The organism is Candidatus Scalindua japonica, from assembly GCF_002443295.1.
Classification (GTDB): Bacteria; Planctomycetota; Brocadiia; order Brocadiales; family Scalinduaceae; genus Scalindua; species Scalindua japonica.
This window is the reverse complement of sequence record NZ_BAOS01000016.1, coordinates 1-52,073: the sequence shown is the minus strand read 5'-3', so window position 1 is coordinate 52,073 and position 52,073 is coordinate 1. Positions and strand designations below refer to the sequence as shown.

Annotated in this window: 50 protein-coding genes and 4 pseudogenes; 26 read left to right on the top strand and 28 right to left on the bottom strand. The window is 39.8% G+C overall.

Annotation, left to right across the window (positions count from 1 at the left end; translation table 11 throughout):
- The first annotated feature begins 189 nt into the window (after positions 1–189).
- The 3 genes from SCALIN_RS10015 to SCALIN_RS10005 all read left to right on the top strand — a co-directional run bounded on the left by SCALIN_RS10015 (position 190) and on the right by SCALIN_RS10005 (position 3,345).
- Positions 190–1,719, top strand: coding sequence for an NACHT domain-containing protein (locus tag SCALIN_RS10015; protein WP_096894360.1), 1,530 nt, complete (start codon positions 190–192; stop codon positions 1,717–1,719).
- 59 nt (positions 1,720–1,778) lie between these two features.
- Positions 1,779–2,498 (top strand): hypothetical protein, encoded by a 720-nt coding sequence (locus tag SCALIN_RS10010; RefSeq protein ID WP_096894359.1) that lies wholly within the window; start codon positions 1,779–1,781, stop codon positions 2,496–2,498.
- Positions 2,499–2,994: 496 nt separating this feature from the next.
- Positions 2,995–3,345, top strand: coding sequence for an RNA-dependent RNA polymerase family protein (locus SCALIN_RS10005; RefSeq protein ID WP_230406593.1), 351 nt, complete (start codon positions 2,995–2,997; stop codon positions 3,343–3,345).
- A 68-nt stretch (positions 3,346–3,413) separates the two neighbouring features.
- Here SCALIN_RS10005 and SCALIN_RS10000 read toward each other — a convergent pair whose 3' ends face one another.
- The 3 genes from SCALIN_RS10000 to SCALIN_RS09990 all read right to left on the bottom strand — a co-directional run bounded on the left by SCALIN_RS10000 (position 3,414) and on the right by SCALIN_RS09990 (position 5,282).
- Positions 3,414–3,890 (bottom strand): Spy/CpxP family protein refolding chaperone, encoded by a 477-nt coding sequence (locus SCALIN_RS10000; protein WP_096894358.1) that lies wholly within the window; start codon positions 3,888–3,890, stop codon positions 3,414–3,416.
- Positions 3,891–4,231: 341 nt separating this feature from the next.
- Positions 4,232–4,729, bottom strand: a complete 498-nt coding sequence (locus SCALIN_RS09995) for a zf-HC2 domain-containing protein (protein ID WP_096894357.1) — start codon at positions 4,727–4,729, stop codon at positions 4,232–4,234.
- Positions 4,719–5,282, bottom strand: coding sequence for an RNA polymerase sigma factor (locus SCALIN_RS09990; RefSeq protein WP_096894356.1), 564 nt, complete (start codon positions 5,280–5,282; stop codon positions 4,719–4,721). The genes SCALIN_RS09995 and SCALIN_RS09990 overlap by 11 nt, the downstream gene beginning before the upstream one ends.
- 258 nt (positions 5,283–5,540) lie before the next feature.
- Here SCALIN_RS09990 and SCALIN_RS22665 point away from each other — a divergent pair, with 258 nt between their 5' ends.
- The 10 genes from SCALIN_RS22665 to SCALIN_RS22135 all read left to right on the top strand — a co-directional run bounded on the left by SCALIN_RS22665 (position 5,541) and on the right by SCALIN_RS22135 (position 9,170).
- The gene (locus SCALIN_RS22665) at positions 5,541–5,708 is read left to right on the top strand and encodes a hypothetical protein (protein ID WP_203415424.1); all 168 of its coding nucleotides are present in this window, start codon (positions 5,541–5,543) and stop codon (positions 5,706–5,708) included.
- Positions 5,705–6,064 (top strand): hypothetical protein, encoded by a 360-nt coding sequence (locus SCALIN_RS09985; RefSeq protein ID WP_203415423.1) that lies wholly within the window; start codon positions 5,705–5,707, stop codon positions 6,062–6,064. Before SCALIN_RS22665 ends, SCALIN_RS09985 begins: the two co-directional genes overlap by 4 nt.
- A 205-nt stretch (positions 6,065–6,269) precedes the next feature.
- On the top strand, positions 6,270–6,878 hold the full coding sequence (locus tag SCALIN_RS09980; RefSeq protein WP_096894354.1) for a hypothetical protein: 609 nt from the start codon (positions 6,270–6,272) through the stop codon (positions 6,876–6,878).
- Positions 6,879–6,974: 96 nt separating this feature from the next.
- Positions 6,975–7,445 (top strand): toll/interleukin-1 receptor domain-containing protein, encoded by a 471-nt coding sequence (locus SCALIN_RS09975; RefSeq protein WP_096894353.1) that lies wholly within the window; start codon positions 6,975–6,977, stop codon positions 7,443–7,445.
- Between the two features lie 38 nt (positions 7,446–7,483).
- Entirely contained in the window at positions 7,484–7,687 is a 204-nt protein-coding gene (locus SCALIN_RS09970) for a hypothetical protein (RefSeq protein WP_133111817.1), read from the top strand.
- 155 nt (positions 7,688–7,842) lie between these two features.
- Positions 7,843–7,995: a hypothetical protein gene (locus tag SCALIN_RS22140; protein WP_162532248.1), complete on the top strand. Its 153-nt coding sequence runs from the start codon at positions 7,843–7,845 to the stop codon at positions 7,993–7,995.
- Between the two features lie 90 nt (positions 7,996–8,085).
- The gene (locus SCALIN_RS23365; RefSeq protein WP_261341017.1) at positions 8,086–8,220 is read left to right on the top strand and encodes a hypothetical protein; all 135 of its coding nucleotides are present in this window, start codon (positions 8,086–8,088) and stop codon (positions 8,218–8,220) included.
- 119 nt (positions 8,221–8,339) lie between these two features.
- The gene (locus tag SCALIN_RS09965) at positions 8,340–8,621 is read left to right on the top strand and encodes a type II toxin-antitoxin system RelE/ParE family toxin (protein WP_096894351.1); all 282 of its coding nucleotides are present in this window, start codon (positions 8,340–8,342) and stop codon (positions 8,619–8,621) included.
- A gap of 9 nt (positions 8,622–8,630) precedes the next feature.
- Entirely contained in the window at positions 8,631–8,939 is a 309-nt protein-coding gene (locus SCALIN_RS09960) for a HigA family addiction module antitoxin (protein ID WP_096894350.1), read from the top strand.
- A 69-nt stretch (positions 8,940–9,008) separates the two neighbouring features.
- A complete protein-coding gene (locus SCALIN_RS22135; RefSeq protein ID WP_162532133.1) occupies positions 9,009–9,170 on the top strand; it encodes a hypothetical protein in 162 nt (53 codons plus the stop codon).
- A gap of 110 nt (positions 9,171–9,280) precedes the next feature.
- Here the strand turns inward: SCALIN_RS22135 and SCALIN_RS09955 are convergent, their stop codons facing one another.
- From SCALIN_RS09955 to SCALIN_RS09930, 5 genes and pseudogenes are all read right to left on the bottom strand, one after another.
- Positions 9,281–10,399 carry an IS91 family transposase gene (locus SCALIN_RS09955; RefSeq protein WP_096892569.1) on the bottom strand — a complete coding sequence of 373 codons (1,119 nt, stop codon included), beginning with the start codon at positions 10,397–10,399 and terminating at the stop codon, positions 9,281–9,283.
- Positions 10,396–11,303, bottom strand: a pseudogene (locus SCALIN_RS09945) (tyrosine-type recombinase/integrase). The gene SCALIN_RS09955 and the pseudogene SCALIN_RS09945 overlap by 4 nt, the downstream one beginning before the upstream one ends.
- Positions 11,304–11,596: 293 nt before the next feature.
- A complete protein-coding gene (locus SCALIN_RS09940) occupies positions 11,597–12,073 on the bottom strand; it encodes a Spy/CpxP family protein refolding chaperone (protein WP_096894349.1) in 477 nt (158 codons plus the stop codon).
- 349 nt (positions 12,074–12,422) lie between these two features.
- Positions 12,423–12,920: an anti-sigma factor family protein gene (locus tag SCALIN_RS09935; protein ID WP_096894348.1), complete on the bottom strand. Its 498-nt coding sequence runs from the start codon at positions 12,918–12,920 to the stop codon at positions 12,423–12,425.
- Positions 12,910–13,473 carry an RNA polymerase sigma factor gene (locus SCALIN_RS09930; RefSeq protein ID WP_162532247.1) on the bottom strand — a complete coding sequence of 188 codons (564 nt, stop codon included), beginning with the start codon at positions 13,471–13,473 and terminating at the stop codon, positions 12,910–12,912. The genes SCALIN_RS09935 and SCALIN_RS09930 overlap by 11 nt, the downstream gene beginning before the upstream one ends.
- 43 nt (positions 13,474–13,516) lie before the next feature.
- On the opposite strand from SCALIN_RS09930, the gene SCALIN_RS09925 reads away from it, so the two are divergent.
- Together SCALIN_RS09925 and SCALIN_RS23905 are read left to right on the top strand one after the other, a co-directional pair.
- Entirely contained in the window at positions 13,517–14,014 is a 498-nt protein-coding gene (locus tag SCALIN_RS09925) for a glycine zipper family protein (RefSeq protein ID WP_096894363.1), read from the top strand.
- 74 nt (positions 14,015–14,088) lie between these two features.
- The gene (locus SCALIN_RS23905) at positions 14,089–14,244 is read left to right on the top strand and encodes a DUF6515 family protein (RefSeq protein ID WP_420885425.1); all 156 of its coding nucleotides are present in this window, start codon (positions 14,089–14,091) and stop codon (positions 14,242–14,244) included.
- 170 nt (positions 14,245–14,414) lie between these two features.
- Here the strand turns inward: SCALIN_RS23905 and SCALIN_RS09920 are convergent, their stop codons facing one another.
- The 3 genes from SCALIN_RS09920 to SCALIN_RS09910 are packed head-to-tail and all read right to left on the bottom strand — an operon-like array spanning position 14,415 to position 17,596.
- On the bottom strand, positions 14,415–15,212 hold the full coding sequence (locus SCALIN_RS09920) for an acyl-CoA dehydratase activase (RefSeq protein ID WP_096894346.1): 798 nt from the start codon (positions 15,210–15,212) through the stop codon (positions 14,415–14,417).
- A gap of 8 nt (positions 15,213–15,220) precedes the next feature.
- Positions 15,221–16,477, bottom strand: coding sequence for a 2-hydroxyacyl-CoA dehydratase subunit D (locus SCALIN_RS09915; RefSeq protein WP_096894345.1), 1,257 nt, complete (start codon positions 16,475–16,477; stop codon positions 15,221–15,223).
- A gap of 15 nt (positions 16,478–16,492) precedes the next feature.
- On the bottom strand, positions 16,493–17,596 hold the full coding sequence (locus SCALIN_RS09910; RefSeq protein WP_096894344.1) for a 2-hydroxyacyl-CoA dehydratase subunit D: 1,104 nt from the start codon (positions 17,594–17,596) through the stop codon (positions 16,493–16,495).
- Between the two features lie 261 nt (positions 17,597–17,857).
- Between SCALIN_RS09910 and SCALIN_RS09905 the strand changes: the two genes are divergently transcribed.
- On the top strand, positions 17,858–21,262 hold the full coding sequence (locus SCALIN_RS09905) for a M20/M25/M40 family metallo-hydrolase (RefSeq protein ID WP_096894362.1): 3,405 nt from the start codon (positions 17,858–17,860) through the stop codon (positions 21,260–21,262).
- A 208-nt stretch (positions 21,263–21,470) separates the two neighbouring features.
- Here SCALIN_RS09905 and SCALIN_RS09900 read toward each other — a convergent pair whose 3' ends face one another.
- Positions 21,471–23,042, bottom strand: coding sequence for a rhodanese-like domain-containing protein (locus SCALIN_RS09900; RefSeq protein WP_096894343.1), 1,572 nt, complete (start codon positions 23,040–23,042; stop codon positions 21,471–21,473).
- 667 nt (positions 23,043–23,709) lie between these two features.
- On the opposite strand from SCALIN_RS09900, the gene SCALIN_RS09895 reads away from it, so the two are divergent.
- From SCALIN_RS09895 to SCALIN_RS22130, 6 genes are all read left to right on the top strand, one after another.
- Positions 23,710–26,187, top strand: a complete 2,478-nt coding sequence (locus tag SCALIN_RS09895) for a peptidase U32 family protein (protein WP_096894342.1) — start codon at positions 23,710–23,712, stop codon at positions 26,185–26,187.
- 119 nt (positions 26,188–26,306) lie between these two features.
- Positions 26,307–27,149, top strand: a complete 843-nt coding sequence (gene panC, locus SCALIN_RS09890; protein ID WP_096894341.1) for a pantoate--beta-alanine ligase — start codon at positions 26,307–26,309, stop codon at positions 27,147–27,149.
- Positions 27,150–27,154: 5 nt separating this feature from the next.
- Positions 27,155–27,526 carry an aspartate 1-decarboxylase gene (gene panD / locus SCALIN_RS09885; RefSeq protein WP_096894340.1) on the top strand — a complete coding sequence of 124 codons (372 nt, stop codon included), beginning with the start codon at positions 27,155–27,157 and terminating at the stop codon, positions 27,524–27,526.
- 186 nt (positions 27,527–27,712) lie between these two features.
- Positions 27,713–28,576, top strand: coding sequence for a prolipoprotein diacylglyceryl transferase (lgt, locus tag SCALIN_RS09880; RefSeq protein WP_096894339.1), 864 nt, complete (start codon positions 27,713–27,715; stop codon positions 28,574–28,576).
- A 322-nt stretch (positions 28,577–28,898) separates the two neighbouring features.
- The gene (locus SCALIN_RS09875; RefSeq protein ID WP_096894338.1) at positions 28,899–29,354 is read left to right on the top strand and encodes a hypothetical protein; all 456 of its coding nucleotides are present in this window, start codon (positions 28,899–28,901) and stop codon (positions 29,352–29,354) included.
- 185 nt (positions 29,355–29,539) lie between these two features.
- The gene (locus SCALIN_RS22130) at positions 29,540–29,710 is read left to right on the top strand and encodes a hypothetical protein (RefSeq protein ID WP_162532246.1); all 171 of its coding nucleotides are present in this window, start codon (positions 29,540–29,542) and stop codon (positions 29,708–29,710) included.
- A gap of 60 nt (positions 29,711–29,770) precedes the next feature.
- Here SCALIN_RS22130 and SCALIN_RS09870 read toward each other — a convergent pair whose 3' ends face one another.
- From SCALIN_RS09870 to SCALIN_RS09830, 9 genes are all read right to left on the bottom strand, one after another.
- Positions 29,771–30,313, bottom strand: coding sequence for an FKBP-type peptidyl-prolyl cis-trans isomerase (locus tag SCALIN_RS09870; RefSeq protein ID WP_096894337.1), 543 nt, complete (start codon positions 30,311–30,313; stop codon positions 29,771–29,773).
- A 278-nt stretch (positions 30,314–30,591) separates the two neighbouring features.
- Positions 30,592–32,313: a B12-binding domain-containing radical SAM protein gene (locus tag SCALIN_RS09865; RefSeq protein ID WP_096894336.1), complete on the bottom strand. Its 1,722-nt coding sequence runs from the start codon at positions 32,311–32,313 to the stop codon at positions 30,592–30,594.
- A gap of 99 nt (positions 32,314–32,412) precedes the next feature.
- Complete coding sequence (locus SCALIN_RS09860; protein ID WP_096894335.1) at positions 32,413–33,933, bottom strand: 2-isopropylmalate synthase; 1,521 nt, start codon at positions 33,931–33,933, stop codon at positions 32,413–32,415.
- A 188-nt stretch (positions 33,934–34,121) separates the two neighbouring features.
- Positions 34,122–35,117, bottom strand: a complete 996-nt coding sequence (gene ilvC, locus SCALIN_RS09855; RefSeq protein ID WP_096894334.1) for a ketol-acid reductoisomerase — start codon at positions 35,115–35,117, stop codon at positions 34,122–34,124.
- A 17-nt stretch (positions 35,118–35,134) separates the two neighbouring features.
- Entirely contained in the window at positions 35,135–36,457 is a 1,323-nt protein-coding gene (locus tag SCALIN_RS09850; protein ID WP_096894333.1) for a dihydroorotase, read from the bottom strand.
- Positions 36,457–36,936, bottom strand: coding sequence for an acetolactate synthase small subunit (ilvN, locus tag SCALIN_RS09845; RefSeq protein WP_096894332.1), 480 nt, complete (start codon positions 36,934–36,936; stop codon positions 36,457–36,459). Before ilvN ends, SCALIN_RS09850 begins: the two co-directional genes overlap by 1 nt.
- Positions 36,937–37,010: 74 nt before the next feature.
- Entirely contained in the window at positions 37,011–38,210 is a 1,200-nt protein-coding gene (gene larC, locus SCALIN_RS09840; RefSeq protein WP_096894331.1) for a nickel pincer cofactor biosynthesis protein LarC, read from the bottom strand.
- 228 nt (positions 38,211–38,438) lie between these two features.
- Positions 38,439–39,920 (bottom strand): B12-binding domain-containing radical SAM protein, encoded by a 1,482-nt coding sequence (locus SCALIN_RS09835; protein WP_096894361.1) that lies wholly within the window; start codon positions 39,918–39,920, stop codon positions 38,439–38,441.
- Between the two features lie 603 nt (positions 39,921–40,523).
- On the bottom strand, positions 40,524–40,877 hold the full coding sequence (locus tag SCALIN_RS09830; RefSeq protein WP_096894330.1) for a hypothetical protein: 354 nt from the start codon (positions 40,875–40,877) through the stop codon (positions 40,524–40,526).
- 391 nt (positions 40,878–41,268) lie between these two features.
- On the opposite strand from SCALIN_RS09830, the pseudogene SCALIN_RS09825 reads away from it, so the two are divergent.
- Together SCALIN_RS09825 and SCALIN_RS09815 are read left to right on the top strand one after the other, a co-directional pair.
- Positions 41,269–42,176, top strand: a pseudogene (locus tag SCALIN_RS09825) (tyrosine-type recombinase/integrase).
- Positions 42,173–43,291, top strand: a complete 1,119-nt coding sequence (locus SCALIN_RS09815; protein ID WP_096892569.1) for an IS91 family transposase — start codon at positions 42,173–42,175, stop codon at positions 43,289–43,291. Before SCALIN_RS09825 ends, SCALIN_RS09815 begins: the two are co-directional and overlap by 4 nt.
- Positions 43,292–43,401: 110 nt before the next feature.
- Here SCALIN_RS09815 and SCALIN_RS22125 read toward each other — a convergent pair whose 3' ends face one another.
- From SCALIN_RS22125 to SCALIN_RS09805, 3 genes are all read right to left on the bottom strand, one after another.
- A complete protein-coding gene (locus tag SCALIN_RS22125; RefSeq protein ID WP_162532245.1) occupies positions 43,402–43,563 on the bottom strand; it encodes a hypothetical protein in 162 nt (53 codons plus the stop codon).
- A gap of 18 nt (positions 43,564–43,581) precedes the next feature.
- Positions 43,582–44,145 carry a hypothetical protein gene (locus tag SCALIN_RS09810; RefSeq protein ID WP_096894329.1) on the bottom strand — a complete coding sequence of 188 codons (564 nt, stop codon included), beginning with the start codon at positions 44,143–44,145 and terminating at the stop codon, positions 43,582–43,584.
- Positions 44,146–44,458: 313 nt separating this feature from the next.
- The gene (locus SCALIN_RS09805) at positions 44,459–46,162 is read right to left on the bottom strand and encodes an ORC-CDC6 family AAA ATPase (RefSeq protein ID WP_096894328.1); all 1,704 of its coding nucleotides are present in this window, start codon (positions 46,160–46,162) and stop codon (positions 44,459–44,461) included.
- Between the two features lie 269 nt (positions 46,163–46,431).
- On the opposite strand from SCALIN_RS09805, the gene SCALIN_RS22120 reads away from it, so the two are divergent.
- Positions 46,432–46,593, top strand: coding sequence for a hypothetical protein (locus SCALIN_RS22120; protein ID WP_162532133.1), 162 nt, complete (start codon positions 46,432–46,434; stop codon positions 46,591–46,593).
- A gap of 110 nt (positions 46,594–46,703) precedes the next feature.
- On the opposite strand, the gene SCALIN_RS09800 is transcribed toward SCALIN_RS22120, so the two are convergent.
- The 4 genes and pseudogenes from SCALIN_RS09800 to SCALIN_RS09780 form a co-directional block, all read right to left on the bottom strand.
- Positions 46,704–47,822 (bottom strand): IS91 family transposase, encoded by a 1,119-nt coding sequence (locus SCALIN_RS09800; protein ID WP_096892569.1) that lies wholly within the window; start codon positions 47,820–47,822, stop codon positions 46,704–46,706.
- Positions 47,819–48,726 (bottom strand): annotated as a pseudogene (locus tag SCALIN_RS09790) (tyrosine-type recombinase/integrase). Before SCALIN_RS09790 ends, SCALIN_RS09800 begins: the two are co-directional and overlap by 4 nt.
- 168 nt (positions 48,727–48,894) lie before the next feature.
- Positions 48,895–50,074: pseudogene (locus tag SCALIN_RS23900) on the bottom strand (class I SAM-dependent DNA methyltransferase); the annotation flags it as partial.
- A 110-nt stretch (positions 50,075–50,184) separates the two neighbouring features.
- The gene (locus tag SCALIN_RS09780) at positions 50,185–51,102 is read right to left on the bottom strand and encodes a restriction endonuclease (RefSeq protein WP_096894327.1); all 918 of its coding nucleotides are present in this window, start codon (positions 51,100–51,102) and stop codon (positions 50,185–50,187) included.
- A 526-nt stretch (positions 51,103–51,628) separates the two neighbouring features.
- Here SCALIN_RS09780 and SCALIN_RS09775 point away from each other — a divergent pair.
- Positions 51,629–52,042: a hypothetical protein gene (locus tag SCALIN_RS09775; protein ID WP_096894326.1), complete on the top strand. Its 414-nt coding sequence runs from the start codon at positions 51,629–51,631 to the stop codon at positions 52,040–52,042.
- Positions 52,043–52,073 lie beyond the last annotated feature (31 nt).

The following is a 52,073-nucleotide window of genomic DNA, read 5'->3' as shown; positions in this document are numbered from 1 at the left end:
TAGATACAAACAACCGTAAATAAGAACGTAAGAAAAGAGCATCTAATACCAAAACCAAAAAAATAACTCAGCATGAATGAAGTATCTGCTTTAAATGCTATTTTAATATTTCAAACTGTTATTGTTCCTTATAAGTAAGCAATGAGAAAATAATGTCAGTTATCTTTCAAACAAAAAACAGAAGCTTTCATGGAAAAAGAATCTGAATTCAAAAAAAAGAAAAAAAAACTAATTAATTTAAAAGATGAGGTTAATGAATTCCATCCGCTATTACTATCATTGCTGCCAACGCTTCCAGAAATATTAGACGTTGAATACAATCACGGTCCACATGAAAAAGGCGCAGATTTTATCATTACCAGGATTGATTCCACACTAAACAGAACAGAGTATGTTGGTGTCATCGCAAAAACAGGTAAAATCACTGGTGCACTTATACCCATTTATGAACAAATAGATGATTGTAACCTGCCAAGGGTTATACAAAATGGCAAGAAAAAAATTCACTTGAATGAAATATGGGTAATTACAAATGACTCAATTTCAAATAGCGCACAAGAAAAAATTCATAATAAATATGGTACAAGCAAAATAAATTTTCTTCAAAATAAAGATTTAATTAAATTTATTGATAAATACTTGAATCATTTTTGGTCAGATCAAATTCTTCCAGTAGGTGATTATTTAAAAGATATCACAAGGAAAATGGAAGAACAAAACACTGCACAAAGTTTAATACCAAATAACTCTGGAAATATGAATGTTGATCTTAATTTAATTCAAATAGAAAGTGATTTTAAAAAGAAAAGAAACAATTCACGAAAATATAATCTTATTGATCTTATACAAAAACAAAAGATTATAATCATTGAAGGAGGACCTGGATCAGGTAAATCTCATTTAATTCGAAAATCAATAATAGAATTAGCATCAATAGATAATTTTTCTAAGCACAACTATATACCAATCTATACCCCCTACACTGACCTTTGCAAAAACAACGAAGCGAATATAGCAAATCTATTAGACGAGCCGGCATATTCAGGAGTCAAAAACAAGATGGAAAGTGATACTTCAATAGTATTATTCATTGATAGTTTTGATGAACATATTGTAGATAACAGAGATATTTATAAAGAAGTCAGAGCACTTATTAGTCAATCTGAAACTATTGTAAACCTACATCTTGTTATTTCAACAAGACCTCTAAGCACAATTGATTATAACGAAATTATACCACATATGCCTACCTATGAGATTGAACAATTATCAATGACACAAGTGATAGAGTTTTTTATGAAAATATGCTCAAAAGTTAAAGTTTCTTCTCGGTTGATTGAGGACATAAAAAATTCAGAGCTTTTTAAACAAATGCCTAGAAACCCAATCTCAGCAATTATGCTTGCCCAAATAATTAATGATAATGATCAAGATCTTCCATCGAATTTAACAGATGTCTACTCTAAGTATTCTGAATTAATGCTGGGAAAGTGGGATAAGGATAAAGGTCTTATCTCTAATCAGGAGTTTGCAACATCAGTGAGTATAATAACTGAAATAGCAAAATTCTTTATTGAAAATGATCTTACTCATATGGCTAAAAGTGAAGTACAGGGAATTTTTCATAAATATTTTTCTGCAAGAAATATCAGTATCGATCCCGATGAATTATTTGAAAAAGTAACAAGACAGATCAGGAATCATTCAATTAGATTGTAATTACGATAGAGTATATTTCAAACACAGATCCTTTGCTGAAGTTTTTTTATGCAAAATATATGGATACAACTAGAGACAATAAATTCATTGATAACAGGATTTATTCCCTCTCATGGAGAAATATCTACTTTTTTTATCTTGGCCTAATTAAAGACTGTGAAGATATCATAAATAAAATTCAAATAACTAAGCCAGTAGATTCTAACGAAAGATTCTGGAGATTTGTTAATATGGGAGATTATCTTCTCGCCGCATATTCTACACCTTACAGTGTTATTGAGAAAACCATTCTATTAATAATCAAAGAAGCACAGACACTTTATAAAAATATTAAAGATAATAAAATTGATTCCCCTTTAAGGAATATGCCAGAAATGTTTGTTTTAGAATTTTTTCAAGCAGTAACATGTAGTTGCTATGCTTTTAAATTCTTTAAAAAAGCGATGGATTCTGCAATTCTAGATATTGCAAGCGATACTAATATTAAAGATGAAGATAAAGCCTACTTGCTGTTTTTTATATCATGCGTGTACAGAGCTTTAGGCGAGAAGAATCCATTTGATGGTCTTATAGATAAATTAGATGATGATTTACCATTTCCCGTAAAGTTAGGCATCTATTATGAAAACAAGCACCTCACACACCAATCAACTATTTTAAAAAGAAATTTAAAAAAACTAAAACAACAGATGAAAAAAAACCCTGCACTTTCACAATATTATAATCGCTTACATGAGTTGCCTATTAGTCAGAAAAAAATAGAAATTAAGAGTAAATAAAAAGGTGAAAAATGTGCAAAGATTAATCCAAAATGGCGTCACAACTTGAATAGTGGCGTGCCCAGCTAAGGGTTGCGCCTTCTCGCGGGTGGAAGTCCCGCCATGGTAAAAGCCGGAGCCATGTAGCTATAATGGCAGCTTGATATGGAAACGTAACGAGCTGAAGCCCATTGATAAAGTCCGCTATAAGGCGGGCGAGCAAATATCCGGGTTGTAACTAATGTGAACGTATAAGTAGCCTCGTAAAAGTGTAAAATCCACTGGCCGAGCCTCTCACTAATAGGCGAAGGCATGATTCTCATACCAACACTGGCTAATAAGGTAGTGAGGACGGTGGCGGGGTATCAGCGGCGACACGGATAGAAAGAGGCGCAATCAACTGGGGAAGCCCTCCTTGTCCCATACGGAAACGTATGGAGAAATGTCAGCCCTATAAGTCAAAAGATGAAGTGGGAGGAAAGACAAGAGGGTGTCGGATGAGTTCATAGTAGTGTAGATGGTAAGGACAACAGAACCTTGCCGGAGTGAAGGGCTTGAAGGATATCTGGAAGAGATAAGACCGGCACTCCTAGACCGTACGTATCAGCCGTCAGCCAATAGGCGAGTATCAATACCGAAAGGCAATGGCGGGACTCGAACACTTGGAATCCCGACGATAAAAGATCGGGTAGTACAGGGGGCACTGAAGTTGATACTTGAACCGATATTTGAGGCAGACTTCAAGGACTGCTCATATGGGTATAGGCCGAAGCGGCATGCACATCAGGCAATAGATCGGGTGACTAAAAGCATACTTAAATCGGGGGACACCATACCTGATGTTTGCACTCACATGATAAAACAATAAAGCATGGTATCTCCTGATTTTATCATTCCAATAATAAACTAAAGGAATGCCCTAAGCGGTTCTGTGGATCAATAGAACCCCTTTCTCCTACCTTTCATTGGACGCATCTCCTTCCTCAATTCACAAAACTTCCTGAATTGTTCGGCGGTTAATATTTTTCTTACTTCCAGGATACCGTTTAATCTATGATCGGCTTTTTCCAGGATTAAGTTTTTCAGTTCATTATGGATTGCGTGAATCTTTTCCAGATTGAACTCTTCTTTCTGGAGCTCATTTCTGATTGCCTCTTTCTTTACTCTCATATTTTCTTGAAACTCACTTTTCTGTCCCCTGTGATTCTCTCTATGAGCTTGTATCAGTCTTTCCTGTTCAGGACTAAGATCGAGTTGTTTGAACGCTTCCTGCTTTTTAGCCCTCATCTTTTCCCGCATCTCTTGATGCCTGTTGAAATGTTCTCCAGGTGGTTGTGAATAAACATTTGATGATAACAGTGTCACCCCGACTATGCTTAATGTGAAAAAAACTTGTTTCAACTTGATATTCATGGTTACTGCTCCTTAAATTTTTTAAATTACTCATTTACGCATAGATGCACTATGCGTAAATATCAACTTTTAATTCATTCTCTTGGCGATCCTGACGTTTTGGTGTGATGGAAGTTCTCACGCAGAGCCCAAAAGATCACTAACAGGATATCTTCTAAACTGTTTATGGTCGGTATGTAATTGATCTTTGTTTAAGCTCTTTTCTTCTATATTTAAACTAAAAGACACGTTCATCCTATAGATTCCCGCTAAAAGAATCCGGCAATTGATGGAGCGCTGCAAAATCCTGACCGGACAACATTGATTAAAATATGTAAAATCGAAATTCATATAAAGGTGAATCATAGAAAGAAATCTTCTATTGAGGTTTCGAGGTCGTCATCTCCATTAATCAGTTCTTCGTCAAAAACACTCATCAAATAGTTGATGCATTCAACTTGATTATCAGAAACTCCTTTTCCGATTTCCTGGTTTTCTGTAGGAAATTTAATAACAGTTGCTGCTACAGCAAACAAAACGATTACTGTTGCAGCAGCAAATGCAGATTTCGGAAAATAAAAGAGTTTCTTTGCTCTGTTAAATAAGTCAGCAATGGAGTTATTCTGCAGCGGTTTTTCTACATAAATCTGTTCCCTGATTTTGTTCCATGTTGCTTCAGGCGGATTATGTTTTTCAATGTTATAGAATGGTTCAACAACAGCAGTCCTCGTTAAAAGATTATATTCCCTGCAATCCCTGCAGGTTGTCAAATGTTCCTCTAGTTGAGTTTTTTGCACTTTTTCCATCTGTCCATCAAGATAATCGGTAAGAATGAGTTCTTTTACCTGTTCACACTTCATTTATCACCATCTCTTTTCTTAAATCTATCAGTTTTTCCCTGGCCCGTTTGATTCTGGTACGTACGGTATTAATATTAATGTTTAGTGCATCCGCTATTTCTTGATAACTTAAGCCTTCGATACTTCTTAATACAATACAGGTTCTTTGATCAGGATTAAGAGATTCCAGTAAAGTTGAGATTGTTTTCTCCTGCTGTTCTCTCTCAATTTCCTCACTAATAGTACCAATAGTCTTCTGCTGTTTTTTATTCTCTGTATACAGTTCTGAATGGTCCCGTTCTTTAGACTTTTTTCTGGCATAGTCAATAGCCATATTAACGGTTATCCTGTAAATCCATGTTTTAAGGGATGATTTGAACTTGTAGCTTTTTAGTTTCCGGTAAACCGTGAGAAATACTTCCTGAGTAACTTCCTGTGCTTCGTCTACACTGTTTACCACTCTTAATGCAACATTATATACAAATTCTGAGTACTCATTGTATATGCTCTCAAAAGCGTCTGCATCACCTTTTGAAGCATTAATGATTGTGTTTTCGGTTATGTTATTTTCCATTGCATCCTTCTACTAATTAGACATGAATATTGAGAGAAAGTTCCATGAAATTTTAAACAAATTTATTTATTTAGACAAAATTTTTTGTCAAGGCATAAGTGTTTTTTTATAGAACAGTTATGGTTGGTTTGTCACTGGTAATAATATGATAAGAAGTTAAATACGGATGTATATTGAAACTTTATGATAATTTTGTCGTCTAAATTAGTAAATACTAAAGAATCTCTATTATAAATCTTAATAAGGGAGGAGAGAAAAATGAAGATAAAATTAATCAGTACAATAATATGTGTCATGGCAATTGCGATTGTTTCCAGTGGTTGTTTGACTACTACACAAAAAGGTACGGCAATTGGGACGGCAACCGGTGCAGCCCTGGGAACAGGTTTTGGAGCTTTAGCAGTAGCGCAAGTACGGGTGCTATGATTGGTGCGGGAGTAGGTGCATTGGGAGGTGCACTTACCGGAGATTATGCGGACAAAAAAGAGAAGAGGCGCAAAATGCACAGTTACAGAGACAGCTTTACAGGGAAAGACAATCCAGCTCCGGACGCGGGAAAAATTACATTGAAGGTCATTATGAATATACAAAGAAAAGAAAATGGGTTGATACTTCAAAAAAAGAGAGAGTCTGGATTGCCGAGAGATATGAAGGGAATCGAAGAATTGAAGGTCATTACCAGGAGCGACCCGTATCTTCGGGCTACTGGCAGGAGTATGAAGAGAAGACGTGGGTTCTTGCGCACTTCGAATAAAACAGGAGTGTATAGTTTACGGTATTGAAATTTTTCCTATAAGTTAAAATTATGAATAGGGAAAATGGGGTCAGGTCTTTAATCATGATTTTTAATTCCTTTCTAACCAGTCACTGGAGGTGACACCTTTATCTCTTGCGATTTTTAAGTTTTCAGATTCTTTGTTTATATTATTTTTATTCATCGTTTTCTACGCCATACGGCGCACCTCACTTTAAACGTTAGAAGAAAAAATGGTTACACACACATTTGTTGATATTGATATAGATGAAGCAAGATGTCTCGCTGATTTTACAGGTATAGAGTGCGATATTCGAAGTGCTATCAAATTTAGTAAACTACTCATAAAGTGCTTTGAATCATCTGGTTGTGATATCGACTTAATAGATGCAATTTCAACTTCTATATTAGTTCGTTATAGTCGGGCATTTATGACGGGAGTAAGAACTAGAATAAATATTGAAGAAATTTGTTTAGATCAAAATGAGTTAAAAAAACATAAGTGGCTTCTTGATACACGAAGCAAGCACATCGCCCATTCTATTAATGCATTTGAAGAAAATAGGGTAGTTGGTTACTACGTGCTAGAAAAACCGGAAGAAAAAGGGATAACGAGTATATCAGTACAGCATGGATCTGTAATTAGTCTTAGTTCTCATGATGCAAAATCTGTAATTAATATTTCTACAAAGATCCTAGAGTTTGTTACTAAAAAAATTGACAAAGAGAAATCAAGGATTCTATCTATTGTTCGACAGAGTGATATTAAAAAATTTTTGCAACATGGGAAGCAATCAGCATTTAACCCTAACATGAATAAACCAGATAAGCGAAGAAAATAAAATTCTTCTAACAATAGTATAGAGCTGACCGGAGAATACTCTTCCGATTTGCTGGCATCTCAGCCGGCCAGCTCATACTGGCGTTAGGCGACAAAAATGAAAATTAAGAATAATGATACCGTTTGGGATACTTTCATTTCACATGCAAGTGAAGATAAGGTAGGTGTTGTAGAACCATTGGCAGAGGAATTACGAAAAAGAAATATTAAGGTATGGTATGACAAATGGGTTTTGAAAATCGGTGACAGGTTGTTAGATAATATCGACAATGGTTTAGTTAAATCCCGATATGGGATAGTTGTATTGAGCCCTGATTTTTTAAGAAAAAAATGGCCTAAGAATGAGCTTGAAGGTCTTATGCAAAAAGAAATAGACGGAAAAAAGGTAATTCTTCCAGTTTGGCATAATATTGGGAGAACATCTCTCTTGTCTTATTCTCCAGTTTTGGCGGGCAGAATGGCAGGGACAACAAAAAATGGGATAAAGTCCCTATCTGGGGAGTTAATAAATACTATAATACGCTTAATTCATATGATAATGATTTCTTTTTTGTTCTCGGTAATTTAAAAGCATCTTTAAATGATAAACACAAAAGTAGTTTGTTATTGAAAATCCAGGATGAAATGGCTGGTTGGAAAAATATAACTACTAATATAAACACCGAAAATATAAGTATTATCAAGTATGAAGATACGAAATTTAATGAAGCTATTTCTATCAATTTACAAGATGCTTTGAAAAATATTAAAACTCTTGGAGATTGCTATCCCGAGTTTGATTATGCTGTTAATTGGCTAAATACACCTTAGTCGTTCGCCCCGCCTTCGGCGGAGCGAATGCCGGAGTTGAGGAGCAGCGTTTTTGCCACCTCAGTCGTGGCGAACAAGTCGTTTGAACAGACAACATCTTATGAGGTAGCTCCTCAACTCCGGCATTATGCATCATTAATCATAGGGGGTAAAAAATGAAAAAGCTATTTTTAATGTCAATTATCTCTGGTTTGTTTTTGTCTGCACCTTCGATACTATTTGCAGGCGAATGTAAAGAGCGCATTGCACTTCTTTCCGCAGCTGAACTTGCAAAGGAATATGGTCAATCAGAAATGTGGGTTCTATAAAATGTTAAAATTAAACTTTGGAGTAAACAAGCAAGTCAGGGTAAAGGCAAAGTTGTTGGCAAAATGTACCCTGGATCAAGTGCACTATTATTGAAGAAAGGCAAAGATGACTATCAAGTTAAGAGTCCTCTCGATAAATCAATCGGCTGGGTGAATAAGATGCAAGTGGAAAAAACTTTGTGGCAAGACACTGAAACCAGAGAAGCGTGCAAAAATAAAGAGTAAGGACAAGCTATTTACACATAACCCCTATAAGGCCCCCGTTGTCAAGAGATAAACCACTCCTAATAGAAAAAAGTTAATAACGCTTGACATTATTAACGAGTTACAATACTATCTAATGAATGATTAAAAACTTTGTTTGCAAAGAAACAGAGAAAATATTCAATCGTCGAATATCACTTAAACTTCCACGGGATATTCAAAAAAGCGCCCGTAGAAAACTTGAAATACTTGAAGGTGCTGAAATTCTGTCAGATTTACGTATACCACCGAACAACCATCTTGAAAAACTATCGAAAGACAGGAAGGGACAATACAGTATCCGTATTAACGATCAATGGCGTATATGTTTTGTATGGCGTGAAGGAAACGCTTACAATGTTGAAATAGTAGATTATCATTAGGAGACAACTATGCCAAAAAAGATGTTAGATCCAATTCATCCGGGTGAAATTCTGATGGAAGAATTCCTCAAACCCATGAGTATTAGTCAGTACAGGCTGGCTAAGAATATTAATGTACCAGCACGCAGAATAAATGAAATTGTTCAGGGAAAACGTTCTATTACACCGGATACAGCGTTAAGACTGTCAAGGTTTTTTGGCCTTTCAGAAAGGTTTTGGATAAATCTTCAGGCAAGATACGATCTTGAAGTAGAAAAAGATAAATTAAAGAATCGACTAGATACAGAAGTGCATGTTTACACTTCCGCAATGCTTTGAGAAACGGGGTCAATTCTTTATCTTTTACAAATAGAAAATAAAAAAGCCTAACGAATAAGGTTAGATTGTGTGAGGGACGAACCACAATCTGAACCGTTTGTTGGACAAGCCCGTTGTTTGGGTGCTAAACATTGTATAAGAAAATATCTTATGAAGATTGCTTCTCTTTTTTACCGCAGAAGCTATGAAGCCAAAGAAGTGGATTTTTCAATTGCTGTCGTCATGCTTTAGGAGCTACAGAACATGGTTTTTCGGCCATTTTACCTCAAATTTGGGCAAACGGGGGCCATCTCGACCCGATAATGCCGTTTTTGCAAATCTTAGATGCATAGCGGATTCGATTACATAACCAGAACAGCCTCCTCTTTTGTTAACTTGTAGGGGAAAGACCTGGATTTGTGTGATGGAGGTATCATCGTTTTTATGATCTTCATTATTCCTCCACAGCATTTGCACGTAAGCTTTGGACGCTCTCTGAACCAGGCTGACGACTTATTCGGGTTGATACCGGTAAGGTACTGAAGCAATGCAATCAAGCGTTTGCTATTAGGGTGGAGGAAACCAAAGTTCCGTGTTCGCCTGAAACCTTTGGGTAGAACATGCTGGAGAATCAACCTGAGAAACTGCGGGCCGGGAAGTGTTCTTGTGAGCATTTTTTTGCTCTTACTATCCTGGTAACGAAAGGTCACCTGACCATCTTTGCACGTAATAATATCTTTCTCTTGAATGACCCCTTTGTAGAGATAACGACCAAGATAGACCAGTGCCTTTTCACCGTTGCCGACAAATTTGCAATCGACGACCCATGTTTTGGGATAATTAACTGGAAGCGTAAGAGCCGCTTTGTTCACGGCATCGAGCATTTTTGCTCGAAACACTTTAGCCAGCGCTTTGTGATTGAAAAGGTACCGCGTCTTTCCTTCGCTTTTTTTGAAGCTCCAAAGCTTTTTCTTCTGATTGATGGCCCCGGCTGGCATTACCAGATGGATATGCGGGTGGTAATCGAGAGAGCGAGAGTGGGTGTGCAAAACAGTGATGGCTCCAGCGTTTCCTTGTAATACGCTGTCATTTTGGACAAAGGTTTTTACGGTTTCCCAACAACACTGTATCATTATCGAGTAAAGCAAGCGTTGATGCTGCCATGCTAATGATCGAAGCTCTTTGGGTATAGTAAAGGTGAGCATAAAATAGTCAGCAGGCACTTCTTTTTTCAGTTGACGCTCCAACCACTGCTGACACTCATGACTCTGACAATGAGGACAATTGCGGTTACCGCAGGAGTGCGGTACAAAAACCTGTTTTTCACAGTCATTACATTGGACCAGCATGACGCGGCTTTGCGTAGTGCGACAATCCTTCATGGCTGCCAGGGCTTTGAATTGACTTGGCAGGATCGAACCATGATAAAGAGTGATAAAGTCAGCAATGAAGGTCTCAATTATAGAGGAGAGAGATATCATATAACATTCCCCCATTCTATGGAAAAACCATTCATCAAATCATTAATTAATTGCAAGGCATTACGATTTGTATGAGAGGTCAGGTGGGTATATTTGGCAGTGGTTAAAATACTGTGGTGGCCGAGGATTTTTTGTACTTCAAGCAGATCAACACCCGCCTCAATCAGATGGGTTGCGTAGCTGTGTCGCAGACTGTGTGGTGTAATTTTTTTTTAATTCCACACTCCCGGGCTACCTTACGCAGAGTGGCCTGAACGCCATTTCTATTCAGAGGTGTTTTTGCCAGGTGGGCTGATTTCAAGCCACCATGACGGCCTGGAAATAGAAAGACAGGATTGCGATGAACAAGCCAAAAACGGCGTAAGAGATTCAGGGTTACCTTTGGCAGGGGTACGAAACGGTCTTTATTGCCTTTGCTATCGCGGATATGCACCCGCATTCGCTGAGAATCGACATCGCTAACCTCAAGACGTAGTCCTTCACCCAGGCGGAGACCAAGACTGTAAAGAACAAAGTAGAAGGCCCGGTAACTGAGTTTTCTCGTCACCTGGAAAAGTTGGTGGGCTTCATTAATGGTGACAATATCGGGCAAACGTTGCGTTTTGGGTGGTTTAATAAGATTTACTTGCTCCCAACGCTTATGAAGCACATGAGTGTAGAAAAACTTTAGTCCGTAGAGGTCTAATTTGACTGCGCTCCATGAATGGGTATTGAGGAGATTGGAAAAATAGTCAAGTAGTTGCTGTTCAGATAGATCGTGTATCTGATTGTCAAAATAATCACCGATCCGTCGGATGGCACGTGAATAAGCCTCGATTGTTTTTGGCCGGAGTCCTTTCAAGCGTAGGTGCTTTAGATGCGTTTGGTAATTTTTGTTGAAATCGGATTGAGATAATGTTTTCATAGACCTGTAACCTCCTATTTGTTAATAGATTCACCCTCCCGTTGAGGGTGTGAGTTTACGAAATGTAATCAATTTCCGATTTTGTTCTCCGCGAAAGCGGAATAGCCCAACAATTAAATCCAGTTGACCAAAAATGCATTTGATTTTCAGTCAATCATTAAGGTTGATAAACAGAAATTGGGGGACACCATACCTAATGTTTGCACTTTCATGATAAAACAAAAAAGCATGGTATCTCCTGATTTTATCATTCCAATAATAAACTAAAGTAATGCCCTAAGCGGTTCTGTGGATCAATAGAACCCCTTTCTCCTACCTTGCATTGGACGTATCTCTTTTCTCAATTCACAAAATTTCCTGAATTGTTCGGCGGTTAATATTTTTCTTACTTCCAGTATGCCGTTTAATTTATGATCGGCTTTTTCCAGGATTAAGTTTTTCAATTCATTATGGATTGCGTGGATCTTTTCCAGATCGAACTCTTCTTTCTGGAGCTCATTTCTGATTGCCTCTTTCTTTGCTCTCATATTTTCTTGAAACGCATCACCCTGTTCTCTATGGTTATTTCGGTGAGCTTGTATCAGCCTTTCCTGTTCAGGACTAAGGTCGAGTTGTTTGAACGCCTCCTGCTTTTTAGCCCTCATTTTTTCCCGCATTTCTTGATGCCTGTTGAAATGTTCTCCCGGTGGTTGTGAATAAACATTTGATGATAACAGTGTCACCCCGACTATGCTTAATGCGAAAAAAACTTTTTTCAACTTGATATTCATGGCTACTGCTCCTTTAATTTTTTTAAATTACTCATTTACCCATAGATGCACTATGTGTAAATATTAACTTCTACTTCATTCTCTTAGCGATCCTGGCGTTTTGGTGTGATGGGAAAAATAAGTTCTCACGCAGAGCCCCACAGATCGCTAAAAGGATATCTTCTAAACTGTTTATGGTCCGTATGTAATTGATTTTTGTTTAAGTTGTTTTCTTCTATATTTAAACTAAAAGAAACGTTCATCCTATAGATTCCCGCTAAAAGAATGCGGCAATTGATGGAGCGTTGCAAAATCCTGACCGGACAACATTGATTAAAATGTGTAAAATCGAAATTCATATAAAGTTAAATCATAGAAAAAAATATTCTATTGAGGTTTCGAGGTCGTCATCTCCATTAATCAGTTCTTCGTCAAAAACACTCATCAAATAGTTGATGCATTCAACCTGACTATCAGAAACTCCTTTTCTGGTTTCCTGATTTTCTAAAGGAAATTTAATAACAGTTGTTGCTACAGCAAACAAAACGACTACTGTTGCAGCAATAAATGCAGGTTTCGGAAAATAAAAGAGTGTTTTTACTCTGTTAAATAAGTCAGCAATGGAGTTATTATGCATTTGTTGTTCTACAATAATCTGTTCCCTGGTTTTGTTCCATGTTGCTTCAGGTGGATTGTGTTTTTCAATGTTATAGAATGGTTCAACAACTGTAGTCCTCGTTAGAAGTTCATATTCCCGGCAATCCCTGCAAGTTGTCAGGTGTTCCTCTAGTTGAGTTTTCTTCGCTTTTTCCATCTGTCCATCAAGATAATCGGTAAGAATGAGTTCTTTTACCTGTTCACACTTCATTTATCACCATCTCTTTTCTTAAATCTATCAGTTTTCCCCTGGCCCTTTTTATTCTGGTACGTACGGTATTAATATTAATGTTTAGTGCATCCGCTATTTCTTGATAACTTAGGCCTTCGATACTTCTTAATACGATACAAGCTCTTTGATCAGGATTAAGAGTTTCCAGTAAAGTTGAGATTGTTTTCTCCTGCTGTTCTCTCTCAATTTCCTCACTAACAGTATCAATAGTCTTCTGCCGTTTATTATTTTCTGTATACAGTTCTGAATGGTCCCGTTCTTTTGATCTTTTTCTGGCATAGTCAATAGCCATATTAACGGTTATCCTGTAAATCCATGTTTTAAGGGATGATTTGAACTTGAAACTCTTAAGTTTCCGGTAAACAGTGAGAAATACTTCCTGAGTAACTTCCTGTGCTTCGTCTGCACTGTTTACCACTCTTAATGCAACATTATATACAAATCCTGAGTACTCATTGTATATGCTCTCAAAAGCGTCTGCATCACCTTCTAAAGCATCAATGATTGTATTTTCGTCTAAATTAGTAAACACTAACATATCTCTATTGTAAATCTTAATCAGGGAGGAGAGAAAAATGAAGATAAAATTAATCAGTACAATAATATGTGTCATGGCAATTGCGATTGTTTCCAATGGTTGTTTGACTACTACACAAAAAGGTACTGCAATTGGGACGGCAACCGGTGCAGCTCTGGGAACTGGTTTTGGAGCTTTAGCGGGTAGCGCAAGTACGGGTGCTATGATTGGTGCGGGAGTAGGTGCATTGGGAGGTGCACTTACCGGAGATTATGCGGAAAAAAAAAGGGAAGAGGCGCAAAATGCACAGTTACAGAGACAGCTTTACATGGAAAGACAATCCAGCTCCGGACGGGGGAAAAATTACATTGAAGGTCATTATGAATATACAAAGAAAAGAAAATGGGTTGATACTTCAAAAAAAGAGAGAGTATGGATTGCCGAGAGATATGAAGGGAATCGAAGAATTGAAGGTCATTACCAGGAGCGACCCGTATCTTCTGGCTACTGGCAGGAGTATGAGGAGAAGACGTGGGTTCCTGCGCACTACGAATAAAACAGGAGTGTATAGTTTACGGTATTGAAATTTTTCATATAAGTCATCGTCTAAAATAAAGAGATCAAGGTTATATTGTTGTTCGTGTTCCGAGAGGTGCGGTAGTCTCTAATCTTCCAAAAGGTCACAAAGTTAAAGTGATAAATAAAGTGAAGTATTATACTTTCAATGATGTCTACTGGAAACAGACTCCAACCGGTTACATTGTTGTCTCTCTTCCTGGCGTATGAAGGGTAAGAAGTCCTTCAAGCTACTCGGATAGAGTCTCCGGAAGATACAGAGGAATAATTTGTAACATAATTAAACCGTTCTTGATCAGAATATGTAGAGCCCGTTTCCCAAATGGGCGGTGTAACAAAGGCCGTTTGGGAAACAACCCCTACAATTATAATAATCTGTTCTACTGCACAGCAACATGCTTTCTTGCAATTATTGCCGCTCCTAATGCTCCCGCTATCTGAGGTTCATCCGGAAGATTGACTTTTTTTGGTGCAAGTTCCTGTTGCAGCTTTTCGCAGACCCCGATGTTTTTCATGACACCTCCGGTGAGGGTTATCTCTTCTTCGATTGGTACCCGCTGTACAAGGCTTAAAACCTTTCTTGCAATGGCAGTGTGAAGACCGTTGATAATATCCTCTTTGGGAAGTTTCTGATGGATAAGAGAGATCACTTCCGATTCCGCAAACACTGTGCACATGCTGCTGATTGATGTTTCCTGAGATGCCTTCTGAGACAGTGTTCCCATATCATTTATATCAACATCCAGCACTCCCGCCATCACTTCCAGGAACCTTCCGGTGCCCGCAGCACATTTATCATTCATCATAAAATCAACCACTTTTGCTTCACGGTTTTTTCTGGCCATTATGGCGATTGCTTTAGAATCCTGTCCTCCGATGTCAATAATTGTCCGTGTATTGGGGAATAAATGGTACGCGCCCTGAGCATGACACGTTATCTCAGTGACCGACTTGTCAGCAAATGGGACATTGTTGCGGCCATAGCCGGTTGCGACTGTGTAGTCTATATCTTGTTTTGTAAGACTTGCCTGTTCAAGAGCAGCGTCCAGAGCCTCATTAGCTGTTTTTTCCATATCTGTTTGAGAAGCAAGTACAACGTAGCTTAAGATTTCATTTTCCTCTCCAACCAGGACAACTTCCGTTGATACGGAACCAATATCAATGCCTGATGTTATCATCTCTGTTTTTAATCCTCCAATCCGTCTTCCAGAACTTCCAGGAATGCGTCGAGACGGGTCCTTACCTGCTCCTTTGAATAGTTTCTCTTATCTATACACTCAAGGTCTAATATATAAAATGGAATATCTCCCTCTTTACGAAGTCCTTCCTTTACCATCTGAGAAAGACTGTTAAAATGCCTGCATCCCCATGGAGCCATCCATATAATACCATCAATAGAGTACTCTTTAATCATGGTAGAAATCCAGCGGGTCATTCTCTCATGCGGGCCGATAGACTGATTTGCCAGAAGTTTCTTTGCAAGAGATTGAAACGGTTTTTGCGGGTCCATCTCTTCCCACGTAATCATATTTACCATCTCAAACGCAACAACCGCTTTGTGTTCAATCTCAAGGTACTGGAAAATCTCATCATTATAATAGGGCCTTAAGTGGCACCATAGTAACCGGTGCTGCTCATCTTCAACAGCGGTTACTCCTTTCTCAATCCTCTCCTCCAGTTCCTCACACAAAAGCTTTGAAATCCTGACAAACGATTTCGAACCCCATAACTGAGAGATTGATCCGATATGATCAATGGCCTCACATCCAAGCATAGGGCTTGGCCTGTGTTTCCTCAGGTCCATTGCCTTCTTAAAATATCTGCAGGCCTCATTTGAGACTGCAATGGTCTCTGATAATTTGTCTCGACTGAACTCTCTGCCTGTTTCACGGGCAATTGAACGAGTTATCTCTTCCAACTGATCTGCTACTAAATCACAAGCCCCTTCTCTTTCCGCAAAAAAAGGAATATGAAGGTAATGGTGCGGGCTTTTGTACTCATCTGCAAAGATATCAAAGATCATTGGATCTCCGTCACAATAGTATGAACTTGATATAAGCGCGTCCGGTTTGGGGAGGATGTTCTTACGGGAAGCTCCCAGCACGCCTCTCAGAAATGAGCAGCAGTCGCGTGAAAACCCCTGGTTTTCCGAAGCCGTCAACATATCGGTACACATGCCAACTCCTGCTGCCATGGCACTGAAGGTTTCAATGTATAATGGAACACCTCCAATCGCATAGATAATCTCCGATGGTACAAAGGTGCTCTTCCATACAACCGTAGAGGTATCTCTGAAACTCTCCATAAGCAGTTTATACATAGCTCTCTCTCTTGTCTGAGAGCCTTTCAGTGGAGAGTAGAAACGTTGCCGTTTCATCCTGTTTTGAAATTGATCGTTGAAGTATCTCTTTTGTTGTTGTCTTTTTGTTTCTGTTATTGTCATGATTTTTATATTAATTTATAAAAGCATTTCGGTAAATGCCTGTATTCTTGTCTCTATCTGACCAAGATTTGTTACAAAATTTTCTGCCTCAATAAATAGCAGGGGATATCCCTCTTTCTGGAATTTGTTTTTTATATAAGGATACTCAAAAAGGTGAGTATCGTCAAATTTCAGGGCAAAATAGACAATGCCGTCCACAGAATACTCTTCTGTCATGTTTAGAAGGTAATTCCATCTTGCTTCAGTATCCACCATACGTGCGGTAGGTATGGTAAGATATCTCTGCGCCAGGGAAGCGATGGGATTATCAAAATTCCCGCTTACTTCCGTTGAGAAGTACTGCATTCCCATACATAGATCCTCGCATACCACTCGTGCTCCTAAAGACTCTATAAGACCTATAAAGCTTGATGATCCCATGAAACTTCCCATAATCATTATTCGAGGGACGTCTCTCTCTGTCTGAGAACAGTTCGAATCAATTCGTTCACATTTCTGTAAGTATCTCTTAAGAGCACTGTTTACCCTGTGTTTATCATGAGACAGACACCATTTTACCATCTCGAAAAACTCTTTACCGGTAAAAGGAATCGAATTATATTTCCTTTTTTCACTTAACTTTGTAAGGAGTGTTCGTGTTGTGTTACAGTTCTGAATAGCATCTCTCAGCTTTTCGTCTGTAATTTCCTCTTCAAAAGCCTTTTCCAGATCACGCTTCAGGTGAGACAGGAAAAGGGTAAATGCTTTTAAACCGATCTGATTTGAGCTCTTGGGTATATCAAGAAAAAATACTTTTGTTGAAGGAGCACCTGTCCGCCATGCATCATAGAGTCTGCGGTGTCCATCACTTATATTTGCAATGATGACTCCGTCAAGAAACGAATATGTGCCATCCAGTGCCCCTTCAAGGCTATCAAGTACATAGGGATCAAATGTCTTGGGAAGGTAAGCATTAGCCAGTTTTGCCGGTTTCTCACTACCGCAGACACGAAAAGGTGTCTTTCCTGCAGCAATGATCAATTCCTCAGGCACGTTTATTGATAGAAAGCCGATACTACCATTGGTATCTGGCGAACTATCTGTATCATCAATGTCAAAAAAACCTGTCTGCTTTTCCATATTCTAAAAATAGTAACATAGCTCGTAACCTTCAGTCAAATAATTTACCTTGATGTACAGGGATTTCAGTTTTACTGTCTACAACTTAGTTAGTCCAACTGTAGGATGTTAAGTTTATGAAACAGCAAAGCAAGAGTTACGACAATTTAGTAGATTGTGGGAATAGTATGATTATAATAATAACATAAATATTTATTTAGAAAAATAACTTCGCACCTTCTCCGCCTTAGCGGTGAAAATATAATAATGGGAGAACTTATAATGAAGCGCCAATCCTTATGGAGTTTTTTACAAATCAGTTTATTTGTCCTGACTTTGTCGTCGACTACATTTGGACAGATTAACCATGATCTTAAGGTCAAACTGTTTCCTGACAGTCACCGGATCGAGGTAATTGATAAAATTACTTTGCCAACGGGGTCAAACAAAGATGGATTTTTACAATTTACAATTCATCAAGGGCTCAAGCCTGAAGTTTTGGATAAAGAAGTCATATTAAGAAAAACATTTGGCGCTGAAGCCGGACAATTTTTCAGTGATAATCCATCGCTTCAACAAAGCAGTATGAAAATGGGGGTTTTTGAGGTTCATCTGCCGGAGGGAATAAATCAGTTTACACTCAAATATACAGGTGAGATTTTTCATCCGGTTAAGGAATATGGTGAGGAATATGCGCGAAGTTTTAGTGTCTCGCCTGGTATTATTTCTCTTGAAGGGATTTTTCTTAGCGGGTCAACTATCTGGTATCCATACTTTGTTGATGAATTGGTGACATTCAATCTTGATGTTGAATTACCGGCAGGTTGGTCGTCGGTAAGTCAGGGTACACGTGAAAAAGATGAAAAAGGCGCGGATTACAGACATGATGTATGGGTCGCAAATACACCGCAGGAAGAGATATATCTGATAGCCTCTGAATTTACGGAATACAGCCAGGCTGCGGGCGCTGTTGATGCCATGGCTTTCTTACGAACACCTGATTCCCCGCTTGCGCAGAAATATCTGGATACAACGGCCCAGTATCTTGAGATGTATAGGAAACTTCTCGGGCCGTATCCCTACAGCAAGTTTGCTCTGGTAGAAAATTTCTGGGAGACCGGTTACGGTATGCCGTCATTCACTCTGCTAGGTCCCAGGGTGATTCGTTTTCCATTTATCTTACACTCTTCCTATCCTCATGAAATCCTTCATAACTGGTGGGGTAATGGCGTTTATACCGATTATGAAAAGGGTAACTGGGCTGAGGGCCTGACAACGTATCTTGCGGACCATCTTATTAAAGAGCAGCGTGGCATAGCAGTTGAATACCGACGTTCCGTTTTACAAAAATATACGAACTACGTAACTACCAATAAGGACAAGGACTTTCCCCTGACCCGATTCCGTTCCCGGCACAGTGCAGTCACTGAGGCCGTAGGCTACGGAAAGACCATGATGTTGTTTCATATGATTCGGCAGCAGCTGGGTGATCAGGCCTTTATAAAGGCCCTTCATAGATTTTACCGGCAATATAAGTTTAAGGTTGCTTCTTTTGATGACGTTGAAATGGTTTTTGATAATGTGACGGATGATTCTCTGGCACCGTTGTTTGAACAATGGGTAAAAAGGACAGGTTCGCCTTCACTGAGAGTACGTGAGGCTGTCGTAAAACCAAAGGGAGATGGTTATGTATTATCAGCTGTTATTGAACAGACTCAGGAAGCTGGGGCGTATCAATTAAAGCTGCCAATCGCGGTCCACATGGAAGCAGTTGCGAATGCGTACCAGACCACTGTAGAAATTGATTCCCAACAGTACAATCTGGAGCTCATGCTCCCTGTGCGTCCGGTTCGCCTGGATGTGGATCCTGAATTTGACCTGTTTCGCACATTAGATCACAATGAAAGTCCGCCTGCATTAAGCCAGGTTTTTGGAGCCGAGCAGGTATTGGTTGTGCTACCAGCAACTGCACCTGAATCAATTCGTCTGGGTTATCAAAATCTGGCAAAGGGGTGGCAGAAAGGCCGTTCGGTGAATATGGAGATCAAACTTGATAGTGAGCTGGATGCATTACCGGCTGATCGTGCAGTCTGGTTGTTTGGATGGGAAAATCGTTTCCTTCCTGTTATGAATAAAGCACTTGCAGATTACAATTTTGCCGAAAAGGAGAGTGGCTTCTCTATCGAAGGTACTGAAATGAGACGTGACCGGCATTCAACTGTGGTTATGGCACGGCATCCGTCTAACAACGCTCATGCTCTGGCCTGGCTGGCTGCGGATAATGTGGCTGCAATGCCCGGCCTGGGAAGAAAACTTCCACATTATAACAAATACAGCTATCTTGGCTTTACGGGTGATGAACCGGCAAATGTCTTTAAAGGCCAGTGGCCTGTGGTCAATTCACCCATGTCAGTGACCCTCTCCAGGGAAGATGGTAAAGAGGTTGAACCAACTATAGCTAAACTGGCACCGCGTTCTGCTCTTGCGCAGTTGCCACCTGTTTTTTCAGAGGCAAGAATGTTAAAGGATATTACGTACCTTGCTTCTGACGAACTCGTTGGTAGAGGTCTCGGTTCAGAGGGGCTGGATAAAGCGGCCGACTATATTGCTAAACAGTTGTCTGATGCCGGTATACAACCTTTTGGGGATGGTCCTGATAATTATTTCCAAACCTGGACTGAAAAGGTAGATATGCCTGATCAAGATGTTGTTACTATTAAAAATGTAATTGGGGTTATTCCGGGTACAAATCCTGAATTTGAAGGGCAGAGTGTCGTTATTGGGGCACACTATGATTCACACGGACTTGGATGGCCTGACTGCTTTGCTGGCAACGAAGGAAAAATTCACCACGGCGCCGATGACAATGCCAGTGGGATCTCCGTATTACTGGAATTTGCACGTCTGGCTGGTAAAAAATGGCAGCCTGAACGTACAATTGTGTTCGTAGCTTTCAGTGCGGAGGAAGCCGGTAAACTTGGGTCACTTCATTATGTAAAGAGTGTTGAAAAATATCCTGTCTCTAAAATTATGGGAATGGTTAATCTCGATACCGTTGGGCAGTTAGGCCAGGATCCGCTTATAATATTTGGTACCGATTCTGCGCGCGAATGGGTACATATTTTCCGTGGTGCCGGATATGTTACCGGTATTCCAATAAAATCAATTACCAATAATTTTGGAAACAGTGACGAGAAGAGTTTTCTTGATGTGGGTATCCCCGCAGTGCATATTTTCGGCGGAGCGCATGGTAACTACCATCGACCAACCGATACTGTTGATAAAATTGATTCAGCAGGATTGGTCAAAACTGCAGCTATATTAAAAGAGACAGTTGAGTATCTTGCCGCAAGACCGGAACCTCTGACCTCAACTCTAACCACTACAAAAGATGCTACTGCTAAAAAACAGATACATAAAAAAAGGCGTATCATTCTGGGTACTGTTCCGGCATATGGATATACCGGTAAAGGGGTTCTTCTTGACGGTGTTACTTCAGATTCACCCGCAGACAAAACGGGGCTTCGGAAGGGTGACATAATTGTACGCATCGGGGAAGTAGCAATCGGAGATTTGCAAATCTACTCTGATTTTCTAAAGACGTTGCATGCAGGAGATGAGATTGAGATTGTCTATATGCGTGATGGCACAGAACATTCAGTCACTACTAGAGTTGACCTCAGATAATTCAGTTCACCGCAAAGTCGCAAAGAACCAAGAGAAAATACTTAATGTTTCGGTTCAATCTATAAGATTGAACCAGCAGATGGTAAATAACTAAACATTCTGAATAGCCTAAAACTTTAGTTAAAAAGTAGAATGAACAATGACACTCTTTCTGTTTTTAAGGTTTTTCTTTGCGTCCTCTACGATTGTGCGGTGAAAATTTTTTTACTCAATCTACCCAGTCGGCTATGAATATATTTGTTTCGTGCGGTCTGCTGTTATTACGGTTTGATGCGAAGACCAGTTTTTTTCCATCATGGCTGAACATTGGAAATCCGTCGAATGTCGGATTATACGATAGGCGTTCGATCTCCTTGGTCTTTATATCAACCATATACATCTCAAAGTTCCTGTGTTGTGGATCATCCATATTGGATACAAAGATGACTTTATTGCCACTTGGGTGGAAATAAGGACCGAAGTTTGCGGCGCCATTGCTGGTCAACTGTATCGGTTTACGGTCCTTCAGGTTCATGACGTATATTTCAAGTTTGCTGGGTCGGATTAAACCATCATTAAGAAGATTTGTATAGTCTGTAAGTTCTTCTCCCTGTGGTCTTGAAGCCCTCCAGCAAATCCACTCTCCGTCAAAAGAAAAGAAAGCGCCTCCATCATATCCAGGAGTATCTGTTAACTGCTCTATGTTAGAACCGTCCGGATCCATCAGGAAGAGTTCCAGGTCACCTGTTCGTACTGAAGTAAAGAGTATCCTGTCTCCTTTGGGAGAATAGACACCTTCGGCATCGTATCCGGGTGTGTCTGTCAGACGGACAAGATTGGAACCGTCAGGGTCTGCACTGAAAATATCAAAACTCTTATATAATGCCCAGACATAACCCTTCGACATATCCGGTTTGGGTGGGCATTCATCTCCACCCAGATGAGTAGACGCGTAAATTATCGATTTATAGTCAGGTGCAATAAAAGAACAGGTTGTTGTTCCCTTACCCGATGACACCATCTTTACATTATTGCCATCTACATCCATAGTAAAGATTGCGTCGCATTGTAGATCGTTTCGCTTTGACTGGAATATGAGCTGATCTGCATTATACGAAAAGTAAGCTTCGGCATTCTCTCCGCCAAAAGTAAGTTGTTTGATGTTCTTAAAATGTTTTTCACCTTCGAAAACAGTAACTTCAGTCCGTTTTACTTTATCCGCGGATTGCTCTTCAGAAACAGCGTCCATCTCAATATCGTTTCCGGCTTTCAACCATTCTTCAATGCCAAATGGGTATTCAAGAACATTCTTATATCCCAGTTTTTTGAGATGGATGTAGAGTCTGTTGCTTGCAGGGCATTTTACATTGGAACAGTAAGTTACTACCAGAGTATCTTTGGTTTTGATAACTTTTGCTACTTCATCTCTGGTAGATTTATCATTTAAGCTTTGAGCACCAGGGATTCTGGTTTTATCATCCCATTTTCCGGACCTGGCATCCAGAAGTGCCATGGGGACATTGCTTTCGATGATATTCTCAAGTACTGTGGTATTAATATAAGGGCCTTGTTTAAACTTATTACACATCTCTCTGTTGCTCTTATTACTATAGTCGGACGCTTTACCAGGCAGGGGGCATATACTTTTCTCGCTAGAGAGACATTTCTGGCATTTTTCGGCGCCCTTTGCTTTTAATTTACAGAAAGAACAATTCTGTTGTTTTGTATCCTGCGAAAAGGCCTGTGGCATTGTAAGGGCCAAAAACCCGAGAATGAAAAGTGTTTGTAAAATCTTAGACATTTATTTCTCCTTTGGTTTAAAAAGCTATAGGTGGATATTACTCTCCGTACATATCGGTAATAAGTTGTCTTAATTGGAGGGATTTTTCAGATGATAGTTTAGTCTCATTGTTTTTCATCCATTTCAAGTAAATCTTTCTCTCATCAATCTTTTATATAGGGATATTATTATAACATATATAAATATATCTCAAGTTAAAAACAAATGTTATTCTTTAGGATAATTTGAGAGTTTATCGCAGGTATACTGCCCAACAATCGCATATGGGAAACTTGTAACTACCATTTTCAGGAATGTCATGATTTAAATGAAACGTATTCTATATCTCCATCGTTGTCCTGTCAGGTTTTTGCGTGATTAAATTAATACGCAAAAACCTGACAGGTCAACGATGACTATTTCCCGAAAATGGCTGGAATTATTATGATTGTGATTCTAAAATCATAATCATATAATTTTGTCTGTTATTACATCCAGGAGTCACTGGAATTGGGAACATTCCCAGTTTTTAGACATACTTAACGTTATCAGAAACTAAACATTAACAACATGGGTGACATGGACACTCGTCCCCGCCAGAACAGTCTTGTCGGGCTGGCGAACGGCAAGGCCGGGCGGGAACGTGTTTGTCCGTGTTTTCCGCTTTTTATATTTATAGTTGCGTTCAATGAATCCAGGTTCTCAAACTAAAAAACCTGAACTACTTTCTCCGGCCGGAAATATGGAGAGTTTCTTTGCTGCAGTGGAACAAGGTGCTGATGCTGTTTATTTTGGTTTAAAGGATTTCAGTGCTCGTGCAAGCGCGCAGAATTTTTCGATCGATGATGCTGGTAAGGCCATTGCTTTTGCTCGCAGAAAGTCAATTAAGGTCTATATAGCCCTCAATACCCTCTTAAAGACTTTAGAATTGGAAAGGGCTATCGACCTGTTAATAGCACTGGAAGAGATGCATCCTGACTCAATAATCATCCAGGACCTGGGACTTCTCTACTTGATCCAATCTCAATTCCCCGGATTTAATATTCACGCAAGTACGCAAATGGTTATCCATAACCTTGCAGGGGTTAAGCAACTGGAACAGCTTGGATTTAAACGTGTTGTTCTGGCAAGAGAATTGTCCATTGTTGAAATAAAAAATATTGTAGACAAAAGCTCATTGGAAATTGAAACATTTATTCATGGTGCTCTATGCTACTCATATTCGGGATTATGCTTCTTCAGCAGTATGATTGGGGGCAGGAGTGGAAATCGAGGAAAGTGCGCCCAACCTTGCAGGAAACCTTATCATTCCAAATCCGGTGAAGGAGGATATCTCTTTTCCATGAAGGATCTGCTTACCCTTTCCGAAATCAGGGATTTGGTAGATGCCGGTGTTAATTCATTAAAGATCGAGGGGCGTATGAAGTCACCAGAATACGTAGCGGTTGTTACAGATGCCTACCGAAAGGCTATCGATGGTGAACTGTCAGATCAAGGAGAGATTGCTAATCGTATAAAAACGGTATTCAGCCGTGAGACGACCTCTGCTTACGTAACAGGTAAAAACAATATGTCAGATGAAAAGAGTCCTGATACATGTCAGATAAAAGCTGTAGATATAGTTAACCTGTCTTATCCGGCAAACATGGGCTTATATGCTGGAGAGGTAATAAAATCGGAAGAGAATCATATAGTGTTAAGGGCAGAGGCCGGGATTGGTGTCAGAGACCTATTACAGGTTTTTGAAAACTCTTCTGCAACGCCGGTTTTGCTGCATGTAAAGACTCTTAAGGTAAATGGTAAGAGGGTGTTCGGTGTTGATGTTGGAGATATTGCCACTATTAGTTCTGATAAGAAAATTGTGCATGGAGCAAAGCTCTATGTCATTTCATCACAAAAGACCAAAGAGGTCTTTACCCAGAAGATCCCAAAGGATCTCACATCTACCAGGATATCTGTAGATCTGGATATCAGCATAGGGTCAGATAGTATTACGGTAAATGGGGCGGTTATGCAATTTATATTCAACAAGGATTATTCCCTTAAGCTTCAAAAGAGTATCAATCGTATGACAAGTGAAGAAGATATAAAAGGCTGTTTTTCGCGTCTGGGAAAAACAGCCTTTAAGCTGAATAGTATCAGTGTTGATATGCCGGAAGGATTATTTGTTCCATTGAGTATACTAAATAATATCAGGCGGGACTATTTTAATGGATTATCAGTAGCGTGGCAGAATGAGAGGGCACTCAAAAGTGATTATGTAAAGAAGTGGTTAAAGGACAAGTTTGTTAAATTCGGCAATTTGGTAAACGAAAAAAAGAGTGTACAACATAAGGTGTCTGAAGAGGAAATCCGATTATCTCTCAAGATTGACAGGTTAAATTGCCTGGACTATATTTTTACACAGAAAATTTACAAACTATATATTGTGTTAACAGATAAAATTGTCTCTTGCTTAAAGAAAAACAATGACATAATCGATACATTGCTGAACGAAAAAGAAAGAGTTGTATTCTCAATACCCGTCATTATGAGGGACAAAGGGAATGGACTTGAGACATATAATTACTTTGAAAAGTCTGTTCCTGCATTAGTAACGAAGGGTTTCAGGCAGTTTCAAATTTCCAATCCTGGAGCCCTTGGTCTGTTCGGTGGTGCCGACGTTATCTTGTATGCAGACTATCCATTATACACTCTGAATCCACTTTCTATAATAAAGCTGCGTGAATTGAAATTTCTACGACAGACTCTGTCGCCAGAGGACGGCAAGGAAAATATGCAAAAATTGCTATCTGATGATACAGACCTTATTCTTTATCAGGACACACCGCTCTTTACCTCAGAGGCGTGTATATGGGCAAATATGAAGAGTACGTGTCCAGGGATCTACCAATGCGGCTTTGAAAAGATGAATCTGGAAAATGAGTACAGTGACAGGTTTACTGCCATAAATGAGTCGTGCAGGACTGTGGTTATCAATGAAAGGCCTTTCTCTATTATTCATCTTATTAAGACATTTCTTGTGGTTGGGCACAAGGACTATCGGATTGATTTATGTTATCAGGATTACACACCGGAAATGATTAAAAACATACTTTCCGGAATTCGAAGTGGAAAGAAAATAAAAGATTCAACCCCTGGAAATTTTGAACATGGATTATTATAGTGTTCATGAGTGATTTTTTCTTGAACCCGAAACTTGACAAAAAAATATGTTATTGTTACCATTGTTTTTCGGCTTTAGAGGTATTAATGCCGTCTGGAGAAAAATGCTGATATCATTAAATGGAAGTCATAACAAAGATTAATGAGATGCGGACAAAGGTATTTTCCGTTAAAGACAGTAAAAAGTCGATTGGATTTGTACCTACAATGGGAGCGCTTCATGGCGGACATATTAGCCTGATACGCAGTGCAAAGAGAGAGAATGATGTGCTCGTTGTCAGCGTGTATCTGAATCCCGCGCAGTTTGACAATAAAGACGATTTAGATGAATATCCTCGCCAATTGAATGAGGATATTGAACTCATTCGAAAAGAAGAAGCGGATGTGGTTTTCGCGCCCGGTACTGAAGAGATGTACCCGGACGGATTTTGCTCTTATGTTACACAGGATAAACTTACTGATACCCTGTGCGGCAGAGTGAGGCCGGGGCATTTCAAAGGCGTAACTACAGTGATAACAAAGCTTTTTAATATCGTTAAGCCTGACAGGGCATATTTTGGACAAAAAGATTATCAACAAAACGCAGTCATAAAAAGGCTGGTTGGAGATTTGAATATGGATGTAAATATTCAGGTCTGCCCGACAGTTCGTGAAGAAGACGGTCTCGCCCTCAGCTCAAGAAATAAGCGATTAAATCCTGATGAGCGCCGAAGTGCACTCTGTATTTATGGCGCTTTATTAAAAGCCAGGGCCATGTTTGCTTCCAATATTACGGATGCAAAAGAGATTATAGAAGAGATGACGGCTATGATAAAGAATACAGAGCATACTAAGATAGATTATATATCCATAGTTAATGATTATACGCTTGAAGACCTTTCATCGATTAATGAGAAGGCCTTAGTTGCTGTTGCTGTGTGGGTTGGAAATACGAGATTAATAGATAATACTATTCTGGAATAAAAACCATGCTTAGAGAAATGTGCAAAGCGAAGATCCACTCCGCGACAGTTACAGAAGCAGATCTGAACTATACAGGCAGTATAACGATCGACAAAACACTGATGCTGGAGACAGATATTCTGCATTACGAGCGGGTACAGGTACTGAATATTAATAATGGCGCGCGGATGGAAACATACGTAATTGAGGGAGAACCCGACTCCGGAATTATATGCCTCAACGGTGCTGCCGCAAGGTGGGCTGTTCCGGGTGATAAGATTATCATCATTGCCTATTGTCTTATTGATAACGCGCAGGCGCGAAGCTGGAGACCGAAGATCGTATTGCTGGATGAGAAAAACAAGATTACGGAGGTTCTCTCCGAACCAGATTCTTGACTCAGGGTTCGAGAAAATTAACTTCCCTTTCTCACACCCATTTTCAGGCTATCTTTGTCCGGTCTTCACTCACTAAGTCCTCATTGTAGCTCAGGTTACGCTTGTGGTTCAGTTCGATCAGATCGACCAAATCTGACTAAGCTTGAACACTATAAATTGGGAAGTTATTTTTTCTCGGACACTTAAATGATTAGAACTCTCTTTGAAATACCAATCCCGTTCATCGGCATAACAATTCCCATTTACGCATACGGTTTCATGCTCATGGTGGGTTTCCTCATAGTCATCTATGTAGCACGTATTAAGGCAAAGACGGAAGGCTTAAACCCGGAAGATATATCAAATCTGGGACTATATGCCATATTTGCCGGAATTCTGGGAGGTAGAATGTTTTATGTCATCCAGAATATCGATTCATATAAACACAATATTCTGGATGCATTCAAGATTTATGAGGGAGGACTTGTATTTTATGGCGGCTTAATGGCTTCTATTGCTTCCATTGTTGTTTTCACAAAGATCAAGAGGCTTCCTATACTAAAGACAATTGATATTATTGCCTTTTCTTTTGCGCTCGGAGTCGCTTGTGGACGAGTAGGATGCTTTCTTAATGGATGCTGCTGGGGTGATGTCTGCAGTCCGGATCTGCCCTGGGCCGTCAGTTTCCCCAAAACCGTTGACGTAAACCTTATGATTGACGGCAGTCCCCCGTTTCTGCATCATCTTGGAAAGGGTCTGGTTACAGTGTCAGATAGTCACTCACTGCCCATTCACCCAACTCAAATATATTCCATGTTAGGCAATCTTACGATTTTTTTTATTATTAAAGCGTTCTTCAATCATCGCAGGAGAGACGGGGAAGTGACGTTAATGTTCTGCGGCCTCTATTCCATAATGCGCTTTATTGTAGAGATATTCAGGGACGATAATCCACTTCTCTTTGACGGCATGACAATATCACAAAATGTCAGTATATTAGTCCTTGCGGCGGCAATTGCACTGTTTGTAATTGGAAGGATTAAGTTGAAAGGAAAGACCACGCTTTCTTAGACACTTAACAGCGACAAAGTTACAAATATGTTGTTGTTATTTTGTAAATTTATTAGTTTTAGTGGTTATAAACTCGAAATAAGAATATCGAAATACGAAACAAATCAGAAATTCAAATCTAAAATGTTCAAAAAAAAAGACATTTTGTGTAATTAATTAGATTCTTTGCAGTCTGCCTGCCCGTCATATTTGTTCGGACAGGAATAACGTTTTGGGCAGGTATTTTTAAAATTGTTTCGAATTTCGTGCTTCGAAATTATTCTATAAGAAAATATTCCCACTGAAAGGGGGCTTTACGGATATTAAATCGCTATTTAAAAAGTTGTATGATGAAGATGCCGACAAGGTAAAGAAGGCTCTTGAAGAGATTGGTAGAGTTGGAAAAAACAATCTCGATGCCATGAAAGCTGTCCAGGATTTCTTAAGAAGAGAACGTCGAATGCCTCTTCGCCTTCTCGCTATGCAGGTCCTTTCAAAGACGAAAAGTAACCATCAACCAACTAAAGGAACATTTAAAAAACCCAATATTTTTGAATGCCCCGGTGCTGAGAAGATAAAGAGAGTGGAGATTATAGATGTAACATGCCCCAATTGTCATAAAAAAGGAACAGCCTCAGTTGCCGGTTTCGAGAATGAATTTACCTGTGAAAGTTGTGGTGAAACAATAGAGCGTGAATTGGATGAAAGCTGTATTGAAAAGTGTCCTGTTGGAAGTGAGTGTGTCGGCCCGGAACGTTACCGGAAATATATGAGAGGCAGGGAAAAAGCCAAAACTTGAATCCTCCCCGTCCCCGCCAGAACAGTCTTGTCGGACTGGCGAACGGTTGGGTCGAAATAGAGTAAATAATTGCCTAATTCAGTCTTCATTATAACTTGTGAAAACGGAATTTATCATCTTCTGCGATAATAAATGAAATCTTAGCCGAAGAAATCCTGCATTGTGATAATTCAAGAATTGCTTGTTTGATATCCAATTCTAGTGAATTGGAGGGTCTGGAAAGAAAAAAATACCTTTCCAGGCTCTGTACAAATGGGAGGTACCCTGATAGTACTCGTATTGCAACTGGCTGGCCGGTCAAACCGGATTTTCTTTCCGTTTGCCGAAAAGCAACCGAAGCAAAGCCGATGGCGTAAGAGTGGACTGAACATCGCGTCAGGTACAGGCAAAACGTTGCCAGCTGCCCATAGTCTGAATTACTCTATCCCGACAACTTTTATCTCAAAAACTACATCTTTACCTGCCAGGGGATGATTGCCGTCAAGGTATATGTTTTCTTCGTCTATTTTAATAATTGTTCCCGGTACGTTTCGTATTTTTACTACATTACCTACCTCTGGTTCAAAGCTTCTGGGTAGGTCTTTTTTAACAAATTTCATTACCAATTCATGGTTTCTCTTTCCGTATGCGTCCTTTGGGCCTACCGTAACAGTCTTTTCCTCTCTCAGTTCCATTCCCAATACAGCCTGGTCAAGTCCATGTGGCATCTTACCGTCTCCGACAGTAAATTTCAGTGGTTTTCCCGGTTTCGATTCTTTAAATACCGTACCATTCGTAAGGCTGGCTTTATATTGAATTTTTACCTTATCACCTTTCTTTACGATTATCTTTCTACCGCCTGTTTCGTTAACACCGGCCATAGCAGAATATCCAGTAATCAAGACTAATCCAATTAATATAGACAGCGTTAATTTGATTTTTATCAATGATTTTGTTGCTTTTAGAACTTTTTCTTTCATTTAATTTTCCTCTATTAAAAAAATATGAAAACTATTATTTTGGCAGTTAAGTACTCATTATTTACAGTATCTTTATACATTATTATATTGTGTCAGGTTCCATGCAAGTATCTTTTTCTTACTTCTTTGATCTTCATTCGGATATAAATACGTTAATAAAGCGATTTTCACGTAAAGAAGAGAAAATCGTCCTCACCAAGAGCCGCAGAGAACGCAAATGGGAACGAAAACTTTTATCAGTTTTATTAGCGACCTTTGCAGCTTTGCGTGAGAAATAATCATTTAATCTCCAGTTTTACGCTTTCATTCTCAAGTGGTGAGCCTTTTGTTTCTTTCACCGGCATCAGTGCTTTATCCATATATGAACGTCTGCCTGGTTCGCGTTTGATTTTCTTACGTATTGATCGTAGTTTAAAGTAATAGAGGCCGAAAGGTATAAGAGCGCTCACTGTTTCCCAGACCCTGCAAGGTAAAAAAATAAGCAGATTTTCTTTTGGCATACCTGGACGGCGTTGTGACCGTACCTTGCGCCTTAAAAAGCCACCCTGAAGCGGGTGTACGTTCTGGTATTTAATAGTACCATGAAATTGATGAATATGGAGCATCACTCTGCTGGGGTTCGGACCGCCTGCTGCCGCACGTCGAATCAGCGTTTTAATGTGTTCAGGTGAGTAATAAAGATCCCATGCCTTTTGGTAAATCTGTTCCCACTCCTCTTTGGACATTCGTGGGTGTGACATAGTAATATGTTCAAGGTCATACTTGTTCAGGTCCGGGTCCATCCATACACCCTTCAGGTAGTTGTTCTTATGGTCCTCAGAGCCCGGCAGTGGTGTAAGACAGAAAAATTCGAGGAGATCAACCGGTAATTCTTCCTGAATTGTCTTAATGTCCTGTTCGATTTTTTCCGGAGTGTCGGCAGGGAAGCCCAGTATATAACCGGCTACAGTAACAACCCGTGCATTACGCCACGCCTGAAACATCTTTCGATATTCAGTGATTTTGTTCTGTCGCTTATTTACTGCCTCCAGATTTTCCGGGTTAATACTTTCCAGCCCAATGAATACTCTTCTGCAGCCAGCTCTGGCAGCCTTGGAAACAAAATTCTTAATTTTATGGGCAAGCGAGTCGATCTGCATTGTAAACTTTACATGTTTGAACCCCTGGTTTTCACGAAGATCTATCAATTTGTCAAAAATGGCTTCCCAGTTTTTGTTACGAGCAAAGTTGTCATCAGTAAGGAAAAAATCGTTGATACCATTCGATATATTGGACCGGATCATTTCTTCTACATCATCAGGATTACGGTAGCGTGATTTACGTCCCTGTACATTGATAACGGTACAGAAGCTGCACAGAAAAGAGCATCCACGACCCGCGTCGAATGACCCGATCTTACTGACAAACCTTTCGGCAACACTTGTCGGCATTATAGGCATTGGCTGGCTTTCCAGACCGGGCAGGTCTCCCAGGTAGTTGTAGATGGGTTTCATTTTTCTTTGATAGGCGTCTTTAAAGACATCAATGAGTCGTCCTTCCTCGGCCTCACCGGCAAACAATGTAATACCGGCCTCGGTCGCGTCTTTCAGCTCATCAGGAAGTTGAGGTAACATGGCAAGACAGCCGCTTGTATGGAATCCACCTATCGCGACCTGAATGCTTTCTTTACGGAACTCTCTGGCAATGTCCATGGCACGAGGAAATTGATTTGACTGGACGCCTACGAAAAAGACAACTCCGTTTCCACTTCCATTCTTAAACCTGCGAATAATGTCATCAACAGGTATGACGATATTCATCTCATCGTAAGCATTAATGATAAACTCAACATCGTTGCCAAGTGCATTTCGTGTTGAAGCATCTTGCGTCAAAGCGTTTATGCAGGCAAGAGTGTTTGAGGGGATCCATGACTTACGCCATTGTATAACATATCCGTCGTCGTCGTAATGGGATGGTTTGATCAATTCAACGATGAACTTGGTTTTAGTATTATTGTTCATATGGTTTTGTTTGCAAATGTGCCTGGCCTCTCTTTCGAGAGGATTCGTGTACTGGAGTTCTCTCGAAAGAGAGGCCAGGTTTTTAATATGCAGATGTTTTTAATTAGTCTTTTTCTTGCGATGTTTTATCGCTACTTTATTGATGGCATTTAAATATGCATTTGCGCTTGCTTCTATTGTATCCGTGCTCACGGCACGACCTTTATAAGTATTTCCTTTAACTTCCACATCGACGCTCGCTTCTCCCAAGGCATCTTTTCCACTGGTCACCGACCTGACATTATAATCGAGGAGTGTTCCTTTAATTCCAGTTAATAAGTCTACTGTCTTAAAGATAGCGTCAATCGATCCGTCACCTTTGGCGGAATCTGCCACGATCTTATCTTTTCCGATACGAAGTCTTATACTGGCAGTCGGTACAGGGGCGCAATTTATACTTATACTTTCAAGCTCGTAAATATGCGGCACTTCTGACTTCTCATTCTGTATTAATGCTTCTATGTCCTGATCATAGATGTCTTTTTTCTTGTCAGCCAGGAGTTTAAATTGGCTGAATGTTTGTTCAAATTCTTCATCAGGCAGTTCATAACCGAGCGCCTTGACACGTCTTTTGAATGCGTGCCGACCGGAAAGTTTGCCGAGGACTATATTGGTCTTCGGTAGACCGATCTCTTCAGGTTTCATGATTTCATAGGTCGTACTCTCTTTTAAAACTCCGTCCTGATGTACACCTGATTCGTGTGCAAACGCGTTTTCTCCTACTATTGCCTTATTTCTTTGTATTCTCAGTCCTGTTAAACCACTGACAATCTTACTGGTGGCAACTATCTCCTTTGTCTTGATTCCTGTTGTATGTCTGAAGAAATCTTTTCTTGTTTTAAGCGCCATAACAATCTCTTCAAGAGATGCGTTCCCTGCCCTTTCACCGATTCCATTTATTGTGCACTCTACCTGCGTGGCGCCTGCTTTAACAGCCGCGAGTGAATTAGCAACCGCGAGGCCAAGATCATTGTGGCAGTGAACACTTATAACGGCATCATTGATATTTTTTACATTATCCTTAAGGTTTTTAATTAATGCGGCATACTGCTCTGGTATCGCATATCCTACAGTGTCTGGGATATTCACGGTCCTGGCTCCCGCCTCTATTACTGCCTCTAAGACTTCTACAAGAAAATCCGGTTCTGTTCTAGACGCGTCTTCCGGAGAGAATTCTACATTGTCAACATATTTCTTAGCTCGTTTTACACCTCTAACGGCAGTCTTTATGATCTCTTCTTTTGCTTTAATCAATTTGTGTTTTCGGTGAATTTCAGATGTTGCAAGAAAGACGTGAATTCTGGGTGATTCGGCAGATTTTAAAGCTTTTGCCGCGCAATCTATATCCTTGTCAACTGCCCGTGCGAGGGCGCAGATACTTACATCACGTATCTCCTTTGCGATAGAACTTACAGACTTAAAGTCACCCTCTGATGTAATAGGGAACCCGGCTTCCATTACATCAATATTCAGGTTAGATAGTTGTCTCGCTATCTGTAGTTTCTCTTTATGGTCCAGACTTGCACCGGGAGACTGCTCTCCATCTCTTAACGTAGTATCGAAGATTATGATTTTAGACACTAAAAACTCTTTCCTTCCTTGTACAGGTGTTTTATATAAAAAATGTAGACACTAATTTTACGAATTCACTTTGGTTGAATATTAAGAAATTAGCTTGATAGTTACACTTCGACTCCCCGCCTGAATGACGAAGTCGGGCAGGCGCTCAGTGTGACGTCATTCGGAGCTGAGTCGAGAAATCTATATTATTATTTTGAATCAATCCATTTCATGAGTTTTCGCAGTTTTGATCCAACTTGTTCTATCTGATGTTTCTTGTCTTTTGCGACGAGCGCGTTAAACATAGGTCGACCGGCTTTATTTTCAAGAATCCATTCTTTAGCAAATTTACCGTCCTGTATCTCAGAAAGTATTTTCTTCATCTCTTTCTTTGTTTTTTCAGTAACTATTCTCGGGCCTCTCGTCACATCTCCAAACTCAGCAGTATTACTGATAGAGTGTCTCATGTATGACAGACCTCCCTGGTAGAAGAGGTCTACTATCAGTTTCAGTTCATGCATACATTCAAAATATGCCAGTTCCGGTTGGTATCCCGCTTCCACTAGTGTTTCAAAACCTGCCTTTACCAGCGCAGAAGCTCCACCGCATAATACGGCTTGTTCACCAAAAAGATCTGTTTCTGTCTCTTCTGCGAAAGTAGTTGGCAGAATCCCACCTCTTCCGCCGCCAATACCTCCGGCATATGCAAGGGCAGTCTTCTCTGCTTTCTTTGAAGTGTCTTGATGGATGGCCATTAAACACGGAACACCTCCGCCTTTTTCATACTCACTCCTTACCAGATGTCCAGGTCCCTTTGGCGCTACCATGATAACATCAACATCTTTTGGAGGAACAACCTGACCAAAATGAATGTTGAACCCATGTGAGAATAGAAGAGTTTTGCCTTTTTTCAAATGAGGCTTAATCTCTGCTTCATAGACATCTCCCTGTACTTCATCGGGCATCAGTATTGCGACCAGATCACCCTGTTGTGTTGCTTTATCTGCTGACACAGGTTTAAAACCGTGTTTAACTGCAAGGCTGTAATTTGGAGAACCCTTCCTCTGTCCAACTATAACTTTAAGGCCACTTTCACGGAGGTTTTGCGCATGGGCATGTCCCTGGCTGCCGTAGCCGATTATTGAGATCTTTTTACCTTTCAGTGGTTTAATATTAGCATCTTGGTCTGTATAAAGCTTTGTCATGTCATTCCTTTCTATAATTAAATATTCTCTATTATCTTTCCCTCTTTCATGATAATCCTGTTTCCAACTATTGTCATGATTGCTTTTCCCTGAAGTTTCCAACCGTCAAATGGACAGTTCCTTGCCTTTGAGAAAAACTTATTAACATCCACTTTCCATCTTTTTTTCAAATCTATTACTACAATGTTCGCTTTAGTCCCCGGTGTCAGGCTGCCAATCCCGAATTTGTCCAGATCAAAAATTTTAGCCGGTAAAATAGTCATTTGGTCTATTGCCTGTTTCAGTGTTAGAACACCGGGACGGACAAGGTGTGTTAACACCAGGCCTAAAGTAGTTTCTAAACCTATTAACCCAAAAGCAGCTTTATTAAAAGACAAATTCTTATCTTTTGCCGAATGCGGCGCATGATCGCTGGCGATAATATCTATAGTGCCGTCAGCTAATCCCTTTTGTACCGCCTTAACATCCGCTTTTGACCTTAACGGGGGGTTGACTTTAGCATTAGTACCAATTTTTTCCACCGTTTCCTTGCTTAATAGAAGATGATGTGGCGCGGCTTCCGCAGTTATTTTCACACCTCTTTTTTTTGCTTTGGCAATTTCTGATACTGATTTAGCAAGACTAACATGTGAAATATGAATCCTGGCTCCCGCCTTCTCTGCCAACCCAATATCACGCATAATAAAATCAGCTTCAGCCTCGTACGGTTGGTTCGAATCAGAATCAGGAAAATTTCGAAGGTTTTTCTTTTTATCTTTTTGCCTTTTACGATATAACGGCGATTCTTCACAATGAGGATTAACTAAAACGTCATATTCTCTGCCTTTTTTTAGCGCATTAAGCATTAATCTCTCTCCGGCGACAGGGTGTCCATCATCAGAGATCGCTTTCGCACCTGCAATTTTTAATTTTTCAATATTGACCAATCTATGTCCATTCAGCCCAACTGTAGCAGCTGATTTTGAATAATAATTGATTATACTCTCTCTCTTCGCAATTGTTAAAAGCTTAATAAGCCGCGATGGAGAATCGATAGGTGGATTCGTATTTGGCTCTGCTATCACAGTAGTAAAGCCACCTGCGGCAGCCGCCCGTGAACCTGAAATAAGGTCTTCCTTATGCTCTTGCCCCGGTTGTCTGAAATGAACATGCACATCTACAAGTCCTGGAACTACTATTTTGTCCTTTGCATCTACGACTAAAGCGTCTTTGTCTTTAATATTTTTACCGATCTTCTCAATCCTGGAGTTACTGATCAGGATATCAAACACTCCTGTTTTTTTGTTTGGAACATTATAAACAGTACCGTTTTTGATTAAAATCTTTTTATAATCAGTCATTATTTTTGCCCACGGTTCATAGCGATCCTGCCTGTACGCGCAACTTCCTTTATGCCGTGTGGACGAAGTAGATCTAACACTGCTTCAAGTCTGTCTTCAGGGCCGGAAATTTCAATAACCATATCTTTGTGTCCGACGTCTATTATCTTTCCTCTAAAGACGTCAACCAACTCTATGATTTCACTTCTTTTACCTGGAACAGCGCTTACCTTAATAAGCATCAGGTTACGTTCAACATACTCTGTGTCCGTAAAATCTATCACCTTAATTGTATCGATGACCTTGCCTAATTGTTTGCGGACCTGTTCTAATATCGATTCGTCACCACTGACAACTATAGTCATTCTGGAAGTTGTATTGTTTTCAGTTTCACCTACCGCCAGGCTTTCAATATTAAATCCTCTTCCACTGAATAGTCCGGTGATCCGTGACAGTACACCGACCTTATTTTCAACTAAAACAGATATTACATGTTTCATGAGATTTCAGCTCCTTTCAACCTGTCTGTGAGTGTACAGATGTCGCCAGGTTGCTCTGATAACTTTCTTAAATGTTATATGTTTCTATCATTGATTGACTGGGCCGCATTTATAGCTGCATTATAAACCAGTTTTAACGGAAGTGCATTTATATCCGCAATTTTTCTGCAGTCCTCATGTTCCGGGGTAATATTCTTGATGCTTCCGTTCAACATGCCTATCTTTACTTTGATGGTCCCAAATTCAGTTTCAACATCAACCAGTTTTCTATCTAGCTTCTTACGACTTGCTTTATACTTTCTGATTCCAAATGTCGTAGATTGTTCGAACATGATTTTTTCCACTTTTGACAGATGCACATCATCAACAATAATACTGATTAATATTCCCGGACGTGATTTTTTCATTTGTACAGGTGTTATGTATCCGTCCAATGCTCCGGCATCTAACATCTTTTCGAGTAAATAGCCAAAATGCTCTCCGGGCATATCATCAATATTTGTCTCTACCATCCAGACTTCATCCTGTCCACCAACTGTAGTTGTTTCACCAATCATTACTCTCAGTAGATTAGGTACTTCCGCGATTTCATGATTGCCTGCACCGTATCCTATCTGTAACAGTGAAATATCCGGGTACTTTTCTACATTAACACCTAAAGTTGTTAAAATAGCCGCTCCGGTAGGTGTTGTGAGTTCATGTTGTATGTTCGTACCTATTACGTGATGCCCTTTTAATAGCTCTACAGTTGCCGGTGCTGGGATTGGGAACTGCCCATGATGACATTTTACAAACCCTGTTCCTGTTCTTATTGGAGAAAAATATATATTTTCGATCTTAAGATCATGAAAAGCAATTACAGCTCCAACGATGTCTACAATTGAATCAATAGCACCAACTTCGTGAAAATGAACATCTTCCGGTAACGTGTCATGCACCTTTGCTTCCGCGTTTGCCAGGTTTTCAAAGATTCTGATGCTGTCACTTTTTACACTTTTACTCAGTGAGCTTTTGTTAATAATTTCGGATACATCTTTAAGAGTTCTTCTTTTGTGGTGTTCATCATTTTTACTATCTTCTTTTATTGTCACATTGAATTTTGTTCCGGTAATTGCAGAGCGAAGGACTTTTTTCGAGTCAGTTTCATAGTTGTCCAGGCTCAGTTTAGTGAGTTCTTCATTAAGTTTTTTCTGGCTGAAACCCGCATCAATCAGGGATCCAATGACCATATCACCACTGACGCCGGAGAAACAATCAAAATACGCGATCTTCATAAGTCATAAATATATAAAATTCATCTGGTTATGTAGTTTTTTAAACTCATAGATGTTAGCACACGTATTTTATAGAGTCAATCAAAAACCCATTTCATAAAAGGTCAGAGGTGTCTATCAGTCTGACCAATCAGATCGGACAGGAAGTTTGAAGTAGGCTAAATTTGTTGGTAATTGTTCATGATGTAATAGAAACTGCAGGACCTTTTTGTATAATACAGTGAGTTTTTAAAGGATGTGTAGCTCACTGATTTTACGAAAGTGATAGCCATATACTGCAAGAGTAACGGCAAGTGGAAATAATTCGCGGCGATGAACAGTCGTCCATAACAGAAGATTCCAGAATTGGACTCGCTCCTTACCCATAATACCGAGGTGGTAAATAGAACTCACCAATCCTACAATATGTTCAAATTTAATTCTGCTCTTGATTTTGGGTGATTTATACTCTTTGAAGAGTGTCATGATGCGTTTATAATAATTATCAGGGGAGTAGATATGTCTTAGTATTTTTTTGTACCCCTCTCTACATGTGTCTGCGTCCATGTTGTTCGGGATTATATTTGTCGAACCGTCTGCATTGTCACCTGTCATCAGCCCGAGCAGCCTTCCCTCTTTTTTCAGCCGGTCGTACAGTTTTGTACCGGTTGGAGCTTGAAGCAGACCAACCATTGCAGTTACAATTCCTGTTTTCTGGATGAAATCAATCTGTCGTTGGAATATGGATGGTGTATCATTGTCAAACCCGACAATAAAACCGGCCTGTACCTGTAATCCTGCTCGCTGTATAATCCGCACGTCTTCGGCTAAATCACGATCTTTGTTCTGCTTCTTACCGCATTCGTCCAGGCTGTCAGTGTCAGGTGTCTCGATTCCGACAAATACGGTGTTAAACCCTGCATCGAACATCATCTGCATTAATGACTCGTCTTTTGCCAGATTGATAGACACTTCAGTGTTAAATGTTACTCCCGGGTGATCAGTTTGCCATTTGATTAATGCGGGTAGTAAATCTTGTTTCAGGCTTCTTCTGTTCCCGATAAGATTGTCATCAACGAAGAATACATTCCCGCGCCATCCCTGATTATAGAAAGTATCGAGTTCGGCAATGATCTGATCTGTGTTCTTGGTCCGTGTACGACGTCCGAATAGCGCTGTTACATCACAAAATTCGCATTGATATGGGCAGCCCCTTGTATATTGTATACTCATTGAGGCATAGTTTTTCAAATCGGCCAGCTTCCATAAAGGGGCCGGAGTTTCTCGAATATCAGCAAATTCGGGTGTTTTGTATATCGGTTTGGCACAACCATTTTTCAGGTCTTCCAGGAAAGGGGGTACCGTTATCTCTCCTTCATTAAGTACAAAATGATCGACATCCTTAAAATGTTCGTACTCGCTTGTAAAAAGAGGACCTCCGGCAACAATCTTGATGCCAGCGTCTTTACATCGTCTTATAAGTTGATAGGCAGATGTGCGTTGAACAACCATGCTGCTGAAAAACGCGTAATCAGCCCATTTAAGATCTTTATCAGTGAGTTTTGTTGCATTGGCATCTACTAAGCGTAGTGACCATTCTTTCGGAAGCATTGCCGCAATGGTCAGCAGTCCAAGTGGTGGGAATGATGACTTTTTACGTATGAACTTAAGTGCGTGTTTGAAACTCCAGAAAGTATCAGGAAACTCAGGATATATTAATAATACATTCATAGCGTCAGTTTTCGCTAATGTTATTATGCTGTTAAATACTGCAAGAAACCCTTGCTTACTTCTTTGATTATTAAACCTTGATTCTATACCAATAATGTGTAATGTCAAAGGTAATATAATATTATCATAATGAGGATTTTTAATTTTTTTTACAGGGTTGGTTGGTAGTGGTGTTTGTAAGTTAAAATCTCCCGGAATTTATTACCGACTGAAAACTTTTTTGTCATGCATTTATAACAAAACCTGGGCTACGAATCTGTAGATTTGTTTTATATTCTTGATATATCAGCGGGTCAAGCCAGCTTTTATGTAGTAAAAATAATTTGTTACTGTTGAATATTGTTGCTTATGTTTGGTTACCTCTATTGGATAGATTTAGCAACTGGCTTATGTCAGGAGAGGTGAAAATCTTTGATGAATTATATAATACCGCATTCAGTAATACAATAGGATTTGTTTCTATTGGGAAATAGTATGCATTCCTGATTAGAAAAATGGCATGAACCCCTTGCCACAACTCACTATATTCATAATTTAGTGGCAAAAAACCAGTATAGCCGGACAAGTAGGAGTCGATCAATCGACTATATCCCCATTCCGGCCTTATTTTGGTTTCGTATCGGTGACATCAACAACTTTCGCATTGCCTTCGATCATCTTGACCTGTTCTTCCTCGAAAACTAGCGTATCGACAAAATGTTCGTGCAGGTCGTCAGGAAATTCAGCCGTCTTGGGTATCATCTTAGCGTAGAGGCGGTAAAACTCTGTCTGGTTGTCTCGTGCCCACGCCAAGAAAGCTTCGTGACCAGTCATAGGCTTGCCATCTTTACCAACCTTGTTATTGCCCATCTCGTCGTAAGCCTTATGAAACGCCGCTCTCACATCATTTGTAAGCTTATTCCGTGAGCCTTTCTTCCGGCCTGTACTGAAAGTATTTCCTTGTTCAAATCTTGCCATTTTTCGCTATTCTCCCGCTAGTTTCTTGCCTTTTTGGAATACCATACGGTCTTCTCCATGTCATTTACCCGTCATTTTACTACATATAGCCCAAAACATCAATTTGTTCGTTGTATTGTCAATTTCGGTCTCACGTGTACATACTCGTTATTCGGCCTTCCGCCATTGCGGCCTGCCAATCTAAAAGTCAATTGTCAATAGAGAAGATGTTTCCTTTGGCATTGGAAAGACAGGTCATAACCGGCTGCCAGCGAAGTTGACAGTCTGTGTTGATGCTATTGTTGGACGAAGCCGCTATCGCGGAGAACAAAATCGGAAATTTATTATATAATGTAACCTCACACCCTCAACGGGAGGGTGAATCTATTAACAAATAGGAGGTTACAGGTCTATGAAAACATTATCTCAATCCGATTTCAACAAAAATTACCAAACGCATCTAAAGCACCTACGCTTGAAAGGACTCCGGCCAAAAACAATCGAGGCTTATTCACGTGCCATCCGACGGATCGGTGATTATTTTGACAATCAGATACACGATCTATCTGAACAGCAACTACTTGACTATTTTTCCAATCTCCTCAATACCCATTCATGGAGCGCAGTCAAATTAGACCTCTACGGACTAAAGTTTTTCTACACTCATGTGCTTCATAAGCGTTGGGAGCAAGTAAATCTTATTAAACCACCCAAAACGCAACGTTTGCCCGATATTGTCACCATTAATGAAGCCCACCAACTTTTCCAGGTGACGAGAAAACTCAGTTACCGGGCCTTCTACTTTGTTCTTTACAGTCTTGGTCTCCGCCTGGGTGAAGGACTACGTCTTGAGGTTAGCGATGTCGATTCTCAGCGAATGCGGGTGCATATCCGCGATAGCAAAGGCAATAAAGACCGTTTCGTACCCCTGCCAAAGGTAACCCTGAATCTCTTACGCCGTTTTTGGCTTGTTCATCGCAATCCTGTCTTTCTATTTCCAGGCCGTCATGGTGGCTTGAAATCAGCCCACCTGGCAAAAACACCTCTGAATAGAAATGGCGTTCAGGCCACTCTGCGTAAGGTAGCCCGGGAGTGTGGAATTAAAAAAAAATTACACCACACAGTCTGCGACACAGCTACGCAACCCATCTGATTGAGGCGGGTGTTGATCTGCTTGAAGTACAAAAAATCCTCGGCCACCACAGTATTTTAACCACTGCCAAATATACCCACCTGACCTCTCATACAAATCGTAATGCCTTGCAATTAATTAATGATTTGATGAATGGTTTTTCCATAGAATGGGGGAATGTTATATGATATCTCTCTCCTCTATAATTGAGACCTTCATTGCTGACTTTATCACTCTTTATCATGGTTCGATCCTGCCAAGTCAATTCAAAGCCCTGGCAGCCATGAAGGATTGTCGCACTACGCAAAGCCGCGTCATGCTGGTCCAATGTAATGACTGTGAAAAACAGGTTTTTGTACCGCACTCCTGCGGTAACCGCAATTGTCCTCATTGTCAGAGTCATGAGTGTCAGCAGTGGTTGGAGCGTCAACTGAAAAAAGAAGTGCCTGCTGACTATTTTATGCTCACCTTTACTATACCCAAAGAGCTTCGATCATTAGCATGGCAGCATCAACGCTTGCTTTACTCGATAATGATACAGTGTTGTTGGGAAACCGTAAAAACCTTTGTCCAAAATGACAGCGTATTACAAGGAAACGCTGGAGCCATCACTGTTTTGCACACCCACTCTCGCTCTCTCGATTACCACCCGCATATCCATCTGGTAATGCCAGCCGGGGCCATCAATCAGAAGAAAAAGCTTTGGAGCTTCAAAAAAAGCGAAGGAAAGACGCGGTACCTTTTCAATCACAAAGCGCTGGCTAAAGTGTTTCGAGCAAAAATGCTCGATGCCGTGAACAAAGCGGCTCTTACGCTTCCAGTTAATTATCCCAAAACATGGGTCGTCGATTGCAAATTTGTCGGCAACGGTGAAAAGGCACTGGTCTATCTTGGTCGTTATCTCTACAAAGGGGTCATTCAAGAGAAAGATATTATTACGTGCAAAGATGGTCAGGTGACCTTTCGTTACCAGGATAGTAAGAGCAAAAAAATGCTCACAAGAACACTTCCCGGCCCGCAGTTTCTCAGGTTGATTCTCCAGCATGTTCTACCCAAAGGTTTCAGGCGAACACGGAACTTTGGTTTCCTCCACCCTAATAGCAAACGCTTGATTGCATTGCTTCAGTACCTTACCGGTATCAACCCGAATAAGTCGTCAGCCTGGTTCAGAGAGCGTCCAAAGCTTACGTGCAAATGCTGTGGAGGAATAATGAAGATCATAAAAACGATGATACCTCCATCACACAAATCCAGGTCTTTCCCCTACAAGTTAACAAAAGAGGAGGCTGTTCTGGTTATGTAATCGAATCCGCTATGCATCTAAGATTTGCAAAAACGGCATTATCGGGTCGAGATGGCCCCCGTTTGCCCAAATTTGAGGTAAAATGGTTACCAAGGCTTTTTTTGTAGCTCCTAAAGCATGACGACAGCAATTGAAAAATCCACTTCTTTGGCTTCATAGCTTATGCGGTAAAAAAGAGAAGTAATCTTCATAAGATATTTTCTTATACAATGTTTAGCACCCAAACAACGGGCTTGTCCAACAAACGGTTCAGATTGTGGTTCGTCCCTCACACAATCTAACCTTATTCGTTAGTTGTCTCCTTTAGGCCTACGAACGAAACCCATGGTAATCAAACCAATGGCTAAGGTTATCATTAGACCCAAAAACCATTTAGAAAAGTCATAAATCCTGTCAATTTGATCTTTTGTTGATACGGCTAGCACAGCATGTTTGTGCTCCAATTCGTCCATCTCTTTTCTAAGGAGGGGAATTGCTAAGGCTTTCTCTGGGTTCTCTACTATTATAACCTTGAGGGCATCGAGTTCAGAAGATACAGATTTTACACTCTTCTGTACTTTGTCGAGACCTATTGATGCTAGCATCTCCTGAGAAGAGGTATTGATTATGTCCGAGAGTTCATTTACTCTATCTTCTAGGCTTTGTAAACGTTTGCTCACGTTGGTATCAGTAGGCGCAATAATTGTTGCAGGTTGAAATTCGATATTTGTTAGCTTGCCTGACCGTATTAGCTGAAACCCGAGGATAGCGACAACAATAACCACTAGGCTCAATACCACCGGAAGAACTTTTGTGGTCTCAAGCATTATGTTACCAACTTTCAGTTGGAATCTTTCTTTTTTCTCTTCCGCCATTATGGAGTCATAATCTCTTGGTCTTTGACGCCTAACAAGTAGATAACCAGTTTCTGATTAACAAAGCCATTGCAATAATATCCAAATAAACCTGTATATCTAAAGAAAATACAGAATAACGCACACTTATCAGACGTTAATAACTTTTTCTTGTAAGCATACAATAGGCTTTATAGACTATTCACGCCTAGTAATTCAAGCGTTTTTTCCTGATAGTATTATTTTGCTATACCACCGGTTAATTTTATCTTCAATAATCCCACTATGGAGTGCAGTGGAATAGCGGTAAGATGCAGCGGCTTGTTCTATAATTCTAAAGCACTTCTATAGCTTGAGAAATTTTACTGTCTCCAAACATAAACGGCATAAACCGAACTCTTCTCCCTTGAAATAGAGACTTATTCTTATCATCATCGATTATATAGTCTTCCGTAAAAAAATACTTTTGTTCGTCGTCCCCTTGTATAAACCCACTGGATTTTGATACAAAATCGATAACTCCTTCTACTTTAGCAGTGATACTTGCTTGCTCAATAACTTTATCAGTTATTCTTGCAACCCTTGGTGCCCATCTGCCGTTAGCAAGTGATCGATCACGATTTATTTTTTCGGAACTCGGCTCATAGTGTGTTGGGATATCGTGTGCAATACAAAAGCTATAATCGAAAGCATAGATATTACTCTTCCTACCAGTACCAACATGTACTACATTAATAAGATTATATTCTTGTGATCTAGATGTGTATTTATTTAGCGAAAGTGACATATTTGGGAATTCAAATTTATATGTGCTACGGCTTTTGCACGCTTTTACAAGATTTTGAAGAAGTTCCCTCTCTGGTTCTGTGTAAAGACCCTCAGTATCTCTTGCATGGTGTTTTAGGGTTTCAGCGACATGCTTTAGATTTATCTTGTTTGCTCCCTTATGATCTTCGTATGCTTCCTCCATTGATGCCTCCAATAGCTGTATTAATCTGCGCATATTGCCGTTTGATGCATTTATCAACTGTTCGATACAATCACCATAATTTTCTTTAACATTTATTTCAAATAAATCCTCTGCTTTAATAGGAGTGTCTGTTTCTTCCGAATTTATATAGTTTTGTATTATGTGACATGTTTTCTTTCGAAACTCCTTGTAGCCATCGCTGTCCATGATGTTGTTTTCAAGAAGGATAACATCGCCATAGCGAGTTTCAGTGAGTATGTCCTGATATGAATTTGGATAAATTGCAATCTTTGTTCGAATGAATGGTGCTGTTCGTAACTGATTCATTAGTATTAAAAAAAGGGAATCATTATCTTTGCCACGAAAGAAATTTTTGTCAAGAGAACCTGCTTCATCTATTAAAAGAATAATTTTACCGCCTTGATCACTAAGAAGACTTTGATAACTTTCTTCGATATCTTTGATTCCGGGACTTGGTTTGCATTTGATTTCATTAAGTTTGTGTTCTTTGAATTCAGCTGAAATCTCAATAAATTTTGGTTTTATACCCCCTTTCAATCCAAGTTCAGTTGTAATGCGCTCTGCATACTCAACGGAGCCTAGCTTTGCTAATTTATTTAGACAGTTAGCTATTTTTTGACCTTGTAATAAATCAGGTGGTAAAGATTTAATCCCCATATGGATTTTGGCCATTTGTTTTGCATCTTGCAAACGAATATATGTCGAAGCCAACTCTTCAATAATTTTTATCACTATAGCTTTATAAATTTCAGATGGGTCTCTAAGATGCTGAAAATCGTTCAGTTTTATCATTACAGGCAAAACCACCTCTTCTTGATTAGCAAGGCTTTCAACAATGCTGTATAGGTAATACGCATAGTTTGCTTTCAAATACATTGTCTTGCCTGAACCCATCCGTCCTTTGATAATGCTATTTTCGTAATCGAATGGAGTGGTAAACCCAGAAAATGGGCTTACGAAGAGGTCTAGGATTTGGCTAATATCGTATTCATCCGCATTCCTTGACATGAATGGTCTTCTTGAGTAAAGCTCTTGAATTTGTTCCATTTATTTATTCCTCAATTACCTAATATCGCCTTATATTATAATAATAAAATAACTTGTCAAGAATGATGTAATATTTAAAGGTACGATTATTAAAGGTATTTTTATGTGCCAAAAATGGTGATTATTAAACGGGGAAAAATGGGGAAAATAAAAATCTTTGTATAATCCACATTCCAGATAGCTTTTTGCTCGCCTATACCCCCTAAAAATGCCTTTTCCCCTTGATTTTGATTGTTATCTGCGTATTATAACGAATAAGGTTAGATTGTGTGAGGGACGAACCACAATCTGAACCGTTTGTTGGACAAGCCCGTTGTTTGGGTGCTAAACATTGTATAAGAAAATATCTTATGAAGATTGCTTCTCTTTTTTACCGCAGAAGCTATGAAGCCAAAGAAGTGGATTTTTCAATTGCTGTCGTCATGCTTTAGGAGCTACAGAACATGGTTTTTCGGCCATTTTACCTCAAATTTGGGCAAACGGGGGCCATCTCGACCCGATAATGCCGTTTTTGCAAATCTTAGATGCATAGCGGATTCGATTACATAACCAGAACAGCCTCCTCTTTTGTTAACTTGTAGGGGAAAGACCTGGATTTGTGTGATGGAGGTATCATCGTTTTTATGATCTTCATTATTCCTCCACAGCATTTGCACGTAAGCTTTGGACGCTCTCTGAACCAGGCTGACGACTTATTCGGGTTGATACCGGTAAGGTACTGAAGCAATGCAATCAAGCGTTTGCTATTAGGGTGGAGGAAACCAAAGTTCCGTGTTCGCCTGAAACCTTTGGGTAGAACATGCTGGAGAATCAACCTGAGAAACTGCGGGCCGGGAAGTGTTCTTGTGAGCATTTTTTTGCTCTTACTATCCTGGTAACGAAAGGTCACCTGACCATCTTTGCACGTAATAATATCTTTCTCTTGAATGACCCCTTTGTAGAGATAACGACCAAGATAGACCAGTGCCTTTTCACCGTTGCCGACAAATTTGCAATCGACGACCCATGTTTTGGGATAATTAACTGGAAGCGTAAGAGCCGCTTTGTTCACGGCATCGAGCATTTTTGCTCGAAACACTTTAGCCAGCGCTTTGTGATTGAAAAGGTACCGCGTCTTTCCTTCGCTTTTTTTGAAGCTCCAAAGCTTTTTCTTCTGATTGATGGCCCCGGCTGGCATTACCAGATGGATATGCGGGTGGTAATCGAGAGAGCGAGAGTGGGTGTGCAAAACAGTGATGGCTCCAGCGTTTCCTTGTAATACGCTGTCATTTTGGACAAAGGTTTTTACGGTTTCCCAACAACACTGTATCATTATCGAGTAAAGCAAGCGTTGATGCTGCCATGCTAATGATCGAAGCTCTTTGGGTATAGTAAAGGTGAGCATAAAATAGTCAGCAGGCACTTCTTTTTTCAGTTGACGCTCCAACCACTGCTGACACTCATGACTCTGACAATGAGGACAATTGCGGTTACCGCAGGAGTGCGGTACAAAAACCTGTTTTTCACAGTCATTACATTGGACCAGCATGACGCGGCTTTGCGTAGTGCGACAATCCTTCATGGCTGCCAGGGCTTTGAATTGACTTGGCAGGATCGAACCATGATAAAGAGTGATAAAGTCAGCAATGAAGGTCTCAATTATAGAGGAGAGAGATATCATATAACATTCCCCCATTCTATGGAAAAACCATTCATCAAATCATTAATTAATTGCAAGGCATTACGATTTGTATGAGAGGTCAGGTGGGTATATTTGGCAGTGGTTAAAATACTGTGGTGGCCGAGGATTTTTTGTACTTCAAGCAGATCAACACCCGCCTCAATCAGATGGGTTGCGTAGCTGTGTCGCAGACTGTGTGGTGTAATTTTTTTTTAATTCCACACTCCCGGGCTACCTTACGCAGAGTGGCCTGAACGCCATTTCTATTCAGAGGTGTTTTTGCCAGGTGGGCTGATTTCAAGCCACCATGACGGCCTGGAAATAGAAAGACAGGATTGCGATGAACAAGCCAAAAACGGCGTAAGAGATTCAGGGTTACCTTTGGCAGGGGTACGAAACGGTCTTTATTGCCTTTGCTATCGCGGATATGCACCCGCATTCGCTGAGAATCGACATCGCTAACCTCAAGACGTAGTCCTTCACCCAGGCGGAGACCAAGACTGTAAAGAACAAAGTAGAAGGCCCGGTAACTGAGTTTTCTCGTCACCTGGAAAAGTTGGTGGGCTTCATTAATGGTGACAATATCGGGCAAACGTTGCGTTTTGGGTGGTTTAATAAGATTTACTTGCTCCCAACGCTTATGAAGCACATGAGTGTAGAAAAACTTTAGTCCGTAGAGGTCTAATTTGACTGCGCTCCATGAATGGGTATTGAGGAGATTGGAAAAATAGTCAAGTAGTTGCTGTTCAGATAGATCGTGTATCTGATTGTCAAAATAATCACCGATCCGTCGGATGGCACGTGAATAAGCCTCGATTGTTTTTGGCCGGAGTCCTTTCAAGCGTAGGTGCTTTAGATGCGTTTGGTAATTTTTGTTGAAATCGGATTGAGATAATGTTTTCATAGACCTGTAACCTCCTATTTGTTAATAGATTCACCCTCCCGTTGAGGGTGTGAGGTTACATTATATAATAAATTTCCGATTTTGTTCTCCGCGATAGCGGCTTCGTCCAACAATCGTATTATATGTTCAACAAATCATATCCCATAGAGCAAAACCAAGGAGGGTAATAAATGCCCATACTTTTTTAGTAGGTGCACCTTTTTCAAAAAACAGCACAACGGTTTTAACGCCTGCGCCGGTAAATGTACCACCGGGTAAATCCAGTATCGTGTGCAGGTCACAGCTTTCCATCAATTGTTTGCGCAGTGAGACGGAAGCATTGTCGGTGTTTGAAAGGAAGGTGTTTTTTATAACCACACCTGCTCTGCCTCCGGCTTTGAGCTTTTTGATAAAATGCTGTAAGAACAGGAAGGCCGTTTCCCCTGTTTTAATGGGAAAATTTTGTTGCACTTCCTTGCGTTCCTTCCCGCCAAAAGGCGGATTAGCCAGTATAATGTTAAAACGGTCTTTTTCCTGAATATCAGAAATGTTTTCGGCCAAGGTGTTGGTATGTACAATATTGGGAGCCTCGATGCCGTGCAAAATCATATTCATAATGCCAATAATGTAAGCCAGTGATTTCTTTTCTTTGCCGTAAAATGTTTTTCGTTGTAGCGTATCGGCTTGTTTTGTTGTTAAGCTCTTGCTGGCTTTCAAATATTCAAAGGCTTCACACAGAAAGCCTGCGGAGCCAACCGCACCGTCATAAATGGTATTGCCTATTTCCGGGGCAACTACTTTTACGATGGTTTTGATCAGCGGCCTCGGCGTGTAATATTCTCCGCCGTTACGCCCGGCATTGCCCATGTTTTTGATTTTGGATTCATACAGATGGGACATTTCGTGTTTCTCTTTATGGGTGCGGAAACGCAGTTCATCAACAAGGTTAATCACTTCCCTCAAATTATAACCGCTTTGGATTCTATTTTTAAGCTCGCTGAAAATCTCGCCAACTTTATATTCGATGGTGTCTGCGCTTTCCGCATGTTCTTTGAACTTTTTTCAGGTAGGGAAACAATTGCAGGTCAACGAACTCACCCAAATCATCGCCGCTTAATGCTTTGTGGTGGTCGAGTTTGCCATTACCGTCTTTGGGTGCAGCCCATACATCCCATTTGAATTTCTCGTCAATAATAGGTGTGTAAGTTTTACCGGAAAGCTCGGCAGCGGTTTGTTTATCCTTTTCCAGATCGTCCAGATATTTTAGAAATAAAACCCATGAAGTTTGTTCTACATAATCCAGCTCGCTACTACAACCAGCGTCTTTCCAAAGCGTATCGTCAATATTTTTGAAAGTTTGTTCAAACATAAAAATGCCCTTTTAAATTAAAATAAATTATTCGCAAATGCCAAAGTTCATCGGTAACAATGGTGTGCATCGGAATTGCCTTCCGGTGTTGCGTCTTGTTATGTGTTTTGCTAATTTTCTTCAAAGTAATCAGAGTCAATAGACTTAACACGATAGGTGTTCACCTCCGATAACCCTATACTATGTTCTATCATCAAATCTGTAAGTCGTTCTCCGTCAATCAGAATGATTTTATATTCTACTTGTCCGACAAACTCGTAAACACTTTTTGGAAAACTTGAAGTTGTAATGAATATCCCTTTTTTCGCCTTCTTAGATGCAAGTGCCCCTGTAAAATCACGGATTTCTTTTACGGGAACGGCATTGTCCCACCTCTTCGCTTGAAGATATATGACATCAAGTCCAAGTTTATCTTCATTGATTATACCGTCGATTCCCCCATCACCTGATTTTCCCATTGCTTGGCCTGCATCTTTTCTTGAACCTCCGTAGCCCATTGTAATAAGCAAATCTATAACGAGTTTTTCAAAAAATTCAGGTGAGCATGTTTTAATAATATCAAGTAGCTCTTTTGCTAATTCGGAATGAAGTTTTTGATATGCGTATTCAAGAGATTCTTCCGGTGTTTGGTCTGTATTGCTTTCAATAAACTCAGATTGAGACGAAGCATCGTCTTCTTTCTCTCTTTTTAGCGATTTGAACTTCACAAAATCATCATAGCGTGTAAGGAATTGGGAGTTTATTTCGGTTGGATTCTCTTTCAACAATTTCAGCCCCTTGTCGCTAATTTTGAAATGAGCACGCTTGGATGAAATTAGAAGACCAGCCTTTTTCATGTAAGTTCTAGCCCAACCGACTCTATTTCGAAAAACAGTCTGTTTCCCGCTGGGAAGAAGTTCTCTTATCTCCCCATCTGTCAGTTTGAATAGTCCTGCTAGGACATCATGGGTTTCACCTAACCCATGTTCTTGGCCGTCCGAAAGATATTTGAGCAGAGGCAACATTATTTCTTCATATTTTGGTATCATTTTTACTCCTAATCCTGGGCGTTAGTCGGTCAGCAAGTTATTATATGGTTTAATGGCATGCGTGGAAACTAGATTACCGCTTTGTACAGAAACTGCCTGAACGCTTATTGGTTTCCACTCAATAAGGAAAATAGTAACAAATTAGATTTTCGAGTCAATGTAAATAAGGAAAGGAAACCTCGGTTTACTAATTTGCGATGTTCCCCGTATCCGGGGACGGTGCCTGTGCTACGAGGGCGTTTGCTATGCACCTCTATAGATAGTACATAATGGTTAGTCACCCTACTCTTTTTTCCTCTTGATTTTGATACTTACCTGAGTATTATAAACCTCAGAATTAATATTATTTATAAGTATTCATATCACACAGATATGACTTCATCAATTGATGGATATGCTTTTCATAGATTAAGTTTATTTTTACAGAAACACGTATAATAACAATTGGCAATAGACTGGCCAGTCTTATATTTTCACTAATTTGTAGAATAAATATAAAAATTAATGTTAGGAGCCAACTAGATAAATGAAAATAGAATTAACAATAAAAGATTTCTGTGATTCTACTGATCTCATTAACCAAATTAAATCTCAAGCAGCAATATCAAATTGCAATATAACGTTTCCGAACTTACAAGTAAAAGGCAGTGGGCATTCAGATGGCAAAGTAACAAAAAAATCTACTTTTAAATTATATATTATAGCAACAACCTTTTTAACTATTCTTGAATTTCTTGAACCAATACAACCCTATCTAACCGAATTGTTAAAAAAAGACCCTAGACAGGAAATCACTATAAAATCAGAAAGCATCAATGTTGAGATAAAAACAGACCAAGACATTACTAAAATTTTAGAATCAATAAAAGAAATATTAGAAAACAAAAAAAATAAACCAATTATAATGCTCAATAATATCTCAAATGATCATATCTTTTAATTCGTCAAACTTTGTTTTCATAGCGGAAAAT

Excerpts from the sequence above, each read along its gene's own strand:
- SCALIN_RS10015 (WP_096894360.1), top strand. The coding sequence starts at position 190 with ATGGAAAAAGAATCTGAATTCAAAAAAAAGAAAAAAAAACTAATTAAT.
- SCALIN_RS10010 (WP_096894359.1), top strand. The coding sequence starts at position 1,779 with ATGGATACAACTAGAGACAATAAATTCATTGATAACAGGATTTATTCC.
- SCALIN_RS10005 (WP_230406593.1), top strand. The coding sequence starts at position 2,995 with ATGGTAAGGACAACAGAACCTTGCCGGAGTGAAGGGCTTGAAGGATAT.
- SCALIN_RS10000 (WP_096894358.1), bottom strand. The coding sequence starts at position 3,890 with ATGAATATCAAGTTGAAACAAGTTTTTTTCACATTAAGCATAGTCGGG.
- SCALIN_RS09995 (WP_096894357.1), bottom strand. The coding sequence starts at position 4,729 with ATGAAGTGTGAACAGGTAAAAGAACTCATTCTTACCGATTATCTTGAT.
- SCALIN_RS09990 (WP_096894356.1), bottom strand. The coding sequence starts at position 5,282 with ATGGAAAATAACATAACCGAAAACACAATCATTAATGCTTCAAAAGGT.
- SCALIN_RS22665 (WP_203415424.1), top strand. The coding sequence starts at position 5,541 with ATGAAGATAAAATTAATCAGTACAATAATATGTGTCATGGCAATTGCG.
- SCALIN_RS09985 (WP_203415423.1), top strand. The coding sequence starts at position 5,705 with ATGATTGGTGCGGGAGTAGGTGCATTGGGAGGTGCACTTACCGGAGAT.
- SCALIN_RS09980 (WP_096894354.1), top strand. The coding sequence starts at position 6,270 with ATGGTTACACACACATTTGTTGATATTGATATAGATGAAGCAAGATGT.
- SCALIN_RS09975 (WP_096894353.1), top strand. The coding sequence starts at position 6,975 with ATGAAAATTAAGAATAATGATACCGTTTGGGATACTTTCATTTCACAT.
- SCALIN_RS22140 (WP_162532248.1), top strand. The coding sequence starts at position 7,843 with ATGAAAAAGCTATTTTTAATGTCAATTATCTCTGGTTTGTTTTTGTCT.
- SCALIN_RS09965 (WP_096894351.1), top strand. The coding sequence starts at position 8,340 with ATGATTAAAAACTTTGTTTGCAAAGAAACAGAGAAAATATTCAATCGT.
- SCALIN_RS09960 (WP_096894350.1), top strand. The coding sequence starts at position 8,631 with ATGCCAAAAAAGATGTTAGATCCAATTCATCCGGGTGAAATTCTGATG.
- SCALIN_RS09955 (WP_096892569.1), bottom strand. The coding sequence starts at position 10,399 with ATGATATCTCTCTCCTCTATAATTGAGACCTTCATTGCTGACTTTATC.
- SCALIN_RS09940 (WP_096894349.1), bottom strand. The coding sequence starts at position 12,073 with ATGAATATCAAGTTGAAAAAAGTTTTTTTCGCATTAAGCATAGTCGGG.
- SCALIN_RS09935 (WP_096894348.1), bottom strand. The coding sequence starts at position 12,920 with ATGAAGTGTGAACAGGTAAAAGAACTCATTCTTACCGATTATCTTGAT.
- SCALIN_RS09925 (WP_096894363.1), top strand. The coding sequence starts at position 13,517 with ATGAAGATAAAATTAATCAGTACAATAATATGTGTCATGGCAATTGCG.
- SCALIN_RS09920 (WP_096894346.1), bottom strand. The coding sequence starts at position 15,212 with ATGATAACATCAGGCATTGATATTGGTTCCGTATCAACGGAAGTTGTC.
- SCALIN_RS09915 (WP_096894345.1), bottom strand. The coding sequence starts at position 16,477 with ATGACAATAACAGAAACAAAAAGACAACAACAAAAGAGATACTTCAAC.
- SCALIN_RS09910 (WP_096894344.1), bottom strand. The coding sequence starts at position 17,596 with ATGGAAAAGCAGACAGGTTTTTTTGACATTGATGATACAGATAGTTCG.
- SCALIN_RS09905 (WP_096894362.1), top strand. The coding sequence starts at position 17,858 with ATGAAGCGCCAATCCTTATGGAGTTTTTTACAAATCAGTTTATTTGTC.
- SCALIN_RS09900 (WP_096894343.1), bottom strand. The coding sequence starts at position 23,042 with ATGTCTAAGATTTTACAAACACTTTTCATTCTCGGGTTTTTGGCCCTT.
- SCALIN_RS09895 (WP_096894342.1), top strand. The coding sequence starts at position 23,710 with ATGAATCCAGGTTCTCAAACTAAAAAACCTGAACTACTTTCTCCGGCC.
- panC (WP_096894341.1), top strand. The coding sequence starts at position 26,307 with ATGGAAGTCATAACAAAGATTAATGAGATGCGGACAAAGGTATTTTCC.
- panD (WP_096894340.1), top strand. The coding sequence starts at position 27,155 with ATGCTTAGAGAAATGTGCAAAGCGAAGATCCACTCCGCGACAGTTACA.
- lgt (WP_096894339.1), top strand. The coding sequence starts at position 27,713 with ATGATTAGAACTCTCTTTGAAATACCAATCCCGTTCATCGGCATAACA.
- SCALIN_RS09870 (WP_096894337.1), bottom strand. The coding sequence starts at position 30,313 with ATGAAAGAAAAAGTTCTAAAAGCAACAAAATCATTGATAAAAATCAAA.
- SCALIN_RS09865 (WP_096894336.1), bottom strand. The coding sequence starts at position 32,313 with ATGAACAATAATACTAAAACCAAGTTCATCGTTGAATTGATCAAACCA.
- ilvC (WP_096894334.1), bottom strand. The coding sequence starts at position 35,117 with ATGACAAAGCTTTATACAGACCAAGATGCTAATATTAAACCACTGAAA.
- SCALIN_RS09850 (WP_096894333.1), bottom strand. The coding sequence starts at position 36,457 with ATGACTGATTATAAAAAGATTTTAATCAAAAACGGTACTGTTTATAAT.
- ilvN (WP_096894332.1), bottom strand. The coding sequence starts at position 36,936 with ATGAAACATGTAATATCTGTTTTAGTTGAAAATAAGGTCGGTGTACTG.
- larC (WP_096894331.1), bottom strand. The coding sequence starts at position 38,210 with ATGAAGATCGCGTATTTTGATTGTTTCTCCGGCGTCAGTGGTGATATG.
- SCALIN_RS09835 (WP_096894361.1), bottom strand. The coding sequence starts at position 39,920 with ATGAATGTATTATTAATATATCCTGAGTTTCCTGATACTTTCTGGAGT.
- SCALIN_RS09830 (WP_096894330.1), bottom strand. The coding sequence starts at position 40,877 with ATGGCAAGATTTGAACAAGGAAATACTTTCAGTACAGGCCGGAAGAAA.
- SCALIN_RS09815 (WP_096892569.1), top strand. The coding sequence starts at position 42,173 with ATGATATCTCTCTCCTCTATAATTGAGACCTTCATTGCTGACTTTATC.
- SCALIN_RS09810 (WP_096894329.1), bottom strand. The coding sequence starts at position 44,145 with ATGGCGGAAGAGAAAAAAGAAAGATTCCAACTGAAAGTTGGTAACATA.
- SCALIN_RS09805 (WP_096894328.1), bottom strand. The coding sequence starts at position 46,162 with ATGGAACAAATTCAAGAGCTTTACTCAAGAAGACCATTCATGTCAAGG.
- SCALIN_RS09800 (WP_096892569.1), bottom strand. The coding sequence starts at position 47,822 with ATGATATCTCTCTCCTCTATAATTGAGACCTTCATTGCTGACTTTATC.
- SCALIN_RS09780 (WP_096894327.1), bottom strand. The coding sequence starts at position 51,102 with ATGATACCAAAATATGAAGAAATAATGTTGCCTCTGCTCAAATATCTT.
- SCALIN_RS09775 (WP_096894326.1), top strand. The coding sequence starts at position 51,629 with ATGAAAATAGAATTAACAATAAAAGATTTCTGTGATTCTACTGATCTC.